Here is a 57,671-nt window from a genome sequence, read left to right as displayed (position 1 = left end):
GGCCTGTTCGCCTGGGCGGGCTTGGTCATCAATCCCATGATCGGCGCGGCGGCCATGGGCTGCTCTTCCATCTTCGTGGTGGGCAATGCCCTGCGCATGCGTGCGTGGCGCCCGCGTTTCGCCGTGCCCGTTCCCACGCAACCCGCCGATGGGGAAGGTGAATTGGAGCCATCCGGCCAGAATGACGAGCCGGTGAAGGAACAATCTCGTTCGAAGGAGATACACATGGAAAAGAAGTTCAACGTCGAGGGCATGATGTGCCAGCACTGCGTCGCCCACGTGAAGAAGGCCCTAGAGGGCGTTGAGGGCGTTACGTCGGCCGATGTCGACCTGGACGCGAAGACCGCCGTTGCGCACCTGTCTGCCGACGTTGCCGACGACGTGCTCGTGGCCGCCATCGTGGACGCTGGCTACGAAGCTGTCGTAGCCTAGGCACAACCTCGTTTCCCCTTCGCGCGGTGCCGAGAGGTGCCGCGCGAATACTGTGAAGACGGTTGCGTTCTCCTGGGGATATCCCTACCATACGTAAATAGTTAGATAATCTAAGGAATTAGATTCCGAAGGAAAGGAAGATGTTCATGGCTACCATCGACGTCATCAAAGAAGTGCTCTCCGACAACCTCGACATCGATCCCGAGACGGTTACCCCGGAGTCCACTCTGGAATCCCTGGGCATCGATTCCCTCGACATGGTAGAGATGACCTGCGACATCGAAGAGAAGCTCGACATCGAGTTTGGCGAGCCCGAAGGCCTGGATACCATCGGCGCCATGGTGGAATACATCGACTCTCTGAAATAAGGCGCGCGTATGAATACTCGCGTAACTGAGCTTTTGGACATTCGCGTGCCCATTATTCAGGGCGCCATGGCTCGCATCGCCGATGCGAGCCTGGCGTCTGCCGTGAGCGAAGCGGGCGGTCTGGGCATTATTGCCTGCGGCGGTGCGCCCCTTTCCTGGGTTGAGGAACAGGTTGCGGCTGCTCGCGCCAAGACCAGCGCCCCCATTGGCGCCAACGTTATGCTCATGGACCCGCAGGCTGCTGATTTGGCGAAGCTCCTGGTCGATCTGAAGATTGACGTTATCACCACGGGCGCCGGTAGCCCGGCTAACTACATGGAAATGTGGAAAGAAGCCGGCATCAAGGTGGTCCCCGTTGTGGCTAGCGCTGCGCTTGCCCGCCGCATGGAGCGCCTGGGTGCCGATGCCGTTGTGGCGGAAGGCACCGAATCGGGTGGACATGTGGGCGAGCTTACCACCATGGCCCTTATTCCCTCGGTTTGCGAAGCGGTGGACATTCCCGTTATTGGTGCTGGCGGCATTGCCGATGGCCGCGGTCTGGCGGCGGCGTTTGCCCTGGGTGCCGAAGGCGTGCAGTGCGGTACGCGTTTCCTCACGGTCGAAGAATGCACCGTTTCCGATGCGTACAAGGAAAAGATCCTGGGCGCCAAGGACGCCGACACCGTTGTTACCGGTCGTGGCTCGGGCCATCCCGTGCGCTGCCTGAAGAACAAGTTCGCGCGTACGGCGCGTAAGCTCGAAGTCGACCCCTCGAAGGGTGCCGAACTCGAAGCCATGTACGTGGGTAGTCTGCGTCGCGCCGTCGAGGGCGATGTGGACAACGGCACCATCATGGCTGGCCAGATTGCCGCTATCGTGCACAAGCGCGAGACTGCGGCTTCCGTACTTGCGGAAATGATGTCCCAGGCCGAAGAGCTGTGCGGTCTTACGCTCGAAGAGCGCGCCACGAAAAGCGCCCAGCGCGCTTTGAACCGGAAGTGATTTCATGGAACTGAACCAGACGCAGTCATGCGTGTTCATGTGCTCGGGGCAGGGCTCTCAGAAACCTGGCATGGGCGCCGACCTCATCGACGTGCCCGAAGTTGCTCAGGTGTTCGATTGCGCCAGTGACATACTCGGCGTAGACGTGCGCAACCTGTGTACGCAGGCCTCGGCGGAAGAGCTCAACGAGACGCGTAACGCGCAGGCCGCCATTGCCACGCTGTCCATTGGCATCGCCATGGCGCTCATCGCCCGTGGCGTGCAGCCGCAGGCAGTGCTGGGCTTTTCCCTGGGCCAGATTAGCGCGCTTGCCATTTCCGGCATGCTTTCGGTGGAAGATACGTTCCGCTTGCTGGCGGTTCGTTCCGAGGTTATGGCGAAGGCAGCGCAGCAAAACGAGGGCGTTATGAGCGCGTTCATGAAGGGCACTCCCGAAGAGGTCGAGGAGGTGTGCGCCAGCTGTGCGCAGGGACAGGTGTTGGTTCCCGCCAATTACAACAGCGCAGCCCAAATTGTTGTCTCCGGCGAAGTTGCCGCCGTCGAGCGTGCGGAAGCCGCCTGGAAGGAGCGTGGCTACAAGGCCCGCCGTCTTGCCACGTCGGGAGCGTTCCACAGTCCGCTTATGCAGCAGGCTGCCAGCGAATTCTCCGCGTACCTGGAAACGGTTCAGTTCTCCGATCCTCGTGTGCCGCTCATCTGCAACACCGACGCTCAGCCCTTGAAGGCGGCCGAAGCACCGGCGCATCTTACCGCGCACCTTACTCATCCGGTGCGCTTCATGCAAAGCGTGCAGGAGCTTGCCGCGGCGGGCGCAACCAGCTTCGTGGAAGTAGGCTTCGGTGGAGTGCTGAATAACCTGGTGAAGCGCATAGATCCCAACTTGGATCATGTGTGCGTGCAAGATAGGGCCAGCATGGAAGCCCTCATCCAGAACCAAGCTTAGATACAAGCGGGCGTCGGGCCGAACCGGCGCCCGAATTTCTGGGAGTACTCAGAGCGCCCGCGGTAGCCCTGGGCTATTTGCGTGGGCGTAGATATGAAGGAGTAGGAATGCAAGAACAGGAAACCCCCATTACCCGTTCGGCTATCGTAACGGGTTCGGGTCGCGGCATCGGTCGTGCCATCGCCCTGGAATTCGCCTCCAGGGGATACAACGTATGCGTGAACTGCTCGAGCGAATCGTCTCTGGAGAGCGCGAATGACGTGGCTTCCGAGATCGAGCGCGATTTTGGCGTACGTGCCATCGTGGCCGTTGCCAACGTTGCCAGCATGGAGCAGACCAAGGCCATGGTCGACACGGTGCTTTCCGAGTTCGGTCGCGTGGACGTGCTGGTGAACAATGCCGGCATTACGCGTGATGGCCTGATCATGCGCATGAAGGAAGAGGATTTCGACAGCGTTATCGCCGTGAATCTGAAGGGTGCGTTCAACTGCTGCAAGGCGGTTTCCCGTGCCATGACCAAGCAGCGCTACGGTCGCATCATCAGCCTTTCCAGCGTGGTGGGCGTATACGGCAATGCGGGGCAGGCCAATTATGCCGCTTCCAAGGCGGGCATCATCGGCCTTACCAAGTCCCTGGCAAAGGAGCTTGCCGGTCGCGGCGTCACGGTGAATGCCGTGGCTCCTGGCTTCGTGGAAACGCCCATGACCGATGCCCTCACTGAAAAGCAGCGCACGGCTATTATCGACCGCATCGGCTGCGGTCGCCTGGGCCAGCCCGAGGACGTGGCGCATCTGGTCGCATTCCTTGCTGAAGAAGAATCGAGCTATATCACCGGCCAGGTGGTATGCGTGGACGGAGGTCTTTCCGAATGAGCGAACTGAACACCGCAACCCGTCGACCCGACGGTTCTCATCGCGTTGCCATTACGGGTATGGGTGCCGTTTCTCCTGCGGGCGTTGGCATCGAAGCCCTGTGGGATGCGCTCATGGAGCGTTCTTGCTGCATCGCCCCCATCCAGCGCTTCGATACCGAGGAATACCCCGTTCATAACGCAGGCGAAGTGCGCGATTTCGACGGCACTGAGCATGGCCTTACCAAGAAGGAGGCCCGTCGCTTCGAGCGCTTCGTGCAGTATGCCATCGTGGCGAGCGATGAGGCTCTTGCCATGAGCGGCATGAAGATGGAAGAAGAAGATGCCTCGCGCGTTGCCGTCATCTTCGGTTCGGGCATCGGCGGCATCGACGAGCTGCAGAAGGGCTTCCACGACCTGGAGAACAAGGGGCCCAAGCGCGTGAGCCCTCTGTTCGTACCCACCATGATTAGCAATATTGCCGCAGGTAACCTGGCCATTCGCTACGGCATGAAGGGCGAGTGCCTTGATATCGTCACGGCGTGCGCCACGGGTGCCCATTCCATCGGCACGGCCGTGCGTGACATTCGCCATGGCTATATAGACGCGGCTCTGGCCGGTGGCGCCGAAGAGGCCATCAACCCCATCTGCATTGCGGGCTTCAGCAACCTGGGCGCGCTTTCCAAGGAAGAGGACCCCACGCAGGCATCGCTGCCGTTCGACGTGCGACGCGGTGGCTTCGTGGCGGGCGAAGGCGCTGGTGCCGTGGTACTCGAGTCGTTTGAACATGCCATTGCGCGTGGCGCCACCATTCTGGCGGAGGTCACCGGCTATGGTTCCACGGGCGACGCCTACCACATGACCGCGCCCGACCCCAGCGCCGAAGGCATCATGCGCGCCATGAGTATGGCCCTGCAGGAGGGCGGCTTCACGCCTGCCGACCTGGGTCATCTGAATGCCCACGGCACGGGTACGGCGGCCAATGACAGCACCGAATCGAAGGCGCTGCTGGCTTTGTGCGGCGAAGAGGAGGGCAAGAAAGTGCCCGTCACCAGCGTAAAGGGATGCATTGGCCATACGTTGGGCGCTGCGGGCGCCATTGAGGCCATCGTTTGCGCGCTCTCCGTCATGCGCGATGCGGTTCCGCCCACGTCTGGCTTTGAACAGCCCGACCCCGAATGCCCCGTTAACGTGGTTTCCCAGCCCATGCGGGGCTATGAGCAGAAGGTTGCCCTCACCACCTCTTTGGGCTTTGGCGGGCACAATGCGGCTCTGGCCATTTCGCCGTATAGGGCATAATGCGCATAGCGCAAAAGGAGTGTACAAGATGGATATCACCTTTCCCGCAGATGCGTCTGTAGTCAAGAGCGTACTGCCTCATCGCGAACCGTTCGTGTGGGTTAGCCGCGTGCTCGAGTGCACGCCGTGCGAGCATGTGGTCGCCGAGTTGGATGTCGACCCCGAACTCGAGCTGTTCAAGGGGCATTTTCCCACGCATCCCGTGCTGCCGGGCGTCATTCTTATGGAAGCCCTGGCGCAGGCTGCGTCGTTCTGCGTGCTGGCTGGTCGTGGCATCGAGGGCACCGTGGGCTTTCTCACGGGCATCGACAAGGCCAAGTTCCGCCGTCAGGTACTGCCGGGCGAAACGGTGCGCCTGGAGGGGACGATCGTGAAGGCCGGCTCACGCATGGTGGTGGCCGAGGTCGTTGCCACCGTCGATGGGGAAGTGTGCGCCCAGGCCACGCAGAAGTACGTGCTTGCCACTGCTCAGCAGGCGTAACGTACGGAGGGGGTTTACATGGAGAACTACTATACCTATGGGCGATCAACGGCCGCTTCCAATGCCGATGCGGCTGATGCGTGCAAGGTGCTCTATCGCCTGGACCGCATTACGGAAGAGGCGCCTGCGACGATTCCCGTCGCCCTGGTCATGACGCATGGCAAGGATGCGCGTACGGTGCTGCAGGACGTGGCTTCCGCTGGCATGCAGCCCTGCGCCGTGTACACGGAAGACCATAAGGCGGCTTCGTACCTTCGCTTCGCCGAAAAGCGCGTATGCCTGGGCGAGAAGTACTCCGACGAGCTCTTCTCGAACGCCTATGCCGTCTTGGGTGCCGCGCTTGAAGCCGAAGCCCAGGTCATCCTGCTGTGCGAGGAGGCCTTGCCTCTCGCCACGGTCGATGCCTTCCTGGCGCGCGCGAAGCGTCACGGCATCAGCGTCTACGCCACCGATGACGTGACGGCCAACTTGCTGGGCTGGAAGCTCTGCGAGACCGAGCGCGATTTCGTGGAAGACGAGCATTGGTGCACCTGCCGTAACTGCAAGCTCACGTTCGCGGAATCTTCGCTGGCAAAGAGCTATTACACGTGCCCCTCGTGCGGAACGTACTACCGCCTTTCTTCCACGCAGCGCATCAATGACCTGCTTGACATGGACAGCTTCGAGGAGTGGAATGCCACCTGCACGGAAACCGACCCGCTTGATTTCCCCGGCTATCAGGAGAAGCTGGAAAAGCAGCGCGAGAAGACGGGCCTCGACGAGGCCGTGCGTACCGGCAGCGGCCGCATTGCCGGCCTTCCGTGTGCCATTGGCGTCATGGAGGCGGGCTTCTTCATGGGCTCCATGGGCTCGGTCGTGGGCGACAAGGTGTCGAAGCTGTTCGACCGTGCCACCGAAGAGGGGCTTCCCGTTATCGTGTTCTGCGCTAGCGGCGGTGCCCGCATGCAGGAGGGCCTGGTGTCGCTGATGCAGATGGCCAAGGTCAGCTGCGCGGTGGAACGCCATTCGCGCGCTGGGCTGCTCTACATCTCCATCATCACCGATCCCACCACGGGTGGCGTGACGGCTTCGTTCGCAACGCAGGGTGACGTCATTCTTGCCGAGCCTCATGCCCTCATCGGCTTCGCTGGCAAGCGCGTTATCCAGGACACCATTCGCCAGGAGCTTCCGAAGGGCTTCCAGACGGCCGAATTCGCGCTGGAGCATGGCCTCATCGACGCCATCGTTCCGCGTGAGGAGCTGCGTCGCACGTTGGCCCAGTTGCTGGCCATGCATCGTGCCACCACCAGCTCGGTGGAGCCGGGTACGCCCACGGCTATCCTTACGTATGGCAGCGTGAAGGATGCGCTGGAGACGGGCCGCAATTCGTACAACCATGTTACCTATGGTCGCGTTCCCGTAACCGAGATCGAGGAGCCCGAGCCTGGGTTCTTCGACGCGTTGCGCAAGAAGCTGGGCATTCCCGAATTGCAGGAGGCGCTGGGCGCGCGCGATGCCGTGGCGTTTTCCGATGGCGTGCCCTTGTACAAGGAACCCCGTCCCGTTGCCGACGCCACGTTGTCGAGCGAGGAGCCGAATGCGGCCTGGAAGAGCGTTCAGCTTGCCAGGAACACGCATCGTCCCACCGCCATTTACTACATTCGCAACATGATCGATGGCTTCATCGAGTTGCATGGCGACCGTGCCTTTGGCGACGACGGCGCTATCGTGGGCGGCATTGGCTGGTTGGGCGGCCAGGTCGTGACGGTAATCGCCGAGGAAAAGGGCGAGAACCTGAAGGAGCGCATCGCGCGCAACTTCGGTTGCCCGCAGCCCGAGGGCTATCGAAAGAGCTTGCGCCTCATGCGCCAAGCCGAGAAATTCGGACGTCCCATTATCTGCCTGGTCGACACCCAGGGCGCGTTTTGCGGCGCGGAAGCCGAGGAGCGTGGCCAGGGCAATGCCATCGCCGAGAACCTGCAGGCCATGGCTGGTTTGCGCGTCCCCGTGGTGAGCGTGTTGCTGGGCGAGGGAGGTTCCGGCGGCGCGTTGGCGCTGGCGGTTTCGAATCGCGTGGCCATGCAGGAGCATGCGGTGTATTCGGTATTATCGCCCGAAGGTTTCGCATCCATTCTGTGGAAGGATCGCTCGCGTGCCGCGGAAGCCGCTGCGGTTATGCGCATGAACGCAAACCAGGTTCATGATATGGGCATCATCGATGCGGTGCTTACCGAAGGCGATGCCCCAGCGCACGAGAATCCCGAGCAAGCTGCACGTGAGCTGCGGCATTACCTGAAGCGCAGCCTGAACGACCTCGCCGATCTTACCCCCGACGAGCTCGTAGCGCAGCGACAGGAGCGTTTCGCGAAATTCTAGAATCCTTGGCGTCATGTTCGTAGTAGCATGGCGCCAATACTTTTTACGACCGAAAGGACCTCCCATGCCCATGCATGTCGTTTGCCTCGACCTTGAAGGCGTTCTCGTACCCGAAATCTGGCAGGAGTTCGCCAAGGCGCGAGAAATCCCCGCGCTCATGAAGACCACGCGTGACGAGCCCGATTACGATAAGCTCATGGCTTATCGCATCGACATCCTGCGCGAGGCGGGCTTGGGCCTGGCCGATATTCAGGAGACCATCAGCGGCATGGATCCGCTTCCCGGGGCTGCCGAATTCCTGGACGAGCTGCGTTCCATCGCGCAGGTCATCATCGTGAGCGATACGTTCGACCAGTTCGCGCAGCCGCTTATGCGCAAACTTGGCTGGCCTACCATCTTCTGCAACACGCTGCAGGTAGACGAAGCAGGCATGCTATGCGGCCATGTTATGCGCGTGCAGGATTCCAAGCGCACCACGGTGCGTGCGCTGCAGAGCTGTGGCTTCGAAACGCTTGCCAGCGGTGATAGCTATAACGACCTGGGTATGATCGAGGCGAGCAAGGCGGGTTGGCTGTTCTGCGCCCCCGAAAGCATCAAGGCCGAGCACCCCGAGATTCCCGCGCTGGAAACGTATGACGAGCTTCTGGCCGCCATTCGCGAGCAGCTGGCGTAGGCGTAGCTAGCGTAAGTTGTTTCGCTTGTCCTTGTAGAGCCGTTCGTCGGCAGTCTGGCATAGCTCGTCGACGGTGGTGGGGCGTCCGCCGAGCGACATGGCGATTCCCACAGACGCGCTTACGTACAGGCCCGACTCCCAGTCGATGCAAATGAGCCGAATACGATCGATGATGCGCTGCGCCAATTCGTGCGCAGCGTTTTCATTGGGCAGGCCACGTGCGGCGATGATGAACTCGTCTCCGCCCAGGCGCGCCGCGAAGTTGCTGCCGTCGTTGAGCGTCTGGTTCACGAAGTCCCATGATTCTGCCTTCATGCCAATTTCCTCGCGGAAGGCGGCGCCGACGGCAGCGAGCGTTGCGTCTCCGCGTTTGTGCCCGAAACTGTCGTTGACGTTTTTGAAGTCATCCAGGTCGAAGGCAAGGAAAGCCACGCGTTCGCTCTGGGCGCCACGAAGGATGCTGCTCGCGAGCTCGTAGAATGCGGGTCGGTTGAGCAGCCCCGTAAGCGAGTCGAATGTAGATTGCACTTTGAGCTCTCTGCGACTCTCCTCGAGCATGCGTGCCGTTATGAATCGCTCCATTTTCTCGCGCTGGAACATGAAGTGCAGAATGAGCGCGCCCGCTAGGAAGATGATGACGTTTACGGCGTCTCCTGCGGCAAATATGGGTTCCTTGGTAACGAACGAAGAAATGACCAGGATGCCGCCGAATAGCGCAAGTCGAAAACTCATGATGGCCATGGTTTCCATGAACACGATGGCTACGATAACCATGATGACCAAGAAGCTGGTCGCCACCATGGCGGGGTCGACCGCGCTGGCCGCTACGCCGAAGGCGAGCAGGTTTGCCATGATGCCATGGGAGAGCGTTCTGATGATCCGGTCGCCGTCGTCACCCATTGTATCGAGGTCGAATTTTCTGATGCGCAACGACGCAACTTCGCAGACGACCGACAGCGCGGCGAAGAATGCGTATATGGGGAAGAACGCGGTGGGGAAGACACCAATGCCCGAGAAGAGGGTCAATGCAACCATGATGGCGAGAAACCACGTGTTCAGGTGATATCCCGCATTGAAGTTGTTGATGGAGACGTCACGGAGTGTCTCGCGGAAGATTCGCCGAGAATAGCCATAGTGGTTGAATTCGTCGAACGTCATCCGCAGGGCCCCCTAATGCTGCTTGTGGCGTGCCATTTCTTTACACTATACTCCCTTTTCCGCGTGCCCACCGATCTTGCCATCCTTTTGCCATATTGCATTTGAATGTTTGGGCCCTTGCCGCTCGGCTAAATGTAATAAATTGACCAGCGACGAATGGGGCAAAGACTGGTACATTTTTAACCAACTAGATATGCGCATGCGGTGGATTGCGGCATGAAATAGGGGCTCGTGCCCAGTTCGTGTGTGCCTTCGCTGGGAATAGGGAGACCCGGCGGCCATCGAGGAGGGAGTCTACATGGCTTTTATGAAGCGTTCGTATGGCGGTGTACAGCCTTATATCCCCTGCGGTTTGCTGCGCATCAGGCTCCCGTTCATTCATTTCAAGATTTCACCTCCCGAAATCGTCACGGGTCTCATGAACGCGTGCACCAGCTATGGCGCGCTTGCCGTTCTCATCACCACGTTGGGCCTCGACCCGGAAGTCGCTTGGGCGCTCGTGGTGTTCGAGACCATGATGTATACGCTGAATTGGCTGCTGGGCGAACCGTCTATCTGCGGCTGGATTACGCCCGCTATGGCTATCGTCATCGTGTACCTCGAAGGGTTCGATCCGGGCATCGTGCGATTGCAAGCGCTTACTGCCGTTCAATTGGAATTGGCCGCGATGTTCATATTCTTGGGCCTCACGGGGCTTTCGAAGAAGCTAAACACCCTGGTTCCGCCAGGGGTCAAGGCGGGCATCGTGTTGGGCGCTGGCGTCAATGCCGTGTATGCGCGCCTTCAGCAGGGTGGCGCCGTAGATACCGTTACCGTGGGTTGCATGGCTGGTCTCATCGTCGTGTTCTTCCTGATGTTCAGCCAGCGCATCCGTAGCCGCATGGAAAAGAACCGCGTGCTGCAGGTGCTGGGCAACTACAGCTTCCTGTGGGCCGTTTTGGTCATGTTCATTGCGGGCGGTATCTCCGGCGAGTTCAATTACAGCTTCAGCGGGCAAATCTTCAAGGTGCCCGACTTCGGCGCCCTGTTCATGACGGTTTCCCCATTCTTCATTGGCTGGGCGGCTCCCACCATTTGGATTTCCAGCCTGCCCATCGCGCTCATCGCGTGGGTCATTGCCTATGGCGACTTCATTACCGTGCAGCAGCTTGGCATGCAGGCACAGCGCGAAGACGAGTACATCGAGTTCGACACCAACCGCACCAACGTCATCTGCGGCATTCGTAACCTGGTGCTGGCGCTGTTCGCCCCGTACCCCGCGCTTGCCGGCCCGCTTTCCGCTCCGTATTGCGTTGCCACGTACCAGCGCTACAAGGTTTCGGGTCGCCAGGGTATGGACAGTATCTACGACGGCTCGGGCACGAACCTCATCTTCACCGTCATCGGCCTGTTCATCTACCCGCTGTACGAAGCGGCGGCTGCGGCGGCGGGCGCCATGCTCGTGGTGGTGCTGTGCATCCAGGGCTTCGTATGCACGCAAATCTGCTTCGATTTGGCCAACGACAAGCTCGACCAGGGCGTGGCGGGCATGATGGCCGGCTTCATCCTGGCCCGCGGTGGCGGCGTCGGCTTGGTGGCTGGCATCGCGTTGTACCTCCTGCTTGCGAACAATTCCAAGATTCGCGAGGACTATCGCGGCAACAAGGAAAAGCAACGCTTGGAGGACGAGGAAACGGCACGTCAGATTGCTGCGCTCGAAGAGCGAAGGCGGCGATTCCAAGCGGGCGAGCAGCAAGAGGAACCAAGCGCTCGCGAGTAGGCGTATCGTGAAACGCATCGCATGATCAATCCTCCCAGTGGGTCGCGCTCCGCGCGTTCCTGCTGGGAGGATTTTCATGTGCTGGGTTCGTGCCGTGCATTTCGCTGTTCTCAGCGTGAATTGCATGTTTCGCGCGTGTACCGTATCGCACGGTTGTGATAATCTCGCAACCGTTTATGCACATTTCTGCAAGGATGGAAGGAAAGGGACTGCAGTGGCGGAAGATAAGACGATTATTCCCACGATGGGAACGAAGGATAGCAAGGATGCGGTATACGATGCCCGCACTCTTGGTGCTCCCAAGATGACCGTGTTCGGCTTGCAGCACATGTTCGCCATGTTCGGCGCGACCATTCTGGTCCCCACGCTCACGGGCCTTTCCGTTTCCGCAACGCTGCTGTTCGCTGGCTTGGGCACACTGCTGTTCCACCTGCTCACGCGTGGTAAGGTGCCCGCGTTTCTGGGTTCCTCGTTCGCGTTCATTGCCGGTTATGCGGCCATTGCCCCCGCAGGGGAACCCGAGCTGCTGCCGTACGCCTGCCTGGGCGTTGCGTGCGCCGGCCTACTCTACCTGGTGCTCTCCGCCTTGTTCAAGGTGTTTGGCGCCGCGCGCGTCATGCGCTTCTTCCCGCCGGTGGTAACGGGCCCCATCGTAATCTCCATTGGCCTTACGCTTGCGTCTTCGGCCATCGCCAACTGCTCCACGAACTGGCTCGTTGCCGTGGTGGCCATCGTCGTGGTCATCGCCTGCAACATCTGGGGCCGCGGCATGATCCGCATCATTCCCATCCTGCTGGCCGTTATCGTGTCCTACATCTTCGCCGCCATCTTGGGCGAGGTCGACTTTACTCCCGTTGCCGATGCTGCGTGGTTCGGCCTGCCCGTGCTGTATGACAACACGGTGTTCTCCCTGTTCACCAATGGCATGGATACCGGTCTTGCCATCACCGCCGTCATCACGATTATGCCCCTGGCCTTCGCAACGATGATCGAGCACATCGGCGATATCTCGGCCATTAGCTCTACCTGCAATCGCAACTACATTGCCAACCCCGGCCTGCATCGCACGCTGCTGGGTGATGGCCTGGCCACCATTCTGGCGTCGCTGTTCGGCGCTCCGGCCAACACCACGTATGGCGAGAACACGGGCGTTCTGGCACTCACGAAGGTGTTCGACCCGCGCGTCGTTCGCCTGGCTGCCCTGTTCGCAATCATTTTCTCGTTCTGCCCGAAGTTCGCTGCGGTCATCGAGGTCATGCCCGCGTGCGTCATCGGCGGCATTTCGCTCATTCTGTACGGCATGATTTCTGCCGTTGGCATCCGCAACCTGGTGGAAGCTCACGTTGACTTCACGCTGAGCCGCAACGTCATCGTGACCGCTCTCATCATCGTGCTTTCCGTGGGCATTGCCTACAGCGCGGCGGGCGCCATCGTCATTCCCGCGGGCTCTATTACCCTTTCGCTTTCCGGCCTGGCCATTGGCTCGCTCGTGGGTATTGTGGTGAACATGGTCCTGCCCGGCAAGGAAACCGTGTACGGTATCGACGGTACGAAGGTGCAGGGGCATGTGGAAAATGCTGCCGTTGCCGATGACCTGCCGCTTGAGGGCCCCACGGTCGAGGAGGTCAAGAACGTCGCGAAGCATATGACGCGCTAGCCTCGTTCTGCGTCTTTCGCTTTCTTCACCCCGCTCTCGTCAGCATGGCAGGGCGGGGTGTTTGTGTATCTTGCGCACGTTCACCGTCATTGCTTACGGCCTCGGTTATATTCTCTACAGGGGGGAATGAGGTTAGTGCATACGCGTAGAGGCGCGTAATGGTAGAGAGACGAGGGTCGCGGTGGCGGCAGAAGAACAGGCTCATTCGAATAAGCCGTACGTATTCGAACATTTCAGGCTCGGCTATGTCGGTTTTGCCATTCCCTGGGCTTGGGTTTTCGAACTGGCTCATCGCCGTACGTCTGCTTCCTCTTCGTACGATAACGCGGCCGTTCTCTTCCTTATGCTCGCCGCGGGCATGCTCTTCTTCGTTGCGCTGCGCAAATTTTCGAAGAGCGGCGGCGTCGAAAAGCTCCTTCACTGGCCCATGGCCATTCTGGCGGCCATTTCCATCGTGCTTATCAGCTTGCCCCATTTGGGCGTAACCGTTATTCCCGATGTCGTGGGGTTTGCCGTAGCTGGCGTCGCCGGTGCGTTTATGTACCTGTCTTGGGTGCCGTTCTACTCGAGCGTCGACTTGCGCTCTGCTGTGGCCTGCGCGTTTGCCTCCATGGTCGTTTCTTCGGTGCTGAAGTTCGCACTCGATGTCATGCCGCTGCTTCTTGGCAATGTGTGCCTTATCGCGTTGCCGTTGTGTTTGCCCTACCTTCTGAATCAGGCTTCTGCCAATATGCCGCCGAAGGATACGCCGCTCATCTACTTCGGTTCCGCGCGTCAGTCGTTCCCGTATTTGGTGCTGCTTGGCGTGGCCGTGTGCGCGTTCGTCATTGGCGTGGCACCCGCCGTTTCGCCCAATGCGGTAACCGAGCCGATCGCGCTGTATTCCTTTGCGCAGCAATCCATTAGCGTTCTTGCGGCCTTGGCTGTCCTGTGGTGGGTGTTCGCCTATCGCGGCAAGCTGCATTTCACCAATACGTGGCGCGCTATCGTCATCATCGTATCCACGGCGCTGCTGTTCCTGCCCAACATCGATTCCGAGCTTGCGGGATGGGCGCTCGTGCTCGTGGGCGTGGCGCAGGCCATTCTGGTGGCGGTGCTCTGGTGTATGCTTGCCGATGTGGCGCATCACAGCTCTGCAAATCGCTTTACCGTCTTCGGTTTCGCATGGGTTTGCTATGCGCTTCCCCTTGCTTTGGGGCGCCTGGCTGGCGGGCTACTTGCGAACCTCGATAACGTGGTGTTCGTCATCGCGCTGCTGTCTTACGCCCTTACCGTTACGGGCATCCTGTCGCTTAACGAGCGCAACTTTATTGAAAGCCAGATCTTCCGCGATCTCGATATGCCGGAAACGGGTCATTCCATGTACGCCAGCATCGACGAGGGCTGCGAGCATCTTGGCGCCCGCTACAAGCTTACGGGTAGGGAAGTGGAAGTGCTCAAGCTGCTGTGCAAGGGCCGTTCGAAGAGCTATATCGCTGAAACGCTTGTCATTTCCGAGAACACGGTGCGTAGCCATGCGCGTCATATCTATCGCAAGCTTGATGTCCACAGCAAGCAGGACGTCATGGACATGATTTCCGAGAAGAAAAACTAGCTGGCGCGTTCGACATTGCAGAAATGAAAACAGCCTCCGTAGGGAGGCTGTTTGCGTGTGAATGGTGCCCGAGGCGGGATTCGAACCCGCATGTCTTGTGGACAGCGGTTTTTGAGACCGCCGCGTCTGCCATTCCGCCACTCGGGCGCAGAATGCGATTATACCTGAAAGCCCCTGGCCCGCAAGTGGGGAAGCGGCTTCCATCATTGATTCACGGGGTTACGCAACGGCGACCGTGGTGCCGTGCGCATCTACGTGCGATTTTGCAAGGCGATTCAAGCGCTCGCGTATATTTTGGGAAGAATGGCACAATTACAGTCGCATATTTAAGAATCCCTTAAGCTATATGTAGATAGCGGTAGCATTTCGATGAATTAGGGGTATCCCGTTCATTTGCGCGGCATCATAGATAATCGATGTTGCTACAATGCGAATGAATGGATTTAGGTAGGGGCGATGTCAGGCAAAAAAGAAACTATGGGCAAGCACGCGGCAGTACCTCAGAGCTCGCAAGACGCTTCCCAGACACAGCAGATTCCTCCGGTTCAGCAAGCGCAACCGGGTGCATTCAATTCCGCGTTCCAGGCGGCAGGCGTTTCCGATTCGAAAGAGGGCAAGGGCTTCAACAAGCGCCTTGCGCTGAAGGTCGGAATCATCATTGCTGCCGTGTTGTTGGTGGTCTACATCGCTGGCGCCTTCTTTTTCTCGGGGCATTTCTTCCCGAATACCACGCTTGGCTCTCAGGATATCTCCCTGAAGTCCACGTCGGATGTTGCCGAGGTTGCCACCGACATCGGAAGCGATTACTCCGTTACCGTTACGGGCGATGGCCTTTCGTTCACGGTGTCTTCTTCGCAGGCTGGCCTCGAGGTCGATGGTCAGCGGGTTGCCGAGCAGTCTATTGCCGATAACAACATCTGGTTGTGGCCCATCGAGGTCTTCCGCACGCACGACGAAAGCGCCAACCTGTCTTCCGAGTACAGCGAGAGCGGTTTGGGCGATGTCGTTCGCCAGCAGGTGGAAACGTTCAACGCCACCGCTACCGACCCGGTGAACGCTTCGGTGCAGTATTCTTCGGCTTCGGGTCAGTTCGAGGTGACCGCCGAGAAGGCAGGCACGAAGCTCGACGTCGACGCCGTGATCCTGAAGGTAAACGACGCCGTGCTCGATATGTCGTCTTCGGCCACGCTGGGCACGAGCGAGCTCGTTCAACCCACCGTTTTTTCCAGCGACCCTGCTCTTACGGCAGCCGCCGAAACGGCGAATGGCTACCTTACGGCCGATATCGAGCTCGTTTTGGGCACCACGGCCATTCATGCCGCCGACATTGGCGCGAATGAGATTTCCCAATGGGTCGTCATTGGCGACGACCTTGCCGTAAGCTTCGACGAAGAGGCCATGAACGCCTGGGTCGAAGAGCTTGCCGCTAGCTTGAACACCGTGGGCACCGAGCGTACCTACACGCGTCCCGACGGTCAGACGTTTACCGTTTCGGGTGGCACGTACGGCTGGACGATCGATGACGATGCCATGGTTGCCGACGTCGAGGATGCCATTCGCAATGGCCTAGTGGGGCAGCTTACCGTTGCCACCACGCTCGAGGGCTACACCTACAATGGCTCGGGCGTGCAGGACTGGGGTGCATACGCCGATGTCGATATCTCCGAGCAGCATGTTCGCTTCTACAATGAAGCAGGCGAGCTCGTATGGGAAGCCGATTGCGTTACCGGCAAGCCCGATGGCAGCCACGACACTCCCACGGGCGTATGGCGCGTGCTGAACAAGAAGACGAATTACACGCTTACGGGCGATATCTCAGTGGCTACGGGTCAGCCGGAGTACGAAACCAAGGTGTCGTATTGGATGCCCTTCACGTATTCGGGCTGTGGCTTCCATGACGCCACGTGGCAATCTGCCTTTGGCGGTACGCGCTACAAGGATGGTTATGGCTCCCATGGCTGTGTGAACCTGTCGCTTTCCGATGCGGCGTCCCTGTACGACATCATCGCCGTCGGCAATGCCGTAGTGGTTCACGAGTAGCGTAAGCGGTATACAAGAGGGTATGATGAGGGCCGCGTCTGCGGCCCTCGTTTTCGTTCTGGAGGGGTTATGCTCGATGTGCGCATGCTGAAAACGTATTTTGGCTACGTGGTTCCATCCACGCTTGCCTTCGTGCTCACGGGCGTGTACAGCATCGTCGACGGCTTTTTCGTTGGCCAGATGGCAGGGGACGTGGCCCTTGCAGGCATCAATGTCGCCTGGCCCATCGTTGCGCTCGTGATGGCCCTGGGTACGGGCATTGGCATGGGTGGCGCGGTGGTGTCATCCATTCGCGCGGGCGAGGGGGATGAAGTGGCATCCCGTCGTGCCATCGGCTGCGCGATCACCCTTCTCGTTGCGGTAACGCCCGTTGTGATGGCAGTGTTGCTCTTGGGAGGGCAGCCTCTGCTGTGGGTTATTGGTGGCCGCGAAGAGGTTCTGGTGCAGGCGCAAGCCTATCTTTCCGTTATTGCCTGGGGTTCGGTATTCCAGATGGTCGAGGGTGGCTGCGTTCCTCTTGTGCGCAACATGGGGCACGTGAAGTTCGCCATGGTGGCGCAGATGGTGGGCGGCCTCGTGAACGTGCTGGGTGACTGGCTGCTCGTGATGGTCCTGGGCTGGGGTATCGTGGGGGCTGCTGTTGCCACGGTTTCGGCGCAGGCGATCGCCTCCGTCTTCTTCATTGTCTTCTTCCTGCGTGGCGGGCGCTTGTCTCGTGCCGACTTGGGTGTCGACCGCAGCATCGTGGGGCGCATGTTCAAGATCGGATTCGCTCCGGCAGCGCTTACGCTTCTGCCCGAGGTGACGACCGTTGTCATGAACATCGCCACCGTTACGTATGGCGGCGTTACCGCCCAGGCGTCGTTCGCCATCATGTCGTATACCGTGGTTGCGGTGCAGTGGGTCATCCAGGGCGTGCACGATGGATCGCAGCCCATCATCAGCTTGTGCTATGGGTCGGGCGATGCGCGTAGCGTTCGTCGCCTGCGCCATATCAATTACGTGCTTGCCATCTTGGTTGCGGTGCTTGGCTGGGTGGGGTTGTATATGTCGCGTTGGCAGATTGCCGCGCTCTTTGGCGCATCGCCTGAAGGTGCTGCCGTATTCGCTCATGGGGTTACGCTCTTCGCGCTATGCCTGCCGTTTTACGCAATCGCCCATGTGGTCGTCTCGTTCTTCTATGCCGTGGAGCATGCGCGCGGGTCGTTTGCTCTCATCGTGGGCGAAGTGGTCCTCATGGTTGCGTTTCCCATCGTGCTGCCGCTGCTCTGGGGGCTCGATGGGGCATGGATGTCGGCGTTGTTCTGCTACGCAATCCTGGCCGTCATGGCGCTGGGTCTTATGCATGCGGGTCGTGACGCCTTGCGCGAACGTCTGCTCAGGCAAAAGCGTTTACATGATGAAAAAGAAAACGAGGTCGTGTGAATCGTCTAATTCGTCTTGCGTAATCCGATTTGCTATGGGACAATACCTCAGCATTCGGGCGATTGGCGCAGCGGGAGCGCAAATGCCTTACAAGCATTAGGTCGCAGGTTCGAATCCTGCATCGCCCACCACGAATCACGTCCGCACCGGTTTCGGTGCGGGCTTTTTTGTACCCATAATAACGTTGCGATTGTGTCACGCGGGCGGGTTTTCCACATCATCTGGCATCTGAGGGTAACAGATTTGGACAGTTGATGGGGATTGTTTGGCTCTGTGTGTGGAAAAAGTGGATAGAAATACACGAGGGGTAAAATGGAAAACGGAGATGATATAAATGATGGATTTTACCCTCAATGACATTGTTTTGTACGGCTCGAATGGCGTTTGTAAGGTGGATGCCATCGAGGAACGCGATATGGGAACTTATTACATCTTGCGTCCCGTTCACAAGTCTCACACCAAGCTCATGGTGCCCGCGAGCAACGAGCGTTTGCTCAATCGCATTCGCGCTATTCCTTCGAAAGCCGATGCCAAGCAGTCCATCAAGGCTGCCCTCAGCGCAGAGCCCTCTTGGATTTCCGACGCCAATGCGCGCAAGGAACGCGCGAAGGAGATTCTGGAAAGCGGTACCGAATACGAGTTGCTCATGCTTGCGCGTAGCTTCTACCTTCACAAGCAGAAGGTGCTTGAAGCCGGGAAGAAGGCCACGTCGAGCGACAATGGCATTCTGCGTTCTGCGCAAGAGCGCGTGCGCGACGAGTTTTCCGTCGTGTTTGGCATCGAGCCGGAAGAGGTCGACGAGTTCATCTTCGCCGAAGCCTAAATCGCTTGTCCCATAGCTTTGCAGCCCCGCATGCGTCAAGTCGTCGCATGCGGGGCTTTCGTATGCGTGTCTGGGCGTATTGCGCCTGCTGGTGTGCTAAAGTGAAGACATCCGATACCCGAGGTTAGGGGGCTGTCATGTACCATTCGATCCTCGTTCCGTTCGATAATTCCGAACATGCGCGCAACGCGTTGAAATCCGCTCTTGAGATTGCGAAGCTGGAAGACGATTCGCGCATCACCGTGCTTTACGTGGTGGATATGCCAGATTTCGGCGACCCCACCTTTGCCATGGCTGTTCAAATGGCGGGTATGACGAGCCCCTCTGCTGAAACTACGTTGGAAATGCAGCGTGAATTCTACGAGAAGAAGCGCGAGTCGCTTATTGCTACGGTTGCCCCTCTTGTGGGCGAAGCCAACAACGTGGTGTATCGTACCGGTTCGGGCAAGCCCCAGGACGTCATTTCTGATATGGCTAATAGCGGCTCCTTCGACCTGGTGGTCATGGGTTGCCGTGGCTTGGGCGCGCTGCGCGGTGCGCTGGGCAGCGTAAGCTATGCCGTGCTGCGCTCGGTTGACATCCCTGTTCTCGTGATGAAATAGGCCCATGTCGAAGCCTACATACGACATCATTATCGTGGGCGCAGGTCCCGCGGGCATTTTCTGCGCCCTTTCGCTGCTGGAAGCCCGTCCCCAGGCGCGTATCGTCATGGTGGAAAAGGGCCTTCCCATTCAGGAGCGTGCATGTCCGAAGGAGAAGGTTGGGCGGTGCGTTGGCTGTCAGCCATGCCGCATTACCACGGGCTTTTCGGGTGCGGGCGCCTTTTCCGACGGAAAACTTTCCCTTTCGTGCGAGGTGGGCGGCAGCTTGCCACAGCTCATTGGCGAGCAGCGTGCGCAGGATGCCATTTCCGTCGTTGATGGCATATACCTGTCCTTTGGCGCGGATGAACACGTCGAGGGTCTGGGCGCCACGCATGAGGTCGCTGATATTCGACGTCGCGCTATTAAGGCGGGCCTGAAGCTCGTCGATTGCCCCATCCGCCATTTGGGAACCGAGCAGGCGCAGCAGCTGTATGGCCGTATTCAGCAGGCGCTGCTCGATGCGGGCGTGGAACTGCGCTTCGAATGCGAATGTACGCGCTTGCTCATCGACGATGGCGTGTGCAAGGGCGTTTGCGTTTCATCCGGCGCGGGCGAGGAAGAACTCCGCGCGCATAAGACGGTCGTTGCCACGGGCCGTAGGGGAGCCGATTGGCTCGATCGCATCTGTCGCGAATACGGCATTGCGCACGAGCCGGGCCCCGTTGACATTGGCGTGCGCGTGGAAGTGCGCAACGAGGTCATGGAAACGGTGAACAACGTGCTCTACGAGAGCAAGCTCATCGGTTATCCGAACCCGTTTCGCAACAAGGTGCGCACGTTCTGCCAGAACCCCGGCGGCTTCGTGAGCCAGGAAAACTACGATGGTGGCCTGGCGGTGGTGAATGGCCATTCTTACAAGGCGCGCAAGTCGCCGAACACGAACCTGGCCATCCTATGCTCCATGAACTTCCGCGAGCCGTTCGATCGGCCCATCGCGTATGCCCAGAGGGTGGGCGAACTCACCAACATGCTTGGTGCGGGGCATATTCTGGTGCAGCGCTATGGCGACATTCTCGATGGCAAGCGCACGTGGCCTAATGAGCTCGTACGCGCCAACGTGCGTCCCACCTTGCCCGATGCACAAGCGGGCGATATTACCAGCGCCATGCCGTATCGCGCCATGACCAACATCCTGGGGTTCATGAAGTCGGTTGACGAGGTGGTCCCCGGGTTTGCGGCCGAGGAAACGCTGCTGTATTCTCCCGAGCTGAAGTTCTACAGCAATCGCGTGAAGATGGACGATTCGTTCGTCACGAATGTTGGTGGCCTGCACTGCCTGGGCGATTCCAGTGGCTGGACGCGTGGGCTCATGATGGCAAGCGTGATGGGCTACCTGATGGGCAAGGAGTTAGGCGAACATGTATAGCAATGTGAATTTCGACCTGGGTGGCACCTGCGTGCGCGTGCTCGACCAGACACGCCTGCCGAACGAGGAAGTGTATCTGCATCTTTCCACGCCCGAGGAATGCTACGACGCCATTGCGCGGCTGTGCGTTCGCGGGGCGCCTGCAATCGGCATTTTCGCGGCGTTCGCGATCGCTCAGATAGCGCGCAATGAATCGCCCTCCCACGAAGATGATGCGGCCTTCTTCGCGCGCATACGCCAGGTTTCGGAATACTTGGCGAGCAGCCGCCCCACTGCCGTGAACCTGCGCTGGGCGCTGCGTCGCATGGAGGGCGTCATGGATGCGTGCGAGGGGCGGGGCCGCGAGGATACGCTTGCTGCGCTGCAGGCCGAGGCGCTTGCCATTCAGGCGGAGGATACGTCTATTTGCGAACGCATTTCCGAACTGGGACTTTCGCTCTTGGAAGATGGTTGGGGGCTCATCACGCATTGCAATGCCGGGGCTATCGCAACGAGCGCATATGGCACGGCTCTGGGCCCCATGCTTCTGGGAGCGGAACGCGGTATGCAATTCCACGTGTTCGCCGACGAAACGCGGCCATTGCTTCAGGGCGCGCGCCTTACCACCTACGAGCTGAGCAAGGCTGGGGTTGACGTTACGCTCATCTGCGACAACATGGCCAGCATCGTTATGTCGCAGGGGAAGGTGCAGGCGTGTCTGGTGGGCTGTGACCGCGTGGCCGCCAATGGCGACACCGCGAACAAGATTGGCACGAGCGGCTTGGCCATCATCGCGCATCATTACGGCGTGCCGTTCTACGTGATGTGTCCTACGAGCACCATCGACATGTCGTGTGCGAGCGGGGCCGACATTCCCATTGAAGAGCGCAACGGCGACGAGATCAAGACGATGTTCTATTCCCGGCCCGTGGCTCCGGCGAGCGTTCCCTGCTATAACCCGGCGTTCGACGTGACCGACCATAGCCTCATTACGGCCATCGTTACCGAAAAGGGCATCTGCCGCGCGCCGTACGATCGGAGCTTGGCCGCGATCATGAAGGGGTAACGCCATGAGCAAGCTGTGCTATCTGGTATTCGCATGCGGCATCTGCCTTGCGCTTGCCGTGTTTGCCCTGGGCATTCTGCTCGTAGGGTACCAAGCGTGGGATGCGAAGCACGTCGTTACGCTCGTGGCCCTGGTTGTGGCCGCCGTGGTGCTTGGGGTGCTTGCCTACCGCGAGGCGCAGCGTAGGGGCTAGCACTTGCCCCAGGCAGCTGGCCTACCACCATCCATGTGATTCTTCGGGTAGCTCCACGAGCCCCACTTCGAGCAGCTTCCCGTTTGCGATAAGCGCGGTCATGCAGCTGGGCGCGCTGCCTCCGCGTGGGCGCGAGGTGCTTCCCGGGTTCAGGTAGCGTACGTTCCCGATGGTCTGGTCGCGCGGGATATGTGTGTGTCCATGAACGACGACATCGACGTTGTCGGCGGGGATGCCAATATCCTCGGGGCGATGCACGATGAAGAACGTTACGCCGCCGATGGTGGTCGTCACGCTGAAGGGCAGGTCGAGCGACCAATCGTTGTTGCCGCTCACGGCCGTGATGGGGGCGATGGTCTGCAGTTCCCAAAGCACGCTTTCGCGCTCCACGTCGCCTGCGCAGATGATGCGCTCGCAGCCTCGAAGGGCCTCGTGCAGCGATTCGGGCACGTGTCGGTGCAAATCGCTTACGATTCCTATCTTCATGTGCGGCCTTCTTCCCATGCTGTTTTTGCGTCATCGGTCTTTCGCTGTATTGTAGCGTGATACCGTAATATCCTTATTGATTACAGAGCACTCTCATTGCATCGAGCGGAAGGTGGGCACGGCGCCATGGCTGAATACATCGAAGGTAAGCGACCGGTCATCGAGGCGCTGCGCACGCGCGTCCCGGTGGAGCGCGTCTTGTTGGCCGACAACGCCCAGCGTGACGGCCTGGTGCAGGACATTCTGCGCAAGGCGAAGGCCGCTGGCGTGAAAGTCGACATGGTTCCCCGCGCGCAGCTCGACAAGCGTTCCGAGCGTGGTAGCCACCAGGGTGTCATGGCCCAGGCGAAGCCGTTTCCCTACGCGGGCCTTTCCGACGTGCTTGCTCATGCCGAAGGCCAGGCCAAGCGCGGTAATGGCTCGGCCCTGATTGTTCTGCTTGATCACATTACCGATGCGGGCAATCTGGGCGCCATCGCCCGTTCCGCCGAAGTGGTGGGCGCTGCCGGCATCATCATTCCGAACAAGCGATCCGCGCGCGTGACCGCCGCAACCTACAAGAGCTCCGCAGGCGCCATTGCCCATCTGCCCGTTGCCCAGGTGGCCAACGTGAAGCAGGCGCTCGAGCGCTGCAAGGAGAATGGCTTCTGGGTGGCCGGCGCGTCCGAGAAGGCCGACCAGACTATTTGGGATAGCAACATGAAGGGTAAGATCGTGCTCGTCATGGGCAACGAGTCCGAGGGGCTTGCGCGCCTCACGCAGGAATGCTGCGACTTCTTTACCGCGTTGCCGCAGGTGGGTAAGACGGCGTCGCTGAACGTCGCCCAGTCGGCCACCGCCATCATGTACGAGTGGCTTAGGCAGAATCAGTAGGCAACGTAGGTTTCGGGGTAGTCGCATTTCGTGCGGCCGTGCGGAGGTATGAGTGAAGCATCGCAATAAAATTCTCATCGTCGATGGGTACAACATTTTGCGTAGCGGAAGTCGGTATCGCCATCTGCGCGAATCGGAGGACTTCACGTACGAAGTGCTCAATCGCGTGCGCGAGGCCCTTATTAACGATGTGATCGCCTACATGGGGCGCGACTATCGCGAGGCAGTGGTTGTGTTTGATGCTGGGCAGAACAGTGAGTCCGAAGGTCGCGAGGAGCGCGTGGGCGGCGTGCGCGTGATATTCAGCCCCGCGGGCCGAAGCGCCGATTCCGTTATCGAGAAGATCTCCCACGATGCCCGCGAACGCGGCTGGGAGGTCATGGTGGTCACGAGTGATGCCACCATTCAGGATACGGTGTTTGGCCTGGGCGTCGATCGCATGAGCGCCGATGGCTTCAGCCGCGAGGCCGACCTGCTCGACGAGGAAACGCGTCAGGAAGCCGGCCCTGCAGTGTCGCGTAAGAACACCGTTGCGGGCCGCATCAACGCCGACACGCTTCGCAAGCTCGAGCAGCTGCGCGATTCCATGTAGGCAGCCGCCCTGCGCTCGCCTATTTTCCCTGGGTTTTCATCTCTGCCGTGTAGAAGACGTGCCCTGTAAACGAGCCTGCCGCGTACATGGTGCCTTCTGTGGAGATGATATCGTTCGACGGAGTACCGCTTAGGCTTCCATCTTCGTGAACCGTTCCCATGCAATCCGCGGGCGACCATACGGTTTTCTCCTGGTGGGTCGTCTGCTGGATGCGGTAGTTTCCTTCCGAGGCGATTTCCGGCTGGCATTCCGCGTCTACGCGAATGAGTTTGCCCTCGGGGATGACGCCCCGGACAAGAATCTGGTAGGTATCGCTGGTCTGAATGGCGCCTGCGTTCAGTCCTTCGTGCGAGATGTACGTGGGGATGACAACCTGGTAGGTCCCGTTTTGATGGGTTCCGTTATCGTTGCCGTCTGACGTGTCGAGTCCAGGGTCTTGCCAGGTTCCCTGCGTCGTGTCGTAGGTGATTGCGATTTCTCCGTATTGCGAACGTGGGCCCTGCTCCCATGTCCCCGATTCTGAGTTGAAGAACTGCGTTGCGGGAGTCTGTTCCTTGGGTTCGGCGAGGGCGTGCGATGGCATGAATGCTCCTAGGGAGAGGCATGCGGCCAGCATTCCCGCTCCGGCTATCTGGGCGATGCGCTTTGCTTGGTGTTCCATTTGCGGCTCCTTCGTGGTTGTTCTATTGGGCGTGTAGGGTGAATTCGAATGACATGGGGTTGGTTTCGCCGTGCGTGCGCACGTCCAATGCGGTGAACGAAAGGCGCGCGGCATAGGTCCCCTCGGGGACGGTGCGAGAAAGGGCGATCGAGTCAATTTGCTTGCCGGGCGCTATGAAGCAGCCCCAATCGACAACGTTTCCCGCTTCGTCTCGTACGATGGGATTGAAGACGCATTCGCCGTCTTCGAAGCTTCCGCTTCCGTCCAGGTCGACATGGATGTGAGGTGCCATGTCCACGGCGTTTCCCGCGGGGTTTGCCAAAGTGACGTGCTGCGTGGTGGCGTTGGCCCGCCATGTCGTCTGGTCCTCGCTCGGCGATTGGAAGATTGTTGAGCTTCCAATGGCGGTATGCGTCTGCGCGGCTTCGGCGTTGCCTTCCCCTTGCCCGGCAAAGGGCGTGGGAGCGTTGGCCGTCGAAGAGTCGATGGCGATGACCGCTGCCCAGAGAAGGAGTACGACGCCCAAGCAGATGCATCCGATGGTGCGTATTCGCTTCGCCATGTTGTTCATCGTTTCCTCCGTAGGCTCGTTTGTCTTGGCTTGGGGTATCCTCGTGCGGCGCGCTGGGCGACAAATGCCACGGCAAGCGTCGTGATCATGCATGCAACGATGGCACATACCGTTCGTGTTGCATCGTCGTGCGTGGGTGGGGAAGCATGGGCCGGCTTTGGGGGCTCCCTTGGAATGGGCGCTTCGGGTGGTTCCGGTTCGTTTTCCACGTTGAGCGTGACCTGGCTGGCGAATTCGCTGGCCCCTTCCATGCAAATGAATCCCTGGTCGTTTATGGTGAAGCACGTTCCCTGCGCGGCATCCTCGCTTATGAGCCAACCGGATGGGGCCTTCGTTTCCCGTATGCGATACGTGCCATGCTCAAGGCGCTCGATGCATGCCGTGCCGCTTTCATCCGTTTCCAGCTGCATTGGCTGCGCATCTGCGTCTTCGCTTGCGATTTCGAACGTTGCTCCTGCAAGCGGCTTGCCCGTTTCCGAGCAGGTCTTCTGGATGCGCAACGAGGTGGCCTCGTCGGTGGTTGCCGCAGGGGCTACCATTGCGGTTTCGGCCTGGCCCTCGTACGTGAGCTCTATGGGATGCTCTTCGGGGTCGAGTGCGTATCCGTTGGGGGCTTTGGTTTCGTAGAACCGATATGACCCCAGGTAGAGTTCGCCTGAATTTGCGGTACCGTCTTCGCCGCATGTAAGCTGGGCCACTATATCGCCTTCATGAGCGCGTATGGTACCGTCGGGCGTTGCTATGTCGCTTGCCGCGCATATGTTGTATTGCGCCCCGGCGATGCCCGTACCTGTTACGTCGTCGCTTTTCGAAAGGACAATCATCCCCTTTGCTGGTTCGTTCGTAATGGTGATTACCAGGGGGTTGTCCCAGGTGCGCGACGTACTGTCCACGGTGAAGGGCACGGGGTCGGGGTCGAGGATGTATCCTGCGGGGGCCTGTATTTCCTTCAGCGTATACGTGCCGTCGTGGAGCATCATGGGCAGCGTTGCCTCTCCGGAGCCATTTGTGGTCCACGTATCCATGGTGGTTGATTCGGGGTAATGCGCTTCGTAGGTAACGAGGCATCCACTCTGGTCGTAGAGCTGAAACGAGCAGGGAAGGAGAATGGGCTTGCCCGTTTCGCCGTCGATCTTCACCACTTTCAAGGGCGATTGGGGTACGGTGTCGGTGACGAGTGCAGGCGCGTCGTATTGCCTGTTGGCGCTTATCGTGATGCGCCAGTCGGGCACGGTTGCTATGGTCGCCCCTGCGTGTGCCTCGCTGAATGCGCGTTGCACGTCGCTGGGAATGACTTCGTGAATGCGGTACGTTCCGTACGCGAGTGCCCCAGCCCAGCTTGCTGGCGTGGGCCAGCCGTTGGCGGTTTCATTGCGCGTGGATGCCAGGCCGTTTGCATCGACGGCGATGGTGCAGACTGTATCGCCCTTTTTCACCAGGGCATTGCCGGGCTCTGGTGAGGCAACGTCGTGATCGTTCTCGTTGATGATTTGGAATTGAACCCCTGTCGCCAGTTCGTCGATGCCCGCTTCGGAAGCGACCTTTTTCACGAGCCTGAAGTCGCCCCGCTGCACGCTGTCGGGTTGGTCGAATGGGGCATAGCATGCGAAATCGGCTGATGTTGCGTTCGTGTTGTCGCTGGTGATGCGCACGACGTGAAGCGGTGTGGCATGTCCCGCGCCATCGTCGAGTGCGTACCCCGCAGGAGCCTGCACCTCTTGGATGGTTATGGTGCCCAGGGGCACGATGGGCTGCTTCTGCGCGTTGCGATAGAGCGCGTCGCCTTGCTTCAGGTATGAGTCGTTGAAATGAACTTCGCCCTGCTCGTCGGTTTCGAACGTCCAGGATCGAACGGCGGTAGATGGAAGGTTTCCCTGGTCGTAGTAGCCGTCGTAATAGCGTACGGTGAAGCGTGCTCCCGCCAGGGAGCCTGCGCCTTGCGAGCAGTTGCCCGTTTGCGGGTCCGTTTTGCGTAGAAGCAAGTCGATGGGGTTTCCCGTCGGTTCGTCGGCGACTACGCCTCCCGCTCCCGCAACGCGCGTGGTGGCGTTGGGCGAAACGCTTACACGGAACTCCCTTCCGTTCAGTGCGTACCCTTTGGGTGCCTTCGTTTCCCGTACGCTGTACGTGCCGCAGGGCAGGTCGCCTGAACGTGCGTATCCGCGTTCGTCGGTAACGAGCGTCGCTGCGCGATTGCCCGAGGCATTCTGTACTTCGAACTCGGCTCCTTGCAGGGAATAGCACGCATTTCCGCTGGTTATCGATGTGTTCGACGATTCCTTCTGCAGCTCGATTCTGCCGCGCGGGGCGATGCGCACCTTGTATAGGCCGGCACCCGCCTGGTAGCGCCCTCCGCCGAGCGAGCTGCCTCCGTCGGGCCCCTTGAATCCGGGCGTGACGAGCCCGATGACGATGTAGTCCTTCTCGACGGCCATGAGGCGCAGGCGTATGGGCGTATCGTCGTTGTAGTTGTTCCCCTCGATCACGTCGCCCGTGGAGACCGCTCCGCGAAAGGGCGAGGATGCGTGGCAATACAGTAGTGTGACCAGGGGATAGATGTACGAGTTGGTTTCGCCGTTCCAATACAGGGACCGATTTCGCTCGCGTAGCTGCGCCCCCATGCTGTAGGCCCAGGCGGGAACAGTGGAGTCGTTGTTTCCCTTCCAGCCGCGTACGGGCAGTGACGTGCAGAAGCTCATGTACTTCCAGCCCGTGGATTCGCCGATGATGCCGTCTTTACCGAAGGCGTACCCGCTGTAGAGGGCGGCATCCACGTCGTCGAGTGTGCGGCCGTCCTTGATGGTGTCGTAGAACTCATCGTCTTCGTTGCCGCCTGCCGCTTTGATGCGGTAGCCGTATTGCGTGATCCACTTTGCTGCTTGGTGCTCGGCTGCGCTTAGGTCGCCTTGCTCGTCTATGCGAGTGTAGTTTGTCTGCCCCGTGTAATCCCATCTGTCGCCGGCATGGTACGTGCGTGCATCAAAATCGGTGAGCTCTACGTTGGGGATGGATTGCCAAGCGCCCGATACTCCCTTGCCGTCACCCTCGGCGCCCCACGCCTTGCCCGTATCGTTGCTTATGGTCACGTCGAGCGAGGCGACGGAAAGGGGGCTGCCCGCCACGTGGAGCGTGCCCGTATCGGGGTCGTATGAATAGTTGCTCCGCGGCAGGGGAGTGGGCGCATCGTTCACGTGTATGACTAGGTTATCTGCGGTGATGGCGTGCTCTTCGCCATGCCCCACAAGGGGTACGTCGATCTGCGTGTCTATGATGGGCGTTGCCACGGTAGCTTCGGCGAATGCCGCCGTGACGTTCGCTTCGTTGTGCACGCGTACATCGACGTGGCCCCGCATAAGCCCCTCGGTGGGATCGTGTGCCACCACGAGTTGCACCTGCATCTGCCCTTCTGCGTCTACGACGTGCTTGGGCAAGTAGGCGATGCCGGTGGAGAAATCGAAGGATGCATCGCTTATGGTGCGACCCGTGTCGTCGGCATGCGCGCATACGGCATCTACGATGACGTCGCCTCCACAGAGTGCTTGCGGCGATGCGTAACATATATAGTAGTGAGAGTTCGGGGCGGTTTGGTAGATGGGCATGCGGTATATCTGTTGCGCAAGCACGTAATCGAGAAGGGCATCATCGCCGCGCTCGAACGCATCGTCGAGCGTGAACCCGTCCCAGAGGGCACCCTTGTCTACCAGCGTGTACTTCACGAGCGCATACGCCCCGGTTTCAACCAGTTCGTTGGCCGTTCCTGCGAACAAGCTCTGCAGTGGGTGTTCCTCGGCTTCGGTAAGGGGGCGGCTTTCGGGCTGCGCATGCTCTTGCAGGAAGGTGCCAATGGGTTCGTGCGCTGCGCGCGATGTCTCGTTCGCGTACGCCTGCGAGCGCGGAAAGGGCGCCATGCTCGTGGGCAGGCAAAGCGTCACGGCGAGTAGGGCCGCCATGCAGGGGTAGATTCGCTTGCGCATTGCTTGGGGCGCGCACATGCACCCTCCTTTCGCGAGTAACGTTGCCTGCGAAAGATGGTGGGGGAACGCACGTGCATTTCGTGATGAGAAAAGTCGCGCAAAGGTTGCGGTATCGTGGCGCCATTCATGCGCTATAATCGCGGTCGAGCTTACGGCGCCTATCTATTGCCCAAGCTCCTTCTTTCCAAAATAATTCCATAGCTTAAAAAAATATTTCTTGACTCTTGACAGCGGGGCAAGTATTCTATTTCGTTGCAACTTTTTGCAAAAAGACGGATTTTCTTTAAGGAGGAAAAGCCCCGTGGCGAAAGCAGAAACAACCGCTCCCACCAGCCTTTATAGGAGCCGCAGAAGCTTCGCGAAGATTCCGTCCGTTATGGACGTGCCCAACCTCATCGCCATTCAGACGGAAAGTTTTGATTGGTTTACGAAAGAGGGCCTCGACGAAGCATTCAAGGACATTTGCCCCATCGAGAGCAACACCAAGGACATGCGCGTCGAAATTGGCGGGCATAGCTTTGGCGAGCCGAAGTACTCGGTCGACGAGTGCAAGCGCAAGGATGTGAGCTACCAGGCTCCTCTGTTCGCCGAAGTTCGCTTCACGAATCTCGAAACTGGCGAAATCAAGGAACAGGACGTGTTCATGGGCGACTTCCCGCTCATGACCCCGCGCGGTACGTTCATCATCAACGGCACCGAGCGCGTCGTCGTTTCTCAGCTGGTTCGTAGCCCTGGCGTGTACTTTGGCGCCGAGCGCGACAAGACCAGCAACAAGACCGTGTACAACGCGAAGATTATTCCTTCCCGTGGTGCATGGCTGGAATTCGAAACCGACAAGCGCGACATCCTGTCCGTGCGCATCGACCGCAAGCGCAAGCAGCCTGCTACGCTGCTCGTTCGCGCTCTTGGCCTGGCCGAGACGCACGAGGAGATCGTCGAGCTGCTCGGCGATTCCGAAATGGTGCTCCGCACGCTCGACCGCGACCCTGCCACCACGCGTGACGAGTCGCTCATCGAGTTGTACAAGCGCTTCCGTCCGGGCGAGCCGCCCACAATCGATTCCGCTCGTACGCTGCTCGATGGTCTGTTCTTCAATCAGCAGCGCTACAACCTCGCACGCGTTGGTCGTTACAAGATCAACAAGAAGCTGGGCTTTGACTCCGAAAACGATTCCTCCACGCTTACCAAGGAAGATATCCTCGCGTCCATGCGCTACATCGTGGCGCTGCACGACGGTGAAGAAGGCTATGTCACCGACGATATCGACCACTTTGGCAACCGCCGCATCCGCACGGTTGGCGAGCTGATTCAGAACCAGTTCCGCATCGGTCTTTCCCGTATGGAGCGCGTCGTCCGCGAGCGCATGAGCATGCAGGAGCCCGACGACATCACGCCGCAGAGCCTGATCAACATCCGTCCCATCGTGGCGGCCATCAAGGAGTTCTTCGGCTCTTCGCAGCTGTCCCAGTTCATGGACCAGTCCAACCCCGCAGCAGGCATTACGCACAAGCGTCGTCTGTCCGCTCTGGGTCCTGGTGGTCTGTCCCGCGAACGCGCCGGCTTCGAAGTTCGCGACGTTCACAACTCCCACTACGGTCGTATGTGCCCCATCGAGACGCCTGAAGGCCCGAACATCGGTCTTATCGGTTCTCTGGCCACCTATGGTCGCGTGAACTCCTACGGCTTCATCGAGTCGCCGTATCGCCGTGTTGAAAACGGCAAGGTCACCGATGACGTCGAGTACCTTACGGCCGACGAAGAGGAAAAGCACACTATTGCCCAGGCCAACGAGCCGTTCGATCCCGAAACGCGCGTCTTCGGCCACAAGGTCGATGGCAAGTTCGTTCCCGCAACCCGTATCCTTGCCCGTACGCGCAACTCGCGTGGCGAGTTCGGTGACCCGAGCGAAGTGCCCGTCGACATGGTCGACTACATGGACGTTTCGCCGCGTCAGATGGTATCTGTCGCTACGTCGCTCATTCCCTTCCTCGAGCACGACGACTGCAACCGCGCCCTCATGGGTTCGAACATGCAGCGTCAGGCAGTGCCCCTGCTCAACCCGCATGCTCCGCTGGTTGGTACGGGCATCGAGCACCGCATCGCGGTTGACTCCGGCGAGATTCTGGTAGCCCAGAACCCCGGCATCGTCGACTACGTCGACGGCGAGGTCATCAACGTGCTCACCGACGACGGCGAGTACGACGAGTACCTGGTTCCCAAGTTCCAGCGCTCCAACCAGGGCTACTGCATGAATCACAAGCCCATCGTCCGCAAGGGCGACCGCGTCGAGGCCGGCGACGTCCTGGCCGACGGCCCCAGCTGCGACAAGGCTGAACTGGCCCTGGGTCAGAACCTCATGATCGCCTACATGCCCTGGGAAGGTTACAACTACGAGGACGCTATCATCATTTCCGAGCGCGTTGTCGCAGAAGACCTGCTCACGAGCATTAACATCAGCGAGTATGAAGTCGACGCCCGTGACACCAAGCTTGGGCCCGAGGAAATCACTCGCGAAATCCCGAACATCAGCGAGGATATGACGAGCGACCTCGACGCCGACGGCATCATCCGCATTGGCGCCGAAGTTCACCCCGGCGACGTCCTGGTGGGCAAGGTTACCCCGAAGGGCGAGACCGAGCTCACGGCTGAAGAGCGCCTGCTGCGCGCCATCTTCGGCGAGAAGGCTCGCGAGGTTCGTGATACGTCCCTGAAGGTGCCCCACGGCTCCGGCGGTCGCGTCATCGACATCCAGCGCTTCAGCGCCGAGAACGGCGATGAGCTGGCTCCCGGCGTCAACGAGCAGGTTCGCGTGTTCGTTGCCCAGAAGCGTAAGGTTCAGCAGGGCGACAAGCTGTCCGGTCGTCACGGTAACAAGGGTGTTATCTCCAACGTACTTCCCGTGGAAGACATGCCCTACCTGGCCGACGGCACGCCCATCGACGTCATGCTCAATCCCCTGGGCGTACCTTCCCGTATGAACGTTGGTCAGCTGCTCGAATGCCACCTTGGCTGGGCTGCCAAGTGGGGTTGGTCCGACGACGAGAACTCCGACGAGGTCGTCGACCATTCCATCTTCGTGTCCACGCCCGTCTTCGACGGCGCGACCGAGGAAGAGATCGCCGACGTCATCCAGAAGGCGAACCGCAACCTCATCAACATCCATCACAAAAAGTACGGCGACATGGCGCGCGAGGAATTCGTTCCCCAGCTGAACTCGTTCGGCAAGACCACGCTGTACGACGGTCGTACCGGCGAGCCCTTCCGCGAGCCCATCACTGTCGGCTTCCCGTACATCCTGAAACTCGGCCACATGGTCGACGACAAGATCCACGCCCGCTCGACTGGCCCCTACAGCCTGATCACGCAGCAGCCTTTGGGTGGTAAAGCCCAGTTCGGTGGCCAGCGTTTCGGCGAGATGGAAGTGTGGGCTCTGTACGCATACGGTGCTTCCAACGTGCTGCAGGAGATCCTCACCATCAAGTCCGACGACACGATCGGCCGTGTGAAGAGCTACGAGAGCATCGTGAAGGGCGAAAACCTTCCCGCCCCGGAAGTGCCCGAGTCCTTCAAGGTTCTCGTCAAGGAAATGCGTTCGCTGTGCCTGAACGTCGAGCTCGAAGGCGAGCAGGGCGTTATCGACGTCGCCGAGACGCACGAGCCCGAGGACGACGACTCCAAGGTGCTCGCCGGCATGGTGGCGGATGCCAAGAAGACCGAAAGCGAAGAGGATGGCGCGCTCGATGCAATCGCAGCCGACCTTGCCGAACTGCTTTCCGATGATCTGAAAGACGGTAATGATTTCGATACCACCAGTGAAGGGGAGGAGCGCTAAATGACTGAGTACGATGTGAACAACTTCGACGCACTGCGTATCTCCCTGGCTAGCGCGAAGGACATTCGCGTATGGTCCCACGGCGAAGTGAAGAAGCCGGAAACCATCAACTACCGTACCCTGAAGCCCGAAAAGGACGGCCTGTTCTGCGAGCGCATCTTTGGTCCCACGAAGGACTGGGAGTGCGCCTGCGGTAAGTACAAGCGCATCCGCTTCAAGGGCATTGTGTGCGAGCGCTGCGGCGTTGAAGTCACCCGCAGCAAGGTTCGCCGCGAGCGCATGGGCCACATCGAGCTCGCTGCTCCCGTGAGCCACATCTGGTACTTCAAGGGCAGCCCCAGCCGCCTGGGCTACCTGCTCGACATTCCTCCGAAAGACCTGGAGAAGGTGCTCTACTTCGCGAGTGCCATCGTAACCAGCGTCGACAAGGAAGCACGCGAGGCCGACGAAGCCGATCTGCGCGACGAGCTGGAAGCCGATCTTGACGAGCTGGATGCCGAGCGCGATCGCCTGGTAGAGGCCACCCGTCGCCTCTCCACCGACTACGTGCCCGAAGAAGACGACATCGATGACGACGAGCGCATGACCCCCGAGGAAATCGAGGACGAGCTCGCCGACATCTACGAGGAGTTCAACGAGCGCAAGGCTCTGCGTTCGGAAGCCTTCGAGGCCTTCATGAAGATCGAGCCCAAGCAGCTCGTTCCCGACGAGGCTCTGTATCGCGAGATGCGCCTGAACTACAGCGATTACTTCAAGGGCGGCATGGGCGCCGAAGCCGTGCGCGACCTGCTCGATGGCATGGACCTGGAAGCCGTTGCCGAAGAGCTCGCTGAAGTCATTGCCACGGGCAAGGGCCAGAAGCGCGCCAAGGCCGTGAAGCGCCTGAAGGTCGTTGACGCTTTCCTGAAGAGCGACAACAACCCCAGCGACATGATCCTCGACGTTATCCCCGTCATTCCGCCCGATCTGCGCCCCATGGTGCAGCTCGACGGTGGCCGCTTCGCTACGAGCGACCTGAACGACCTGTATCGTCGCGTTATCAACCGTAACAACCGCCTGAAGCGTCTGCTCGACCTCGGTGCCCCCGAGATCATCGTGAACAACGAGAAGCGCATGCTCCAGGAAGCCGTCGACAGTCTGTTCGATAACGGCCGTCGTGGTCGCCCCGTCACGGGCCCCGGCAACCGTCCGCTGAAGAGCCTCTCCGACATGCTGAAGGGCAAGCAGGGCCGCTTCCGCCAGAACCTGCTGGGTAAGCGCGTCGACTACTCTGGCCGTTCCGTTATCGTCGTTGGTCCTGAGCTGAAGCTGCATCAGTGCGGCCTGCCCAGCCAGATGGCTCTGGAGCTCTTCAAGCCCTTCGTAATGAAGCGCCTGGTCGAGCTTGAGTACGCTGCCAACATCAAGGCTGCAAAGCGTGCCGTCGACCGTCATGCCAGCTACGTATGGGACGTGCTCGAAGAGGTCATCACCGAGCATCCCGTGCTGCTGAACCGCGCACCTACTCTGCATCGTCTGGGCATCCAGGCGTTCGAGCCGGTGCTGGTGAACGGCAAGGCCATCAAGCTGCATCCGCTCGTATGTACGGCTTTCAACGCCGACTTCGACGGTGACCAGATGGCTGTGCATGTGCCCCTGTCCTCTGCCGCCCAGGCCGAGGCCCGCGTGCTCATGCTTTCTGCCAACAACATCAAGTCGCCTGCTCATGGTCGTCCGCTCACGATCCCCACGCAGGACATGATCATCGGCCTGTACTACCTCACGGCCGCCCGCGACAACTTCCCCGGCGAGGGTCGCATCTTCGCAAGCTTTGCCGACGCCCGTCATGCATACGATGCGCATGCCGACGTCGACCTGCAGGCCAAGATTGTCGTGCGTCTCGACCGCGACACCGAAGTTGCCGAGAAGTTTGGCGAGCCCGTGCTGCGTAAGGCAGGCGAGCGCATCCAGACCACCATCGGCCGTATCACGATCAACGCCGTGCTGCCCGACGACTACCCGTTTCTCAACTACGAGCTGAACAAGTCCGAGGTTAGCCGCCTGATCGAGGACTGCTGCCGTCGCTACACCACCAGCGAGATGGAGCCCATCCTGGACGGTCTGAAGTCCAACGGCTTCCACTACGCTACGCGTGCTGGTCTTACCGTTTCGGTTTACGACGCCACGGTGCCGCCCAACAAGGGCGAGATCCTGGCCAAGGCCGACGAGGAAGTCGCTCGCATCGACGAAGACTACGAGATGGGCCTGGTAAGCGACGAAGAGCGTCACAAGCAGGTCGTCGACATCTGGACCGATGCCAACGAGGCCGTCGGCGATGCCATGGCGAAGAACTTCGACCACTTCAACCCCATCTACATGATGGCGTTCTCTGGTGCTCGTGGTAACATCAAGCAGATTCGTCAGCTGGCTGGTATGCGTGGCCTTATGTCCGACCCGAAGGGCGAGATTATCGACCAGCCCATTAAGTCGAACTTCCGCGAGGGCCTATCCGTACTGGAATACTTCGTTTCCTCGCACGGTGCTCGTAAGGGTCTGGCCGACACCGCACTGCGTACGGCCGACTCTGGTTACCTCACCCGTCGTCTGGTCGACGTTGCCCAGGACGTTATCGTTCGCGAAATCGACTGCGGCACGCACGAGGGCGTTCCCTATCCGCTGCATAACGCGAAGGGCGAACTCGACGAGAACCTCATCGGCCGTTGCCTGGCCGTTGCTGCCGTAAGCGAAAACGGCGAGGTCATCATGGACGCCGACGAGTACATCGACGGCATGGAAGACATGAAGAAGCTCGTCGAAGCTGGCGTGAACGAGGTCACCATCCGCACGATTATGACCTGCCATGCCGAGCATGGCGTGTGCCAGAAGTGCTACGGCTGGGATCTTGCAACGAGCCGCCCCGTCAACATCGGCACGGCCGTCGGCATCATCGCCGCTCAGTCCATTGGCGAGCCTGGTACGCAGCTTACGATGCGTACGTTCCACTCCGGTGGCGTCGCTGGTGACGACATCACGCACGGTCTTCCCCGTGTTACGGAGCTTTTCGAAGCCCGTAAGCCCAAGGGCCAGGCTGTGCTCGCCGAAATTGCCGGCACCATGCAGGTTCGTGGCGACAAGCAGACGAAGACGATCACCATCCACGACCAGGATGGCAACATCCGCGAGTACGTGGTATCCGCTCGCGCCCAGCTCATGCCGGGCCTGAACGACGGCGACGAAGTCGTTGTGGGCCAGCAGCTCACGCGTGGTTCCGTGAACCCGCACGACCTGCTCCGCCTCACCGACCCGAACACCACGCTGCGCTACATCGTGTCTCAGGTCCAGGACGTGTATGTGTCCCAGGGTGTAGATATCAACGACAAGCACATCGAGGTTATCGCGCGTCAGATGCTGCGTAAGGTTGCCGTGCTCGACGCTGGCGATTCCGACTACCTGCCGGGCCGCCAGGTCAACCGCTACGAGTTCGAAGGCGTTGCCAACAAGCTCGTTCTGGAAGGCAAGGAGCCTCCCACGGGTCAGCCGCTGCTGCTGGGCATCACGAAGGCCTCGCTGGCCACCGATTCGTGGATGTCGGCCGCATCGTTCCAGGAGACCACCAAGGTTCTTACCGACGCCGCCATCGAAGGCAAGACGGACAACCTGGTTGGCCTGAAGGAGAACGTCATCATCGGCAAGCCCATTCCGGCTGGTACGGGCCTGAAGCGCTATCGCAACGTTGGCCTTACCTACAAGGGTCGCCCGGTGCACATGGGTGGCACCGACACGCTGCCCGAGTACGCTCCCGACGAGCTGCGCACCACCGAGGAGCTGCTCCCGCAGCCTCAGGATTGGTCGCTCGACGGCGACAGCTACCTGAACATGGGTGGTAGCTACTCCAGCTACTTCAACAGCCTGGGTGCCAGCCGCACCAAGCAGCTGTCCGACGAGGAAGCGCGCCTGTACATCTACGACGATCTGGGCGTGTCGCAGCGTTGGGCCAACAAGTTCAGCGAAGCGGGCATCGAGACGGTTGCCGACCTGGTTGGCTATACCGAAGACGACCTCATGCGCATCGAGGGCATCGGCGCCAAGGCCATTGAAGAGCTGAAGACGGGCCTGGAAGCCCACAACCTGCTGCGCGTCATCGAAGACGACCTGGTTGCTTCCAGCGACGACATGAGCCAGCTGCTCGATATGGTGTTCTCGCCCGACGACACCATCCTCATCGGCGGCGATCAGCCCGCCACCTTCAACACCGAAGGCGAGGATATGCTGGGCGAGGCTCTGCCTCCGCGCTCTTACCAGCGCAACCTGGAAGAGCTCGACGCGCTGCTGGGTGGCATCGGCGATTTGAACCTGCACATGGGCGAGTCCGATGATTCGGATAACGCTTCGGATGCGCAGGACGACGCGGAATAACCGCTCATTACATGCGTGAGATGGGGCGCAGTTCATCTGCGCCCCATTGCTATGCGATGAAGGAGAACTCATGTCTTCCAAAACGTACGTACCCGAAGGCGAGGTAGCGCCCGCCAGCCAGATTGGCGCCACCATCGAGGCACTTGCGGCTACCATTGCCGACAGGCGCCATGCGGGCGAGGAAAGCTATACGCACGGCCTTCTTACCGGAAAAGACGACGACGTCTTGAAGAAGGTCATGGAGGAATCGGGCGAAGTGGCGCTTGCCGCCAAGGACGTCGCCCGTGCCAGTCAGGAACAGCGCGACGCCGAGGTCGACCATCTGCGCTATGAAGCTGCCGATGTCGTGTATCATCTTCTCGTCGTTTTGGAGCGTTACGGAATCGATCTGGATGAGTTCGCGGCTGAACTCAATATGCGCATGCGCGAAGACGAGCGCCCTGCGGGTGCCGTGCGCCTTCAGCCCGAACATGTGAAACGAGGGAAATAGTGGCTAAGCTCTTTGGCACAGACGGCGCACGTGGTGTCGCCAATACTGAATTGACCTGCGAAATCGCTTTTAAGCTGGGACAGGCTGCCGTTGCGTACCTGGGCACGTCCATCGTCATGGGCCGCGACACGCGCCTTTCGGGCGATATGCTTTCCTCTGCGCTGGCTGCCGGCATCACGAGCGCTGGCGGTACGGTGCTCGACGCGGGCATCATTCCCACGCCTGCCGTGGCCTTCCTGGCGCGCGAATTGCACGCCAATGGCGGCGTCGTCATTTCCGCATCGCATAATCCGCCCGAGTACAACGGCATCAAGTTCTTCGACGCCCAGGGCTTCAAGCTGCCCGTGGCGCTGGAGGCCCAGTTCGAGCAGTACGTCGCGGAAGGCGGCCTAGAAGTTTCCCAGCGCGCCGCGGGCGACGCCGTGGGCGTGGTCCTTCCCGTGGAAGATGCTGCCGAACTCTACATTCAGCATGCCGTGCAGGCCATGGAACGCCAGGGCGTGCGCTTCGATTCGTGGAAGATCGCGCTCGACTGCGCTCATGGTGCTTCTTCCGTTTCCTCCGCCGAGGCGCTGCGTCGCCTGGGTGCCCAAGTCACGGTTATCAACGACGATTTCTGCGGAACCGACATCAACGTGGAGTGCGGCTCTACGCATCTCGCTCCGCTCAAGCAGCTCGTTGCCGAAATGGGCGCCGACATCGGTATCGCCCATGATGGCGACGCCGACCGCGTGCTGTTCGTAGACGCTCAGGGCAACGAGATCGATGGTGACATGGTGGAAGCCGCCTGCGCCATCGACCTAGCCAATCGCGGCAAGCTTGCGGGCAATACTGCGGTATCCACCGTCATGTGCAACCTGGGCTTCGTGCACGCCATGCGCGATGCGGGCATTCAGGTGCTGCAGACCGCGGTGGGCGATAGGCACGTGCTCGAGGCCATGCGCGAGGGTGGCTTCGTCATTGGCGGCGAACAGAGCGGCCACACCATTTTCCTGGAGCATAACTCCACGGGCGATGGTCTCATGACGGCTTGCCAGTTCGTTGCCGTCTGCGAGCGCAATGGCAAGACGGCTGCCGATGCCGCTTCCGTCATGCGCCGCTTCCCCCAGGAACTCGTGAACGTGCGTGTTGCCGACAAGGAGGCTCTTGCGGGCAACATTGCGATTGCGGCAGCCATTGCTTCCGCCGAAGAAGAGCTGGGCGATGCGGGCCGCGTGCTCGTCCGTCCGTCGGGTACCGAGCCCCTTATTCGCGTTATGGTGGAGGCTGCCGAAGACGCCGAGGCAGCACGCCATGCCAAGGCCATCGCTGCGGTTGTCGAAAGCGAACTGGCGTAACGCAAGGGAAAACGTATCTCCAGGCGCTCCGTTGCCCGTGTGGCGGCGGAGCGTTTCTTTATGCGAGCGGTATCATGTATGGTTGGCGCGTTGGGGTTCCGTATTGCTCGCGTGGCAATTGGCGCCGAATTGCTTATTCTTCGTTGACAATAATCATAAACAGAAATAATATTTCCGACGTTGCATAATCTTGTTGCGGTTCTAGGAAGGGAAGGTTCGTCTTGATGAAGAAGTATAAGGGTCTGATTTCCGTGGTGCTGGGTGCTGCGCTCGTGGCCGCGCTGGCGCTCGCGGGCTGTGCTTCGAACAACGCCAGCTCCAATGCTGGTTCCTCTTCGGGCGATCAGGGTGCCGAAAGCACTCATGAAGCTGTGACGCTGCAGATCTTCGCGGCGAATTCTCTCTCCAAGGCCATGGAAGAGGAAGAGGCGCTCTACACGCAGACGCACGAATGGGTGACGTTTGCCGATACGCAGTATAAGTCTTCGGGTGAGCTGAACGAGCTGCTCGAGGGTGGCGCTACGGCCGACATTCTCATCAGTGCCTCCAAGAGCAAGATGGACGCCGCCGAGCAGGCTGGCTACATCGATGCCAGCACGCGCTTCGATATGTTCAAGAACGACCTGGTCATGGTTACTTCCGAAAGCAACACCGAGATTACGAGCTGCACGCTCGAGGACATCGCCGCTGGCAAGTACAAGATTGGCGTGGGCGACGAATCGGTTCCTGCTGGCAACTATGCCTGCCAGTCGCTCTCCACGGTGGGCTGCTACACCGAGCCCGATGGCTCCACCGGCAAGGATGCCTCTGGTACGGGCGGTGAATTCTCGGGCGCCCTGGCGGCCGATGGCATGGTTTCGCTGCAGACCAGCGTGGGCAACGTATGCAAGCTGGCCCAGTCTGGCGACGTGGACATTGCCTTCGTGTACACCTCCGACGTGTACCGCTTTGGCGGCGTGAAAGTTGTGGGCACGGTTCCCTCCGACACGCATAAGAACATCATCTATCCTGCTGCTATTACCTCGATGGCTTCCAACTCCGCAGAGGCCCAGGCGTTCCTCGATTGGTGCGTCTCCGATGCCGACGCTCTGGAAATCTGGCAGAAGTGGGGCTTCGAACTCGCTGCGTAATGTAGTACCCTACATACGGTTTTGAAGATGGGGGCTGGCGTATGCCGGCCCTCATTTCTGATAGGAATGGTAATGACGATACGAACACGCTTGCTTTCCCTGGTTTTGGTCGCGGTGCTTGCCGCGTCCTGCTTTGTGCCTGCGCTTGCGTATGCCGACGACGATCTGGGGGATGCCGACACGCCGCGCGCCTCCGCCACATCGCAGCAGGCAACGGACTCCTTCGAGGGCGTAACGGTCTCGGCCGACAATGCAGCGGCAACGCTCGATGGGTGCGATTTCGCGCTGTCCGATTTCAAGCGCGCCCAGACGGGAAGCAATCGCGATATCGATGGCGCGTATTGCGGCTACGCCTTCTACGAGGGCTCGAGCGCCTACTCGGTGGTACTCGTTGCGATGTCCGATTATGCGGTCATCTACCTAAGTCCGGAAGCCGCCCAGCAGATTGGCTATAGCGATTCGTCGAGCGAAGAGTCGGCTTCGTTGCTTTCCCTGCTTTGCGCGCTCGATGGCGCAAACGCATCGGGCGGGGCTACGCTTGCCGCCGACGCTACGTGCTACGTCACGACCGAGACGCGCTACGTGGTCGATGGCGTGGCGTTTACGTTCAACCAGGAGCTTTCAGATGGGCGTTACTATGCGTGCGTGATGGGGGAGGACGGAAGCGACGTCACCGACTCCGGCAGCGCGCGCTATGCGAAGCCCACGCATGCGTCCTTCGCCAACGTTGTCGCGTCCGACCAGGCAACCATCGTCGCGCAGCCCTCAATGTGGGAATCGCTTGGCACGTTCCTTTCCACGCTCGACTATTCGCCGCTGTGGGTCACGTTGCGCACCACGCTTACGGCCATCGTGTTCATCTTCGTGCTGGGCCTTGCCGCGGCGTACTTCTGTCTGCGCATGCCCGCGCGCGTACGTGACATCTTCGACGCCATCTTCACCATCCCCATGGTGCTGCCGCCCACGGTGTGCGGCTTTTTGCTGCTGCTCTGCCTGGGAAACAACACGGCGGTGGGGCGCTGGTTCATCGACATTGGGTTCCCGCTTATCTTCAGCTGGCCCGCTACGGTCATCGCTGCGGTGGTCGTGGCCTTCCCGCTCATGTACCGCAGTGCCCGCGGCGCCTTCGAGAGCCTCGATCCGAACATGCTCGATGCGGCGCGCACGCTCGGCTGGAGCGACGCACGCGTGTTCTTCCGCCTGATGCTGCCGCTTTCCTGGAGCAATATCGCCTCGGGCACCGTGCTCGCGTTCGCTCGTGCGCTGGGCGAATTCGGCGCCACGTTGTTCCTGGCGGGCAATTACCTGGGCGTTACGCGCACCATTCCCATCGCCATCTACTTCGAATGGATGAACGGCAACACTGACGTGGCCATCTTCTGGACCATCGTTATCATGATCTTCAGCTTCGTCGTCATCTTGTTCATCAACCTGTGGGATAGGCATACCACGCGCTACCGGAAGGGGGCGGTCGAATAATGAGCCTTGAGGTCGATATTCGCAAGCGGTACGGCTCGTTCCAGCTCGACGTTGCTTTCCAGGCGGGGGACGAGACTTTTGGCCTGCTGGGTGCCAGCGGTTGCGGCAAGAGCCTTACCATGCGCTGCATCGCGGGCATCGACACGCCTGACGAGGGGCGCATCGTGGTGAACGGCACGACGTTCTTCGATAGCGCGCAGGGCATCAACCTGTCGCCGCAGAAGCGCAAGACGGCGCTCCTGTTCCAGAGCTATATGCTCTTTCCGAACCTCACCGTCGAGCAGAACGTTGCCGCCGGCGTCGATCGCAGCCTGCCGCCCGAAGAACGGGCGCGCATCGTGGAGGCCGAGCTCGTGCGCTTCGACGTCATTGCGTTCGCCAAGCGCTATCCGTCTCAGCTTTCTGGTGGCCAGCAGCAGCGCGTGGCGCTTGCCCGCATGCTTGCCGCACGTCCGGGAATCCTCATGCTCGACGAGCCGTTCTCGGCGCTCGACGCGCATCTGAAGACGCTGCTCGAGCAGAGCCTCGTGGGCCTGTTCGATTCGTTCGACGGCACCATCATCTACGTTAGCCATGACATCGACGAGGCGCTGCACTTCTGCGATCGCATCGCCGTGGTCGAGGCGGGCCACATCATGGAGATCGACGAGGGCCGCGAGCTCATCGACGACCCGAAGAGCCTGGCTGGCATCAAGCTGTCGGGATGCAAGAACGCCCTGTCGTGCGAGCGCGTGTCGTCAACGCGCCTGTTCTGCCCTTCGTGGGGCATCGAGATCGATGCCATGCGTCCTATTCCGTCTGATATCAAGGCGTTCGGCGTGCGTGCATTCCGCCTGCAGCGGGCTTCCGAGCCTGGGCCCAACGTGTATCGCGTGCGCGTAGACCGCGTGAGCGACTCGCGCTACGATCGATCGGCCCTGCTGTGCTTCCTCGATCGCGAGGAGGGCGCGCAGGAGCTGGTGGGCGAGAACCAGGAGGAAATGCGCTACTTGCATCAGCGTCTGTTCTGGCGCGTCGACACGCTGAAGGAGCCACGCGATTCTTGGCCCGAGCTGGGCGAGGAGTTGCTCATTCGCATCCCTCCCGAAAGCCTGTATCTGGTAAGCCGCTAGAGGCGTCCGCGTTGCCGCGTGGCGGGTTGCCGTTCGCAGTTAACCGTACGGTATAGCCGCTTGATTATGCCTTTCGTTCGCCTATAATCTCTCGGGAGAATAGAGACGAGAAAGGTGAGCCTATGAAGGATAACCATGGGCGCACAATCGATTATCTGCGCGTGTCGCTAACCGACCGCTGCAATCTGCGTTGCATCTACTGCATGCCCGCCGAGGGCATCGTCCAGGTGCCGCACGATGAGATTTTGCGTTACAACGAAATCGTCGAGCTGGTGGAAGCCGCAGCTCAGCTAGGTATCAAACGCGTGCGCCTTACAGGTGGCGAGCCCCTAGTACGCAAGGGCGTCGTGGATTTGGTCCGCGACATTTGCGCTATTCCCGGCATCAAGGACGTATCGCTTACCACGAATGGCATCCTCCTTGGCCGCATGGCTGAAGATTTGCGGGCGGCAGGCTTGGGGCGTGTCAACGTCTCCCTCGACACGCTCGATGAGGAGGCGTATCGTCGCGTTACCCGCGGTGGCAACATCAACGAGGTCCTCGAGGGTATCGATGCCGCGTTGCGCGTGGGATTCAACCCCGTGAAGGTGAACGCCGTTGCTGTGCGCAGCATGAACCAGGATTACTTCGCGTTTGCGCGCATGAGTGTCGACCGCCCGTTGCACATGCGTTTCATCGAGTACATGCCCGTGGGCGATTCGGCGGGTAGCTGCGGTTCCGGCTGGGGTCCCGAAGACGTGGTAAGCGTGGACGAGATCCGCGAGAGCATCAATGCTGCGGCCATTGCCGCTGGCATGGAGCCACTGCGTCCCGTGGAGGATTCCAGCAAGCCCGAAGGTGGCGGTCCTGCTCGCTATTGGGAATTCCCCGGTGCAAAGGGCACGGTGGGGTTCATCTCGCCGCTGTCGCGTCATTTCTGCGGCGATTGCAATCGCCTGCGGCTCACGTCTACGGGTGGCATTCGTCCGTGCCTGTTTTCCGACGAGGAATACAATGTGCGCGATGCCGTGCGTTACGGCACGAAGGACGACGTTCGGTCGGTGCTCATGCGGGCGCTGGGTGCCAAGCCCGAAGAGCATCACGAAGGCGACCACGCACGCGCCACGGAAAAGAACATGAACGCCATCGGCGGCTAGGCATGAATGCATGCCCTTGTGGCCAATGGTTCGATACGAAGCAATTGCGAATGGAGCAAACAATGGAACTCACTCATATCGATGAGCAGGGTCAGGTACGTATGGTTGACGTAAGCGAAAAGCCCGATACGGTGCGCATTGCCGTAGCCGAGGGTTTCATTTCCATGAAGCCTGAAACGCTCGAGCTCATCGTGGAAGGCAAGGCGGCCAAGGGCGACGTACTCGCATGCGCACGCGTGGCGGGCATCATGGCTGGCAAGCAGACCAGCTCCATCATTCCCATGTGCCACCCGCTGCTCATTACGAAGTCGAAGGTGGAGTGCGCTCCCGTGCGCGCGGGCGAGCGTGCCGATGGCCGCGTGGGCATTCACATCACCTCGACGTTTGGCGTTACGGGCAAGACGGGCATCGAGATGGAGGCCCTTACCGCCGCTAGCGTGGCCTGCCTTACCGTGTACGACATGTGCAAGGCGGTCGACCGCGGTATGGAAATCATGGACGTGCGCCTGCTCAAGAAGGACGGCGGCAAGTCTGGCCTGTGGGAGCGCGCATAGTTTTTCTTCTTGCGAATGTTGCCTCGAATGGCGCGCCCTGGCTGTTCTGTCTGTACGTACGCTGTAGAGATGGGCAGCTGGGGCGCGTAGTGCGTTGCCCTGTGCTACACTAGGCAATTGCGTTTTGTGCATACGCGCACGCAAAGCATCAACGAGTATTCGAAGGGAGTGCTATGTCAGGGCATTCTAAGTGGGCAACCACCAAGCACCGCAAGGCGGCCCAGGACGCCAAGCGTTCGGCGCTGTTCGGTAAACTTTCCCGCAACATCACCGTTGCGGCTAAGGAAGGGGGCGACCCCAACCCCGACAACAACGCATCCCTGGCGGCCGCCATCGAAAAGGCGAAGGGTTATTCCCTCCCCAAGGACAAGATCAAGACCGCTATCGACAAGGCGTTCGGCACCGGCAAGGATGCCGCTTCGTACGAGTCGGTAATCTACGAGGGCTATGGCCCCGCGGGCATCGCCATCTACTGTGAGGCCCTCACCGACAACCGCAACCGCACGGCTGCCGACGTTCGCAGCGCCTTTACGCATGCGGGCGGCAACCTGGGCACCAGCGGCTCCGTTGCGTTCATGTTCGAGCGCAAGGGCCAGATCATGGTTCCGAAGGAAATCGAAGGCGGCAAGAAGGAAGGCATGAAGCCCAACGGCACCGCCGGCGATGAGGAAGAGTTCATGATGACCGTCGACGAAGCCGGCGGCAAGGACTACGAAGACGCCGACGACCAGTGGATCGTCTACACCGCTCCTTCCGACCTCATGGCCGTGAAGAAGGCTCTGGAAGCTGCGGGCGTTGAAACGCAGGGCGCCGAATTCATTATGGAAGCCACCACGCCTACCCAGGTAAGCGCTTCCGACGCCAAGAAGGTCATGCGTCTGGTCGACCGTCTGGAAGAGCTCGAAGACCTCCAGAGCGTGTACCACACCATGGATATCACCGACGAAATTGCCGCTGCCCTAGAAGAGGAATAGCGCACAATTCGCCGTAGTTTGAAGGCACCCACGCGCATAGGTTCGCGTGGGTGCTTTTTCTTTTCAAAAGTGTTGAATTCGTAGCTTTCGAATGTAGGGCGCGGAAATCGCATTGCCCCAGGTAAATTGCATTTGCAGCGATTTTGCGACGGGTAGTTATGATTTCGCATCCGATTTGCAATCCAGATGGATTGCGCCTCCCTGCGCGTGATAAGATAAGGCCACCGAAGCATTACACGCACTATAAACCAACTACAATGCTCAAGGGGTCTGTTCAGGTGTCTAGCCAAGCGCATATCGTCGATTTCGAAACTGCGAAATCCGCATCTCGCGCACGTCGTGGCTACAAGTCCTCCGTTGCCGCAAATTCGGGTGCACGTGCCCGCTTCGTTTCGGGCGAAGACTATCGTGCCTCTGCCGAAGAGCGCCTTCAGGCGCGCATGTCGGCGCGTGGCGGCAAGAGCGCATCCCGCTCTGCCCATCGCAGCGCTTCCCGGCGCAACCAGGAAGCCTCCGAGCCAGCCCAGGCCCGTTCCAAGCAAAGCGCATTCCAGAAGCATCGTCATGACGCGCGCAAGAAGAAGGCGTCGCGTGCCTTCGATCGCTTCGTGCAAGACCAACCCGCAACGCCTACGGAGTCGGGCCCTCGTGCAGCCGTTTACCGTGGGCAGATGGGTTCCACGCATCGCAAGTCGGCGCGCATGCAGAACGAACGCTCTTCGATGCAGCGAGCTAACTCGGCATCTGCGCGCAAGGCGTCGCATAAGGTGCGCATGGCCGTGGCGGTACCGCTTACGGTCGTGGCATGCATAGTTGCCTGCGCCATGTTCCTGTACGCTCCGGCCCGCGATTACTACACGGCCGTTCGCGATCAGGCGAAGATGGAGGCCGAGTACGTCATCGTGACGCAGGAGAACGAAGAGCTTCAGTCCGACGTCGCGAACCTTTCCACTGACGAGGGCATGGAAGATGCCGCGCGGGAAGGCTATGGCATGGTGCGCGAAGGCGAAACGTCCGTGCGCGTGTCGGGGCTTTCTTCCGACAGTACGTCCTTCGACGTTTCGAGCCTTACTCCTTCAAGCGATATCAAGGCTCCCGATACCTGGTATTCGGGGGTGCTCGACGTTCTATTCGGCTATTCGGGATAGGAGCAGCATGGGACGCTATGCAGCTATCGATATCGGTACGGTCACGTGCCGTTTGTTTATCGCGGATGTTGATGAGGGCGGATTGCACGAGCTGGTGCGCCGCTCTTCCATTGTGAATCTGGGCGAGGGCGTTGACGCGACGGGCGTGTTGAAGCCCCAGGCCATGGAGCGCGTGCGCGCATGCGTGGCCCAGTACCAGGAGATTATCGAATCGTGTTCCTCGCCCGAATGCCCCATTGCCCTTACGGCCGTGGCCACCTCCGCATCGCGCGATGCGGAAAACGCCGACGAGTTCGCGCGCATCTTGGCGGGGGAGGGCGTGCAGCTTTCCGTCATTCCCGGCACGCGCGAAGCAGCCCTTTCCTTCATGGGCGCCTCGTGCGATTTCGTGGGCGAGCGCTTGCTGGTAGTCGATTCTGGCGGTGGCTCCACCGAGGTCATCGCAGGTGTTGGCGGCGAGGACCCTTTGGTGGCGCATTCGTTCGACATTGGCTGCCGTCGCGTGACCGAGCGCCTTCTGGCGGGCGATCCGCCTACTGAAGAAGAGCTGCAGGCGGCGCGCGAGCTGTGCCAACGCAACTTCCAGCCCTTCTTCGATCGCCTTGCCGATAGGGGCTTCGTGCCCGAGCGCATGGTGGCCGTTGCGGGCACGGCTACGTCAGTCGTTTCCGTGCATGAGGCCATGGACCCATACGATTCCTCGCGCGTGCATGGCTATTGCGTATCGCGCGATGTGCTGCAGCGGGAAACGCGTCGTCTTGCGGACATGACGCTCGAGCAGCGCCGCATGGTTACGGGCTTGCAGCCCGATCGTGCTCCCGTCATCGTGGCGGGTATGGAAATCCTTGGCCAGGTCCTCGATTGCTCGGGTCTTGGGTCGTTCACGGTGAGCGAATCCGATATCCTGCAGGGCATCATCATGGCGGCATCTTCGGGGCGTATGTAGCCCATCTGCTATCATGTCCTAAGCCCGGGGCATTCTTTCGTGGGAGCGTGGCGGAATTGGCATACGCAGCGGACTTAAAATCCGCCGCCGCAAGGCTTGTGGGTTCGAACCCCACCGCTCCTACCACTTACTTGTGCGTAAACCCCATGCGGTGGGGTTCGAACCGATGAGGTGGAAACGCGTGAAGCGGGGGCCGCAGTGCGGCCCCCGTAGCGTTTCGGTCGAGCGCATAAGTGCGAGACGTCGATTTCCGCCATGCGGAAATCATGAACCCACCGCTCCTACCACTTACTTGTGCGTAAACCCCACGCGGTGGGGTTCGAACCCGCGTTTCTCCCAGTCGTCTGTGGGGTTAATGCGCCGTATTCGTGCACATGTGGATATATGCATTGTTTTGTATCTTATAATGCAATTTACGGGTTAGGCGATGCATGGGCATCGAAGTATTCAAGTGCTTGTTCCTGCGCTCGCATTGCGCCTTAACGTGTTATTTGCAAGGTGAGGGGTCGGGCACCGCATACGCCCGAGGAAGAGTTTCGCATCGTGAAGCAGCAGCCATCCGTTCGCGAGTTCGACGAATTTCTCGCAACCGTCGATTACGAATCCACCACGTTCGGGGAATATCTCGATCATTATGCCGACCAGGTGGGGGATCTTGTGAATACCTTCATTCCCGAAGGCACCCATCCCGACATGAACCGGTACCTGTATGGTCCGCTTTCCCGCTACAGCGAGAATGGCGGCAAGCGTCATCGTCCGCTCATCTGCTTTGCCGCGTGTCGTGCCGTTGGGGGCGATGTGAGGCGCGCCGTTAGCGCGGCCGCTGCCATCGAGCATTTCCATACGGCAGCCCTCATCCACGACGATATCGCCGACGATGCGGAACTGCGCCGCGGCGTGCCCTGCCTGCACCTTACCGAGGGCATGGGCCTGGCAATCAACGCAGGCGACCTGGGCCTTACGCTGGTCAATGGCACCGTTGCGTTCGATCCGAACCTCGAAGACTCCACGAAGATTCGCCTCATCACCGAGCTCACCGAGATGACGCGTCGCACCATCGAGGGCCAGGCGCTCGACATCGGCTGGGCACGCGATGGGCGCTACGACATTACGCCGGAAGATTACCTGGTCATGGCCACGCATAAGACGGCCCATTATTCGGGTGCTGTGCCGCTGGCCATTGGCGCCATCGTAGGCGGCGGCTCCGAAGCCGAAATCGAGGGCCTGCGTAACTATGGCCTCGATACGGGCCTGGCCTTTCAGATCCAAGACGACCTGCTCAACCTCATCGGCAGCGAGGAATCCACCAAGAAGGATTTCCGCAACGACATCACCGAAGGCAAGCGCACGCTATGCGTGGTGCATGCTCTTCAGAATTCCCCGAAGCGCGACAGGCTCGTGGAAATCCTTAGCTCGCACGAGAAGGACCCTGCCATCCTGGAGGAAGCTGCCCAGATCATGCAGGATTCCGGCAGCATCGACTATGCGCGTTCCTACGCGGAGAACCTTACGAGCATCGCGAAGAATCGTCTGCTCGAGATCATTGGTCCCTCGCCCGCGCGCGATCTGCTCATTTCGATGGCCGATTGGTTCGTCAACCGTTTGAATTAGCCCTTCGTTCATAGGGAACGTATGAAAGCACGCCCCAGGCATGTTCTTGGCATGTCTGGGGCGTTACAATGCGGGTATGGATACAATGCAAAAAAACGACACGGGCGCTGGTGTTCTCGACGTTCAGCAGAAGCTCGCGGAATTGAATTTTCTGGCAGATAGCCAGGTCACCGGTACATACGACGACGCCACTGGCGTCGCCGTTTCTGCGTTTTGCCAGGCCAATGGCTTGCCCGCCACTACCCAGGTGAACGAGAAGGTGTGGGCCGCGCTGCTCGACGCCACGTTCCATCTGGGCGACCGCACGCTGTACCTGCGCATGCCTCACTTTCACGGCAACGATGTCAAGCAGCTCCAGAATGCGCTGAACGCACTGGGCTTCGCCTGCAACGACGATGGCATCTTTGGCGCATACACGGAGCTGGCCCTGCGCAAGTTCCAGCTGAACATGGGCCTGCCGTCCGACGGCATCGCGGGCGCGTTCACGTATCGCGCCGTGCATAACCTGCATCATTCCTGGGAAGGTAAGCCTGGTCCCCAGGCTGCCGTGCACCTGGGCTTTGCCCGCGCTTCCGATGTGCTCGAGCGCAATGCGCTCTGTCTGTTCGGAACCGATTCGTTTACGCGTTCCGTTGCGGCGCGCATGTCGAACCTGGCCCTTGCCACGAACCCCGCATCGAAGATCGTTAGCGCCGATTCCCTGCTCGTTGCCCCCGATGGGGACATGCTCCTCGTGCAGATCGTGGTGGGGCAGGAAGGTGCCCAGCAGAACGTCCCCTTCGTCACGTTCGACGAGGAGGAAACGCTTGGCCTGCGTCTGCGTACCGCCATGGGCGCCGCCACGCAGATCCCGCCGCGCATTGCCATCAGCCTGCCCTCTGCGCAGTGGCAGGATGCTGGCGAAGGCCGCTCTGCGCAGCACTATGCCATCGCCCTGCTCGATGCCATTTGCGCTGCGCTTTCCCTTGAAACCGAGTAATAAACGCAGGAAGAAGGACGGAATGGAAGCTTCCGCGATTATATTGGCCGCGGGTGAAGGCACCCGCATGAAGTCGCGTCACCCCAAGGTAAGTCACAAGCTCCTGGGGCGTCCGCTGGTACGTTGGGTCGTCGAAGCCGCGCGCGATGCCGGCGTTGGCCGCATCGTTACCGTGCTGGGCCATGCGCGCGAGGTCGTCGAGCCCATCGTGGCCGACACGAGTATCGTCATTCAGCAGGAGCAGCGTGGCACGGCCGATGCCGTTATGGCCTGTGCTTCTGAATTCCAGGGCGTCACCGGCTCGCTGCTGGTGCTTTCGGGCGACAGCCCGCTCATCACGCCCGAAACGCTTTCCGCTTTGGTTGCCGCACGCGAGCAAGACGATGCTGGCGTCGTGGTTCTTACCATGCAGCCCGCCGACCCCGCGGGGTACGGTCGCATCGTGCGCGATGCTGCGGGCCAGGTAGAGCGCATTGTCGAGCAGAAGGATTGCACGCCCGAAGAAGCGCTCATCGGGGAATGCAACTCGGGCTTCTATTGCTTCGATGCCCAGCTGCTGTTCCAGGCGCTTTCCAAGGTGGGAACCAACAACGCCCAGGGCGAGTTCTACCTTACCGACGTTATCGAAATCGCCCGCAACGAAGGCCGTTCTGTTCTGGGCTTCTGCGCAGCCGATTCTAACGAGTGCCTGGGCGTCAACACGCGCGTACAGCTGGCTCAGGCGTCGCAGGTCATGCAGCGTCGCATCAACGAGCGCCATATGCTGGCTGGCGTTACCATGACCGATCCTTCCACCGTGTGGATCGGCCCCGACGTAAAGCTTGCCCAGGACGTCGAGATCCTTCCCATGACCACGCTTCTTGGCGCGGTCGAGGTTGGCCCCGACACGGTTCTGGGTCCGAATACGCGCCTTACCGACACCACCGTTGGCGCTGGCTGCGTCATCGACGAGACGGTTGCCGTGGAAACGGTCATCGACGATGGTTGCACGTGCGGGCCGCGCGCGTACCTGCGCCCCGGAACGCATTTGTGCGAAGGTGCCAAGGCTGGCACGCACGTCGAAATCAAGAAATCTACCATTGGCCCTGGCAGCAAGGTTCCGCACCTAAGCTACATCGGCGACACCACCATGGCCGGCGGCGTGAACATTGGCGCTGGCTCCATTACCTGCAATTACGACGGCGAGCGCAAGTGGCCCACCGTTATCGGCGAGAATGCGTTCGTGGGTAGCGACACTATGATGGTGGCCCCCGTTACCATCGGCTCGCATGCGCTTGTGGGCGCTGGTTCGGTCATTACCGAAGACGTGCCCGATTGCGCGCTGGCCTTGGGTCGCGCCCGCCAGGTCGTGAAGGAACAATATCGTGCTCCCAAGCAGGAGCAATAGTAATAGCATCATTAGCTATGGGGAAGGTTGAAGCAATGGCAAACATCATCGACATGAAAAAGCAGATGAAGCTCTTCTCGGGGTCGGTGAATCGCGAGCTTGCCGAGCAGATCGCCAACGAGCTCAAGATGGACCTCGGCAACGTGAAGCTCGAGAAGTTCGCGAATGGCGAAATCTACGCGCGCTACCTGGAAAGCGTACGCGGTTGCGACGTCTTCATCGTGCAGAGCGTGGCAGGCGAGCACATCAACGACGCGCTCATGGAACTGCTCATCATGATTGACGCGGCAAAGCGCGCCAGCGCCCGCACCATTTCCGCTGTAATCACGCACTACGGTTACGCCCGCCAGGAGCGCAAGGCTGCCCCGCGCGAGCCCATTACCGCACGTCTGGTTGCCGACATGCTGGAAGCCGCTGGTGCCACGAACATGATTTCGGTCGACCTGCACCAGAACGCCATCCAGGGCTTCTTCGAGATTCCCGTGAACCACATGACGGCCATGGGCATCTTCGTCGACTACTTTAAGAACAAGGGCTGGAATCCCGACGAGGTGTGCGTCGTTTCCCCCGACGTGGGCCGTGCGAAGGCTGCCAAGAAGTTCCAGACCAAGCTCGACAGCAGCATCGCCATCATGCACAAGGATCGCCCGCGCCACAACCAGAGCGAGATCACGGCGCTCATCGGCGACGTTACCGACAAGATCTGCATCATCAACGACGACATGATCGACACGGCTGGTTCGCTGGTTGCCGCTGCCGACACGCTGAAGGCGAAGGGCGCCCGCGCGGTATACGCTTGCGCTACGCATGGCCTGTTCAGCGGCCCTGCATACGAGCGCATTGCGAACTCCTGCATCGAGGAAGTCGTGGTTACGAACGCCGTGCCCGTTCCGCTCGAGCGCCAGAACGGCAAGATCAAGGTTCTCTCGGTGGCGCCTCTGTTCGCCAAGACGATCAAGAACGTGTTCGAATACGGCAGCGTAGCCGCTCTGTTCGAATAGCGCTTCCCTGCATAGCCGGTTTTTGCGGAGCGTCCCTTTGGGGCGCTCCGTTTTTCTTGGGCGGACCGTTCGCTAGCTTATCAGGCTATTTGTGACTTGGTGAGTTATAATCGGATGCATTAACGGCGAACACGAATGGGGGAGATAGCCGTGGCAGGGTCTAGCATCGAAAAACTGTATGGCAAGAAGAAGTGCCAGGCGGCTTTTGCGCAGGGCATTCCGGCGAAGAAGCTCATCGATCAGCTCTCCGAAATGGTCGAAGACGAGGATTGCTTCGCTCAGGTGTTCAACGATGTCAGTTCCCAGTTGCGTAACTTTGAAGACTACGCCGGCCTGGAGGAATGGGCTCAGAAGATCGCTGCCTACAACGATTTGCGCAAGAAGGACGCCCAGGTGCGCCTGCGTACGGCGGCCGATGCCTACGCCCTTATCGAGTACGAGCGCGCCGCTCGCGTGATGGCGCAGGGCACCTCCTACAACCCCGACGGCTCCATGGCCGAAATCGTCGATGCGGCCGCAGGCAAGGTACAGGGGAGCACGTCGGAAATCGGTACGACCGAAGGCGGCATCGACCTGCAGTTTGTCTTCGACGAGGCCACGGCCCCGCGCGCTGCCGCCGTGCTGTACGCGTACCTGTGGAACCCCGATTCCCTGAAGATGCTCGAGGGCTCGTTCTGCTCGTGCACGCTGAACACCATCGACGCCCTGCTCGAACTGGGCGCCGAAGATGGTGCTGCCAAGCAGCTTGCCCTGCTCACGTACCTCTCGCATACCATCGGCAACTTCATGCCGGGCACGAATGCGGGTGGCAAGGGCCAGTTCAATGCCATGCGCGCTGAGCAAGAGCGCGTGCAGGGCTATTGGGACCTTACGCTCATGTGCATCAAGGCCTGGTATTCCAACATGCAGAACCCGCTTGGCTTCCCGTTGAAGAGCGGCGAGGCATGGTGGAAGAGCTTTGGCGATTGGAATGGCTTCATCGACGCCAATTACCTGCAGGATTACGTTACGGTTGGCGAAGACGGCATCTATCAGGTTGTCCCGTTCTACGACGGCCACAGCCTAAACGATCCCACGCCGCGCGGCCCCCAGGTTGCGAAATGCATTCAAGCAATGAATGTGCGGATTATCGCGCGCGGTCTTCGCATGCGCTATGCTCTTTCCCAGAGAAACGCGAAGAACGACGATTTGAGCCTGTTCTTCAATTCGCAGAAGAAGTAGGAGATTCATGTATTTGGTGGTTGGCCTGGGGAATCCTGGCGAAGAGTACGAGCATACGCGACACAATGCGGGCTTCGACACCGTCGATTGCCTTGCCAGTTCGGCAGGGGCCCGCTATTGGAAGACGGAATGTGGCGCACTCACCGCGAAAGGTTCCCTTGTGGGCGAAGACGTCCTGTTCGCCAAGCCCCAAAGCTACATGAACACATCGGGTGGCCCCGTGAAGCAGCTGTGCGCTGCCCATGGCGTGAAGCCCGATCACGTCATCGTCATTCATGACGACCTCGACATCGAGCCTGGCCGCATTCGCGTGAAGTTCGGTGGCGGGCATGCGGGCCACAATGGCCTGCGCTCCATTTGCGACAAGCTTGGCACGCGCGATTGGTACCGCGTTCGCTGCGGCATCGGTCGCCCGCCCGGACGCATGGCCGTGGCCGATTACGTGCTCTCGCGTCCTCGCAAGCAGGCGGAAGATGAGTTCCGCGCAAGCGTGGAAACGGCGGCCCAGGCAGTTCCCTTCCTCATTGCGAATGGCCTGGAAAAGACGCAGCAGGAATTCAACTAGGTTCTTTCGGGGCGGAAGCGAAGCGGTTCGTTTTCGCCTCGCTTCTTTTGCTTCGGGCCCTCGCGCGTGGCAATGCCGCCCGCTTTGTGGGAAAATGGATGCGAAACACGGTTACGCAGTTAGGTATACGCACATGACGGCTCGATTTTGCATTCGCGCGGCCGACGAGGCCGCGGTCTCGGTATTGCAACGCACGCTTGATATCCCGCGGTTCATGGCACGTTCCATGGTTGCCCGCGGCATTTCAACGCCCCAGCAGGCTACCGATTTCCTTTCCCCTTCGCTTGGGCGCGATTGGGCTAATCCCTACGTCATTCCCGGCATGAAGGAAGTGGCTGACGGCATGGAATCGGCCTTGCGCACGCATCGTCGCATTCTGGTGTTTGGCGACTTCGACCTCGATGGCGTTTCCGCCACGGCCGTGCTCACGCGTGGCCTGCGCGCGCTGGGCGGCGATATCGTTCCGTTCATTCCGCGTCGCAGTGACGAGGGCTACGGTCTTACCGACGCCGCCATCGATCGCTTCATGCAGTTCCGCCCCGACGTGGTCATTACCGTCGACTGCGGCATCGCATGCCGCGAGGAAGTGAAGACGCTTCAGCATCGTGGGGTAGAGGTGTTCATCACCGACCATCACGAGCCCGCCGACCTGGTTCCCGTGGACGTGCCGGTGTGCGACCCGAAGATCGACGATTCATGCGGCCAGAGCATGCTGGCGGGCGTGGGCGTTGCCCTGAAGCTCGTGCAGGTGCTGGGCGCTCGCTTTGGGCAGCCGCATCTGTGGCGCGAGTATACCGACCTCGCCACGCTGGGAACGGTGGCCGACCTGGTTCCGCTCGTGCGCGACAATCGCGCCCTGGTGGCCGATGGCGTGTCGCGCATGAACGAGGCGCCGCGCCCCTCCATCGCCGCCTTGCTGGCGTGCGCGGGTGCGCTCGAATCCCCCGTTGCCTCCACGTCGCTGTCGTTCAGCATCATTCCCCGCCTGAATGCGGCGGGGCGCATGGGCGATGCCGCCGCTGCGCTCGACCTGCTCTTGGAAGATGATTTCGACAAGGCAAGCCAGCTGGCGTCGGCCCTCGAAGGCATCAACGACCAGCGTCGCGCCATCGAGCTCGAGCTCACGGAAATCGCCACGTTGCAGGCGCAGGAGTCCTACCATGGCCAGCGCGCCCTGGTGGTTGCCGGCAAGGGGTGGCACGAGGGCGTGAAGGGCATCGTGGCTAGCCGCCTGGTGCGCTCGTATGGCGTTCCCGTCATCTTGTTCACTATCGACGACGATGGCGTTGCCCGCGGAAGCGGCCGTAGCGTGGGCCAGGTCAACCTGTTCAAAGCCGTGGAAAGCACGGCCGATATCCTTACGCGCTTTGGTGGCCACGAGGCTGCGGTGGGCGTCACGCTTCCCGCGGATAGCCTAGACGCATTCTCCGAGCGCTTGTGCGCGTACATGGATTCGCTTCCCGAAGATAACTTCCATCCGCGCATCGACATCGATGCTTGCGTCGACTTGGACGAGCTCACGTTGGAAAACGTCGAGAAGATGCAGCTCATGGCTCCCTTTGGCCAGGAAAACCGTCAGCCTCGATTGCTTGCGCGCAGCGTGTCGCTTGCTCGCACGCGTGCGGTGGGCGCCGACAAGAACCACTTGTCCACCATGCTCACCGACGGTCGCAATTCCTGCGCGGGCATCATGTTCCATTGTCCGAACATTCCGCAGCTCATGCATTGCGGATGCGTGGTCAACGCCGCGTTCGAGGTGCAAATCGACACATGGCGTGGGCGCCGTTCCGTGAAGGCCATGCTCTCGTCCATTTCCCCTGTGGAAACGTGCCGCGCGCTCGAGGCGTGCATCAGCCCCGATCACCGTAGCTATATGGACGGCCTGTTCGCCATCGACGAGGAAAGCGACGCATTCGGCGCCGCCCCGGAAGACGATGCCGAAGCCGACCAGATGGAAGCCGAGCGCGAGCGTAATCGCCAGACGTGGGAGGAACTCGCCCAGAACGACCCCGATGCCCTGCGCAAGGCCATCGTCGAATCGTTCATCGGCGAAGGCCACGATTTGTTCGACTCGCAGCGTCAGGTGCTCGATGCCCTGAAGAGCGGCAAGTCCACCATGGCCGTCATGGCCACAGGTCGCGGCAAGTCGCTCGTGTTTCAGGTGCACGCCGCCATGTGCGCCCTGGTGAGCCATAAGGCCAGTTTGTTCGTGTATCCGCTGCGCGCGCTCATTGCCGACCAGGCGTATCATATGCGCCAGGCGCTGCAGCCGTTCGGCGTGAGTGCCGAAGTGCTCACGGGCGAATCGGCGCCCGAAGAGCGTGAGCAGATCTTCAAGGGGCTGGCGGATGGCTCGGTCGACCTGGTGCTTACCACGCCCGAGTTCCTGTCCTTTCATGCCGATGAGTTCGCCCAGAGCGATCGCATCGGCTTCGTGGTGGTCGACGAGGCGCATCACGTGGGCCTGGCGAAGGCGGGCAATCGCGATGCGTATGCGCACCTCGATGAGGCCATTCGGAAGATGGGCGACCCCGTGGTGCTTGCGCTTACCGCAACGGCGCCCGAAAGCGTGGCCGCCGACATCAATCGCGTGCTGAACGTGAGCGAGCATGTGTTCGATCGCACGGAACGCGAGAACCTCCATTTCGACGACCAGCGTAACATCAAGTTCCGCGACCCCTACGTGGCGAACCTCATCGCCACGGGCGAGAAGACGGTCGTGTACGTCAATTCGCGCCAGCAGTCGGTGGCGCTTGCCCGAACGCTGCGGAAGCTCGTGCCCAGCATGGCGCCGTTCATTGGCTTCTACAACGCGGGGCTTTCCCGTTCCGACCGCATGCACGTCGAGGAGATGTTCCGTACGGGCGCCCTTTCGGTGCTCATTTCCACGTCGGCATTCGGCGAGGGCGTGAACATTCCCAACATCCGCCATGTGGTCCTGTACCACATGCCCTTTAACGAGGTCGAGTTCAACCAGATGAGCGGCCGTGCGGGCCGCGATGGCAACGAGGCCTGGGTGCACGCGCTCTTTGGCGCGGCCGACGCCAGTATCAACGAGCAGATTCTGGGCGATGCCACGCCTAGCCACGACACGCTGGGTGCGTTTTACCGCGTGCTGAAGCGCATGGGCG

The 57,671-nt window shown here is 60.3% G+C and carries 45 protein-coding genes and 3 tRNA genes (2 of these 48 only partly in view); 42 read left to right on the top strand and 6 right to left on the bottom strand.

Annotation, left to right across the window (positions count from 1 at the left end; all coding sequences use genetic code 11):
- The 9 genes from E7002_RS02875 to thrH all read left to right on the top strand — a co-directional run.
- A protein-coding gene (locus tag E7002_RS02875) for a heavy metal translocating P-type ATPase (RefSeq protein WP_303727402.1) crosses the window boundary here: on the top strand, nucleotides 1-432 show its end. Its footprint begins 2,181 nt before the window's first position; only the last 432 of its 2,613 coding nucleotides appear in the window; its start codon lies beyond the left edge, outside the window; it ends in the stop codon at nucleotides 430-432.
- A gap of 146 nt (nucleotides 433-578) precedes the next feature.
- Complete coding sequence (locus E7002_RS02870) at nucleotides 579-800, top strand: acyl carrier protein (protein WP_066664791.1); 222 nt, start codon at nucleotides 579-581, stop codon at nucleotides 798-800.
- A gap of 9 nt (nucleotides 801-809) precedes the next feature.
- On the top strand, nucleotides 810-1,781 hold the full coding sequence (locus E7002_RS02865) for a nitronate monooxygenase (RefSeq protein ID WP_303727401.1): 972 nt from the start codon (nucleotides 810-812) through the stop codon (nucleotides 1,779-1,781).
- 4 nt (nucleotides 1,782-1,785) lie between these two features.
- Nucleotides 1,786-2,724: an ACP S-malonyltransferase gene (locus tag E7002_RS02860; protein ID WP_303727400.1), complete on the top strand. Its 939-nt coding sequence runs from the start codon at nucleotides 1,786-1,788 to the stop codon at nucleotides 2,722-2,724.
- 107 nt (nucleotides 2,725-2,831) lie between these two features.
- On the top strand, nucleotides 2,832-3,596 hold the full coding sequence (gene fabG, locus E7002_RS02855; protein WP_066660773.1) for a 3-oxoacyl-[acyl-carrier-protein] reductase: 765 nt from the start codon (nucleotides 2,832-2,834) through the stop codon (nucleotides 3,594-3,596).
- Nucleotides 3,593-4,873, top strand: a complete 1,281-nt coding sequence (gene fabF / locus E7002_RS02850) for a beta-ketoacyl-ACP synthase II (protein WP_303727399.1) — start codon at nucleotides 3,593-3,595, stop codon at nucleotides 4,871-4,873. The genes fabG and fabF overlap by 4 nt, the downstream gene beginning before the upstream one ends.
- A gap of 28 nt (nucleotides 4,874-4,901) precedes the next feature.
- The gene (gene fabZ / locus E7002_RS02845) at nucleotides 4,902-5,354 is read left to right on the top strand and encodes a 3-hydroxyacyl-ACP dehydratase FabZ (RefSeq protein ID WP_066660779.1); all 453 of its coding nucleotides are present in this window, start codon (nucleotides 4,902-4,904) and stop codon (nucleotides 5,352-5,354) included.
- Nucleotides 5,355-5,372: 18 nt separating this feature from the next.
- Nucleotides 5,373-7,709, top strand: coding sequence for an acetyl-CoA carboxylase carboxyltransferase subunit alpha (locus E7002_RS02840; RefSeq protein ID WP_303727398.1), 2,337 nt, complete (start codon nucleotides 5,373-5,375; stop codon nucleotides 7,707-7,709).
- A 70-nt stretch (nucleotides 7,710-7,779) separates the two neighbouring features.
- Entirely contained in the window at nucleotides 7,780-8,382 is a 603-nt protein-coding gene (thrH, locus tag E7002_RS02835; RefSeq protein ID WP_066664797.1) for a bifunctional phosphoserine phosphatase/homoserine phosphotransferase ThrH, read from the top strand.
- A 6-nt stretch (nucleotides 8,383-8,388) separates the two neighbouring features.
- Here thrH and E7002_RS02830 read toward each other — a convergent pair whose 3' ends face one another.
- Nucleotides 8,389-9,540 carry a GGDEF domain-containing protein gene (locus E7002_RS02830; RefSeq protein ID WP_303727397.1) on the bottom strand — a complete coding sequence of 384 codons (1,152 nt, stop codon included), beginning with the start codon at nucleotides 9,538-9,540 and terminating at the stop codon, nucleotides 8,389-8,391.
- 298 nt (nucleotides 9,541-9,838) lie between these two features.
- Between E7002_RS02830 and E7002_RS02825 the strand changes: the two genes are divergently transcribed.
- From E7002_RS02825 to E7002_RS02815, 3 genes are all read left to right on the top strand, one after another.
- Nucleotides 9,839-11,299, top strand: coding sequence for a solute carrier family 23 protein (locus tag E7002_RS02825; RefSeq protein ID WP_303727396.1), 1,461 nt, complete (start codon nucleotides 9,839-9,841; stop codon nucleotides 11,297-11,299).
- A 214-nt stretch (nucleotides 11,300-11,513) separates the two neighbouring features.
- The gene (locus E7002_RS02820) at nucleotides 11,514-12,956 is read left to right on the top strand and encodes a uracil-xanthine permease family protein (protein WP_303727395.1); all 1,443 of its coding nucleotides are present in this window, start codon (nucleotides 11,514-11,516) and stop codon (nucleotides 12,954-12,956) included.
- A gap of 181 nt (nucleotides 12,957-13,137) precedes the next feature.
- Nucleotides 13,138-14,550 (top strand): helix-turn-helix transcriptional regulator, encoded by a 1,413-nt coding sequence (locus tag E7002_RS02815; RefSeq protein WP_303727394.1) that lies wholly within the window; start codon nucleotides 13,138-13,140, stop codon nucleotides 14,548-14,550.
- 62 nt (nucleotides 14,551-14,612) lie between these two features.
- Here the strand turns inward: E7002_RS02815 and E7002_RS02810 are convergent.
- A tRNA-Leu gene (locus E7002_RS02810) sits at nucleotides 14,613-14,697 on the bottom strand.
- Between the two features lie 330 nt (nucleotides 14,698-15,027).
- On the opposite strand from E7002_RS02810, the gene E7002_RS02805 reads away from it, so the two are divergent.
- From E7002_RS02805 to E7002_RS02770, 8 genes are all read left to right on the top strand, one after another.
- On the top strand, nucleotides 15,028-16,590 hold the full coding sequence (locus tag E7002_RS02805) for a L,D-transpeptidase family protein (protein WP_303727393.1): 1,563 nt from the start codon (nucleotides 15,028-15,030) through the stop codon (nucleotides 16,588-16,590).
- Nucleotides 16,591-16,659: 69 nt separating this feature from the next.
- Nucleotides 16,660-18,015, top strand: coding sequence for an MATE family efflux transporter (locus E7002_RS02800; RefSeq protein ID WP_303727392.1), 1,356 nt, complete (start codon nucleotides 16,660-16,662; stop codon nucleotides 18,013-18,015).
- Nucleotides 18,016-18,071: 56 nt separating this feature from the next.
- Nucleotides 18,072-18,146, top strand: a tRNA-Val gene (locus tag E7002_RS02795).
- Nucleotides 18,147-18,349: 203 nt separating this feature from the next.
- Nucleotides 18,350-18,838 (top strand): CarD family transcriptional regulator, encoded by a 489-nt coding sequence (locus E7002_RS02790; RefSeq protein WP_303727391.1) that lies wholly within the window; start codon nucleotides 18,350-18,352, stop codon nucleotides 18,836-18,838.
- A gap of 137 nt (nucleotides 18,839-18,975) precedes the next feature.
- Nucleotides 18,976-19,440, top strand: coding sequence for a universal stress protein (locus E7002_RS02785; protein WP_303727390.1), 465 nt, complete (start codon nucleotides 18,976-18,978; stop codon nucleotides 19,438-19,440).
- A gap of 4 nt (nucleotides 19,441-19,444) precedes the next feature.
- Complete coding sequence (locus tag E7002_RS02780) at nucleotides 19,445-20,848, top strand: NAD(P)/FAD-dependent oxidoreductase (protein WP_303727389.1); 1,404 nt, start codon at nucleotides 19,445-19,447, stop codon at nucleotides 20,846-20,848.
- Nucleotides 20,841-21,893 carry an S-methyl-5-thioribose-1-phosphate isomerase gene (gene mtnA, locus E7002_RS02775; protein ID WP_303727388.1) on the top strand — a complete coding sequence of 351 codons (1,053 nt, stop codon included), beginning with the start codon at nucleotides 20,841-20,843 and terminating at the stop codon, nucleotides 21,891-21,893. The genes E7002_RS02780 and mtnA overlap by 8 nt, the downstream gene beginning before the upstream one ends.
- A 4-nt stretch (nucleotides 21,894-21,897) precedes the next feature.
- Complete coding sequence (locus tag E7002_RS02770) at nucleotides 21,898-22,086, top strand: hypothetical protein (RefSeq protein WP_303727387.1); 189 nt, start codon at nucleotides 21,898-21,900, stop codon at nucleotides 22,084-22,086.
- 21 nt (nucleotides 22,087-22,107) lie between these two features.
- Here E7002_RS02770 and E7002_RS02765 read toward each other — a convergent pair whose 3' ends face one another.
- On the bottom strand, nucleotides 22,108-22,572 hold the full coding sequence (locus E7002_RS02765; protein ID WP_303727386.1) for a metallophosphoesterase family protein: 465 nt from the start codon (nucleotides 22,570-22,572) through the stop codon (nucleotides 22,108-22,110).
- Between the two features lie 126 nt (nucleotides 22,573-22,698).
- On the opposite strand from E7002_RS02765, the gene rlmB reads away from it, so the two are divergent.
- Both rlmB and E7002_RS02755 read left to right on the top strand, forming a co-directional pair.
- On the top strand, nucleotides 22,699-23,445 hold the full coding sequence (gene rlmB / locus E7002_RS02760; RefSeq protein WP_066660810.1) for a 23S rRNA (guanosine(2251)-2'-O)-methyltransferase RlmB: 747 nt from the start codon (nucleotides 22,699-22,701) through the stop codon (nucleotides 23,443-23,445).
- 52 nt (nucleotides 23,446-23,497) lie between these two features.
- Nucleotides 23,498-24,037 (top strand): NYN domain-containing protein, encoded by a 540-nt coding sequence (locus tag E7002_RS02755; RefSeq protein WP_303727385.1) that lies wholly within the window; start codon nucleotides 23,498-23,500, stop codon nucleotides 24,035-24,037.
- Nucleotides 24,038-24,056: 19 nt separating this feature from the next.
- Here E7002_RS02755 and E7002_RS02750 read toward each other — a convergent pair whose 3' ends face one another.
- Genes E7002_RS02750 through E7002_RS02740 form a run of 3 tightly spaced genes read right to left on the bottom strand, consistent with a single transcriptional unit; the run spans nucleotide 24,057 to nucleotide 29,261 of the window.
- Entirely contained in the window at nucleotides 24,057-24,698 is a 642-nt protein-coding gene (locus E7002_RS02750) for a hypothetical protein (RefSeq protein WP_303727384.1), read from the bottom strand.
- A gap of 22 nt (nucleotides 24,699-24,720) precedes the next feature.
- Nucleotides 24,721-25,260, bottom strand: coding sequence for a hypothetical protein (locus tag E7002_RS02745; protein WP_303727383.1), 540 nt, complete (start codon nucleotides 25,258-25,260; stop codon nucleotides 24,721-24,723).
- Nucleotides 25,261-25,265: 5 nt separating this feature from the next.
- Nucleotides 25,266-29,261 carry a SpaA isopeptide-forming pilin-related protein gene (locus E7002_RS02740; protein WP_303727382.1) on the bottom strand — a complete coding sequence of 1,332 codons (3,996 nt, stop codon included), beginning with the start codon at nucleotides 29,259-29,261 and terminating at the stop codon, nucleotides 25,266-25,268.
- 283 nt (nucleotides 29,262-29,544) lie between these two features.
- Between E7002_RS02740 and E7002_RS02735 the strand changes: the two genes are divergently transcribed.
- The 20 genes from E7002_RS02735 to recJ form a co-directional block, all read left to right on the top strand.
- Nucleotides 29,545-33,075: a DNA-directed RNA polymerase subunit beta gene (locus tag E7002_RS02735; protein WP_303727381.1), complete on the top strand. Its 3,531-nt coding sequence runs from the start codon at nucleotides 29,545-29,547 to the stop codon at nucleotides 33,073-33,075.
- Complete coding sequence (locus tag E7002_RS02730; protein ID WP_303727380.1) at nucleotides 33,076-37,470, top strand: DNA-directed RNA polymerase subunit beta'; 4,395 nt, start codon at nucleotides 33,076-33,078, stop codon at nucleotides 37,468-37,470.
- A 70-nt stretch (nucleotides 37,471-37,540) separates the two neighbouring features.
- The gene (hisE, locus tag E7002_RS02725) at nucleotides 37,541-37,960 is read left to right on the top strand and encodes a phosphoribosyl-ATP diphosphatase (RefSeq protein ID WP_303727379.1); all 420 of its coding nucleotides are present in this window, start codon (nucleotides 37,541-37,543) and stop codon (nucleotides 37,958-37,960) included.
- Nucleotides 37,960-39,297 (top strand): phosphoglucosamine mutase, encoded by a 1,338-nt coding sequence (glmM, locus tag E7002_RS02720; RefSeq protein WP_303727378.1) that lies wholly within the window; start codon nucleotides 37,960-37,962, stop codon nucleotides 39,295-39,297. The genes hisE and glmM overlap by 1 nt, the downstream gene beginning before the upstream one ends.
- Before the next feature lie 224 nt (nucleotides 39,298-39,521).
- Entirely contained in the window at nucleotides 39,522-40,427 is a 906-nt protein-coding gene (locus E7002_RS02715) for an extracellular solute-binding protein (protein ID WP_303727377.1), read from the top strand.
- Between the two features lie 72 nt (nucleotides 40,428-40,499).
- Nucleotides 40,500-41,906: a molybdate ABC transporter permease subunit gene (gene modB / locus E7002_RS02710; protein WP_303727376.1), complete on the top strand. Its 1,407-nt coding sequence runs from the start codon at nucleotides 40,500-40,502 to the stop codon at nucleotides 41,904-41,906.
- Nucleotides 41,906-43,018 (top strand): sulfate/molybdate ABC transporter ATP-binding protein, encoded by a 1,113-nt coding sequence (locus E7002_RS02705; RefSeq protein ID WP_303727375.1) that lies wholly within the window; start codon nucleotides 41,906-41,908, stop codon nucleotides 43,016-43,018. The genes modB and E7002_RS02705 overlap by 1 nt, the downstream gene beginning before the upstream one ends.
- Nucleotides 43,019-43,140: 122 nt before the next feature.
- A complete protein-coding gene (gene moaA, locus E7002_RS02700) occupies nucleotides 43,141-44,154 on the top strand; it encodes a GTP 3',8-cyclase MoaA (protein ID WP_303727374.1) in 1,014 nt (337 codons plus the stop codon).
- Between the two features lie 62 nt (nucleotides 44,155-44,216).
- Nucleotides 44,217-44,708, top strand: coding sequence for a cyclic pyranopterin monophosphate synthase MoaC (gene moaC / locus E7002_RS02695; RefSeq protein ID WP_303727373.1), 492 nt, complete (start codon nucleotides 44,217-44,219; stop codon nucleotides 44,706-44,708).
- Nucleotides 44,709-44,881: 173 nt separating this feature from the next.
- Entirely contained in the window at nucleotides 44,882-45,682 is an 801-nt protein-coding gene (locus E7002_RS02690; protein WP_303727372.1) for a YebC/PmpR family DNA-binding transcriptional regulator, read from the top strand.
- Between the two features lie 278 nt (nucleotides 45,683-45,960).
- Nucleotides 45,961-46,830 (top strand): septum formation initiator family protein, encoded by an 870-nt coding sequence (locus tag E7002_RS02685; RefSeq protein ID WP_303727371.1) that lies wholly within the window; start codon nucleotides 45,961-45,963, stop codon nucleotides 46,828-46,830.
- Between the two features lie 7 nt (nucleotides 46,831-46,837).
- Nucleotides 46,838-47,776, top strand: a complete 939-nt coding sequence (locus E7002_RS02680; RefSeq protein ID WP_303727370.1) for a Ppx/GppA family phosphatase — start codon at nucleotides 46,838-46,840, stop codon at nucleotides 47,774-47,776.
- Nucleotides 47,777-47,817: 41 nt separating this feature from the next.
- A tRNA-Leu gene (locus E7002_RS02675) sits at nucleotides 47,818-47,902 on the top strand.
- Nucleotides 47,903-48,319: 417 nt separating this feature from the next.
- On the top strand, nucleotides 48,320-49,387 hold the full coding sequence (locus tag E7002_RS02670; RefSeq protein ID WP_303727369.1) for a polyprenyl synthetase family protein: 1,068 nt from the start codon (nucleotides 48,320-48,322) through the stop codon (nucleotides 49,385-49,387).
- Nucleotides 49,388-49,472: 85 nt separating this feature from the next.
- Nucleotides 49,473-50,366: a peptidoglycan-binding protein gene (locus E7002_RS02665; RefSeq protein WP_303727368.1), complete on the top strand. Its 894-nt coding sequence runs from the start codon at nucleotides 49,473-49,475 to the stop codon at nucleotides 50,364-50,366.
- 22 nt (nucleotides 50,367-50,388) lie between these two features.
- On the top strand, nucleotides 50,389-51,753 hold the full coding sequence (gene glmU / locus E7002_RS02660) for a bifunctional UDP-N-acetylglucosamine diphosphorylase/glucosamine-1-phosphate N-acetyltransferase GlmU (protein ID WP_303727367.1): 1,365 nt from the start codon (nucleotides 50,389-50,391) through the stop codon (nucleotides 51,751-51,753).
- 44 nt (nucleotides 51,754-51,797) lie between these two features.
- Nucleotides 51,798-52,754: a ribose-phosphate diphosphokinase gene (locus E7002_RS02655; protein ID WP_369692491.1), complete on the top strand. Its 957-nt coding sequence runs from the start codon at nucleotides 51,798-51,800 to the stop codon at nucleotides 52,752-52,754.
- Between the two features lie 150 nt (nucleotides 52,755-52,904).
- Nucleotides 52,905-53,975 (top strand): hypothetical protein, encoded by a 1,071-nt coding sequence (locus tag E7002_RS02650; RefSeq protein WP_303727365.1) that lies wholly within the window; start codon nucleotides 52,905-52,907, stop codon nucleotides 53,973-53,975.
- A 7-nt stretch (nucleotides 53,976-53,982) separates the two neighbouring features.
- On the top strand, nucleotides 53,983-54,540 hold the full coding sequence (pth, locus tag E7002_RS02645; protein WP_303727364.1) for an aminoacyl-tRNA hydrolase: 558 nt from the start codon (nucleotides 53,983-53,985) through the stop codon (nucleotides 54,538-54,540).
- A 133-nt stretch (nucleotides 54,541-54,673) separates the two neighbouring features.
- A protein-coding gene (recJ, locus tag E7002_RS02640; protein ID WP_303727363.1) for a single-stranded-DNA-specific exonuclease RecJ crosses the window boundary here: on the top strand, nucleotides 54,674-57,671 show its 5' portion. It continues 356 nt past the right edge of the window; only the first 2,998 of its 3,354 coding nucleotides appear in the window; the start codon lies at nucleotides 54,674-54,676; its stop codon lies beyond the right edge, outside the window.

This window comes from Denitrobacterium detoxificans, assembly GCF_015062615.1.
Lineage (GTDB): Bacteria > Actinomycetota > Coriobacteriia > Coriobacteriales > Eggerthellaceae > Denitrobacterium > Denitrobacterium detoxificans_A.
This window is presented reverse-complemented; position numbering and strand designations above follow the sequence as displayed.

What these genes read in the sequence shown, in the direction of transcription:
- E7002_RS02765 (WP_303727386.1), bottom strand. Translation starts at nt 22,572, where the DNA reads ATGAAGATAGGAATCGTAAGCGATTTGCACCGACACGTGCCCGAATCG.
- E7002_RS02715 (WP_303727377.1), top strand. Translation starts at nt 39,522, where the DNA reads ATGAAGAAGTATAAGGGTCTGATTTCCGTGGTGCTGGGTGCTGCGCTC.
- E7002_RS02770 (WP_303727387.1), top strand. Translation starts at nt 21,898, where the DNA reads ATGAGCAAGCTGTGCTATCTGGTATTCGCATGCGGCATCTGCCTTGCG.
- hisE (WP_303727379.1), top strand. Translation starts at nt 37,541, where the DNA reads ATGTCTTCCAAAACGTACGTACCCGAAGGCGAGGTAGCGCCCGCCAGC.
- E7002_RS02705 (WP_303727375.1), top strand. Translation starts at nt 41,906, where the DNA reads ATGAGCCTTGAGGTCGATATTCGCAAGCGGTACGGCTCGTTCCAGCTC.
- E7002_RS02665 (WP_303727368.1), top strand. Translation starts at nt 49,473, where the DNA reads ATGCAAAAAAACGACACGGGCGCTGGTGTTCTCGACGTTCAGCAGAAG.
- E7002_RS02825 (WP_303727396.1), top strand. Translation starts at nt 9,839, where the DNA reads ATGGCTTTTATGAAGCGTTCGTATGGCGGTGTACAGCCTTATATCCCC.
- E7002_RS02860 (WP_303727400.1), top strand. Translation starts at nt 1,786, where the DNA reads ATGGAACTGAACCAGACGCAGTCATGCGTGTTCATGTGCTCGGGGCAG.
- E7002_RS02870 (WP_066664791.1), top strand. Translation starts at nt 579, where the DNA reads ATGGCTACCATCGACGTCATCAAAGAAGTGCTCTCCGACAACCTCGAC.
- E7002_RS02830 (WP_303727397.1), bottom strand. Translation starts at nt 9,540, where the DNA reads ATGACGTTCGACGAATTCAACCACTATGGCTATTCTCGGCGAATCTTC.
- E7002_RS02790 (WP_303727391.1), top strand. Translation starts at nt 18,350, where the DNA reads ATGATGGATTTTACCCTCAATGACATTGTTTTGTACGGCTCGAATGGC.
- glmU (WP_303727367.1), top strand. Translation starts at nt 50,389, where the DNA reads ATGGAAGCTTCCGCGATTATATTGGCCGCGGGTGAAGGCACCCGCATG.
- E7002_RS02865 (WP_303727401.1), top strand. Translation starts at nt 810, where the DNA reads ATGAATACTCGCGTAACTGAGCTTTTGGACATTCGCGTGCCCATTATT.
- E7002_RS02780 (WP_303727389.1), top strand. Translation starts at nt 19,445, where the DNA reads ATGTCGAAGCCTACATACGACATCATTATCGTGGGCGCAGGTCCCGCG.
- fabZ (WP_066660779.1), top strand. Translation starts at nt 4,902, where the DNA reads ATGGATATCACCTTTCCCGCAGATGCGTCTGTAGTCAAGAGCGTACTG.
- moaA (WP_303727374.1), top strand. Translation starts at nt 43,141, where the DNA reads ATGAAGGATAACCATGGGCGCACAATCGATTATCTGCGCGTGTCGCTA.
- E7002_RS02840 (WP_303727398.1), top strand. Translation starts at nt 5,373, where the DNA reads ATGGAGAACTACTATACCTATGGGCGATCAACGGCCGCTTCCAATGCC.
- moaC (WP_303727373.1), top strand. Translation starts at nt 44,217, where the DNA reads ATGGAACTCACTCATATCGATGAGCAGGGTCAGGTACGTATGGTTGAC.
- E7002_RS02730 (WP_303727380.1), top strand. Translation starts at nt 33,076, where the DNA reads ATGACTGAGTACGATGTGAACAACTTCGACGCACTGCGTATCTCCCTG.
- rlmB (WP_066660810.1), top strand. Translation starts at nt 22,699, where the DNA reads ATGGCTGAATACATCGAAGGTAAGCGACCGGTCATCGAGGCGCTGCGC.
- thrH (WP_066664797.1), top strand. Translation starts at nt 7,780, where the DNA reads ATGCATGTCGTTTGCCTCGACCTTGAAGGCGTTCTCGTACCCGAAATC.
- E7002_RS02750 (WP_303727384.1), bottom strand. Translation starts at nt 24,698, where the DNA reads ATGGAACACCAAGCAAAGCGCATCGCCCAGATAGCCGGAGCGGGAATG.
- modB (WP_303727376.1), top strand. Translation starts at nt 40,500, where the DNA reads ATGACGATACGAACACGCTTGCTTTCCCTGGTTTTGGTCGCGGTGCTT.
- mtnA (WP_303727388.1), top strand. Translation starts at nt 20,841, where the DNA reads ATGTATAGCAATGTGAATTTCGACCTGGGTGGCACCTGCGTGCGCGTG.
- E7002_RS02785 (WP_303727390.1), top strand. Translation starts at nt 18,976, where the DNA reads ATGTACCATTCGATCCTCGTTCCGTTCGATAATTCCGAACATGCGCGC.
- E7002_RS02690 (WP_303727372.1), top strand. Translation starts at nt 44,882, where the DNA reads ATGTCAGGGCATTCTAAGTGGGCAACCACCAAGCACCGCAAGGCGGCC.
- fabF (WP_303727399.1), top strand. Translation starts at nt 3,593, where the DNA reads ATGAGCGAACTGAACACCGCAACCCGTCGACCCGACGGTTCTCATCGC.
- E7002_RS02740 (WP_303727382.1), bottom strand. Translation starts at nt 29,261, where the DNA reads ATGTGCGCGCCCCAAGCAATGCGCAAGCGAATCTACCCCTGCATGGCG.
- E7002_RS02800 (WP_303727392.1), top strand. Translation starts at nt 16,660, where the DNA reads ATGCTCGATGTGCGCATGCTGAAAACGTATTTTGGCTACGTGGTTCCA.
- fabG (WP_066660773.1), top strand. Translation starts at nt 2,832, where the DNA reads ATGCAAGAACAGGAAACCCCCATTACCCGTTCGGCTATCGTAACGGGT.
- E7002_RS02680 (WP_303727370.1), top strand. Translation starts at nt 46,838, where the DNA reads ATGGGACGCTATGCAGCTATCGATATCGGTACGGTCACGTGCCGTTTG.
- E7002_RS02745 (WP_303727383.1), bottom strand. Translation starts at nt 25,260, where the DNA reads ATGGCGAAGCGAATACGCACCATCGGATGCATCTGCTTGGGCGTCGTA.
- E7002_RS02805 (WP_303727393.1), top strand. Translation starts at nt 15,028, where the DNA reads ATGGGCAAGCACGCGGCAGTACCTCAGAGCTCGCAAGACGCTTCCCAG.
- pth (WP_303727364.1), top strand. Translation starts at nt 53,983, where the DNA reads ATGTATTTGGTGGTTGGCCTGGGGAATCCTGGCGAAGAGTACGAGCAT.